At 58.4% G+C, this 57,164-nt stretch carries 51 protein-coding genes (1 of these 51 running past the window's edge); 19 read left to right on the top strand and 32 right to left on the bottom strand.

Annotated features, from left to right (window positions below):
• Window positions 1-473 precede the first annotated feature (473 nt).
• Complete coding sequence (locus tag DHN60_RS08955) at window positions 474-821, top strand: hypothetical protein (RefSeq protein WP_108836969.1); 348 nt, start codon at window positions 474-476, stop codon at window positions 819-821.
• A gap of 71 nt (window positions 822-892) precedes the next feature.
• Here the strand turns inward: DHN60_RS08955 and DHN60_RS22490 are convergent, their stop codons facing one another.
• The gene (locus DHN60_RS22490) at window positions 893-1,816 is read right to left on the bottom strand and encodes a vWA domain-containing protein (protein ID WP_199913651.1); all 924 of its coding nucleotides are present in this window, start codon (window positions 1,814-1,816) and stop codon (window positions 893-895) included.
• 655 nt (window positions 1,817-2,471) lie between these two features.
• On the bottom strand, window positions 2,472-3,158 hold the full coding sequence (locus DHN60_RS08965) for a helix-turn-helix transcriptional regulator (protein ID WP_108836970.1): 687 nt from the start codon (window positions 3,156-3,158) through the stop codon (window positions 2,472-2,474).
• Between the two features lie 73 nt (window positions 3,159-3,231).
• On the opposite strand from DHN60_RS08965, the gene DHN60_RS08970 reads away from it, so the two are divergent.
• The 3 genes from DHN60_RS08970 to DHN60_RS08980 all read left to right on the top strand — a co-directional run bounded on the left by DHN60_RS08970 (window position 3,232) and on the right by DHN60_RS08980 (window position 4,952).
• Entirely contained in the window at window positions 3,232-3,537 is a 306-nt protein-coding gene (locus DHN60_RS08970; RefSeq protein WP_108836971.1) for an NIPSNAP family protein, read from the top strand.
• 151 nt (window positions 3,538-3,688) lie between these two features.
• Window positions 3,689-4,036, top strand: a complete 348-nt coding sequence (locus DHN60_RS08975) for an antibiotic biosynthesis monooxygenase (protein ID WP_108836972.1) — start codon at window positions 3,689-3,691, stop codon at window positions 4,034-4,036.
• Complete coding sequence (locus tag DHN60_RS08980) at window positions 4,026-4,952, top strand: DMT family transporter (protein ID WP_108836973.1); 927 nt, start codon at window positions 4,026-4,028, stop codon at window positions 4,950-4,952. The genes DHN60_RS08975 and DHN60_RS08980 overlap by 11 nt, the downstream gene beginning before the upstream one ends.
• Window positions 4,953-4,960: 8 nt before the next feature.
• Here the strand turns inward: DHN60_RS08980 and glmM are convergent, their stop codons facing one another.
• The 9 genes from glmM to DHN60_RS09025 form a co-directional block, all read right to left on the bottom strand.
• Window positions 4,961-6,313, bottom strand: a complete 1,353-nt coding sequence (glmM, locus tag DHN60_RS08985; protein ID WP_108836974.1) for a phosphoglucosamine mutase — start codon at window positions 6,311-6,313, stop codon at window positions 4,961-4,963.
• A 1-nt stretch (window position 6,314) separates the two neighbouring features.
• Window positions 6,315-7,292, bottom strand: coding sequence for a dihydropteroate synthase (gene folP, locus DHN60_RS08990; RefSeq protein ID WP_108836975.1), 978 nt, complete (start codon window positions 7,290-7,292; stop codon window positions 6,315-6,317).
• A 3-nt stretch (window positions 7,293-7,295) separates the two neighbouring features.
• A complete protein-coding gene (locus tag DHN60_RS08995) occupies window positions 7,296-8,219 on the bottom strand; it encodes a dihydroneopterin aldolase (RefSeq protein ID WP_108836976.1) in 924 nt (307 codons plus the stop codon).
• 111 nt (window positions 8,220-8,330) lie between these two features.
• A complete protein-coding gene (locus DHN60_RS09000; protein ID WP_108836977.1) occupies window positions 8,331-8,972 on the bottom strand; it encodes a cell wall hydrolase in 642 nt (213 codons plus the stop codon).
• A gap of 157 nt (window positions 8,973-9,129) precedes the next feature.
• Window positions 9,130-11,694, bottom strand: a complete 2,565-nt coding sequence (locus DHN60_RS09005) for a putative PEP-binding protein (protein ID WP_108836978.1) — start codon at window positions 11,692-11,694, stop codon at window positions 9,130-9,132.
• Window positions 11,695-11,815: 121 nt separating this feature from the next.
• On the bottom strand, window positions 11,816-14,077 hold the full coding sequence (glyS, locus tag DHN60_RS09010; RefSeq protein WP_108836979.1) for a glycine--tRNA ligase subunit beta: 2,262 nt from the start codon (window positions 14,075-14,077) through the stop codon (window positions 11,816-11,818).
• A gap of 9 nt (window positions 14,078-14,086) precedes the next feature.
• Window positions 14,087-15,292 (bottom strand): sodium/glutamate symporter, encoded by a 1,206-nt coding sequence (gene gltS, locus DHN60_RS09015; protein ID WP_108836980.1) that lies wholly within the window; start codon window positions 15,290-15,292, stop codon window positions 14,087-14,089.
• Window positions 15,289-15,804, bottom strand: coding sequence for a DUF6446 family protein (locus tag DHN60_RS09020; RefSeq protein WP_108836981.1), 516 nt, complete (start codon window positions 15,802-15,804; stop codon window positions 15,289-15,291). The genes gltS and DHN60_RS09020 overlap by 4 nt, the downstream gene beginning before the upstream one ends.
• Window positions 15,801-16,742, bottom strand: coding sequence for a glycine--tRNA ligase subunit alpha (locus DHN60_RS09025; protein ID WP_199913652.1), 942 nt, complete (start codon window positions 16,740-16,742; stop codon window positions 15,801-15,803). The genes DHN60_RS09020 and DHN60_RS09025 overlap by 4 nt, the downstream gene beginning before the upstream one ends.
• 169 nt (window positions 16,743-16,911) lie before the next feature.
• On the opposite strand from DHN60_RS09025, the gene DHN60_RS09030 reads away from it, so the two are divergent.
• A complete protein-coding gene (locus DHN60_RS09030) occupies window positions 16,912-18,663 on the top strand; it encodes a serine protease (protein WP_108836982.1) in 1,752 nt (583 codons plus the stop codon).
• A gap of 84 nt (window positions 18,664-18,747) precedes the next feature.
• On the opposite strand, the gene DHN60_RS09035 is transcribed toward DHN60_RS09030, so the two are convergent.
• The 5 genes from DHN60_RS09035 to DHN60_RS09055 all read right to left on the bottom strand — a co-directional run bounded on the left by DHN60_RS09035 (window position 18,748) and on the right by DHN60_RS09055 (window position 23,962).
• The gene (locus tag DHN60_RS09035; protein ID WP_108836983.1) at window positions 18,748-20,343 is read right to left on the bottom strand and encodes a thiamine pyrophosphate-binding protein; all 1,596 of its coding nucleotides are present in this window, start codon (window positions 20,341-20,343) and stop codon (window positions 18,748-18,750) included.
• On the bottom strand, window positions 20,343-21,791 hold the full coding sequence (locus tag DHN60_RS09040; protein ID WP_108836984.1) for a TrkH family potassium uptake protein: 1,449 nt from the start codon (window positions 21,789-21,791) through the stop codon (window positions 20,343-20,345). The genes DHN60_RS09035 and DHN60_RS09040 overlap by 1 nt, the downstream gene beginning before the upstream one ends.
• A 106-nt stretch (window positions 21,792-21,897) precedes the next feature.
• On the bottom strand, window positions 21,898-22,131 hold the full coding sequence (locus DHN60_RS09045; protein ID WP_108836985.1) for a hypothetical protein: 234 nt from the start codon (window positions 22,129-22,131) through the stop codon (window positions 21,898-21,900).
• 179 nt (window positions 22,132-22,310) lie between these two features.
• On the bottom strand, window positions 22,311-22,997 hold the full coding sequence (locus DHN60_RS09050) for a glutathione S-transferase N-terminal domain-containing protein (RefSeq protein WP_108836986.1): 687 nt from the start codon (window positions 22,995-22,997) through the stop codon (window positions 22,311-22,313).
• 26 nt (window positions 22,998-23,023) lie between these two features.
• Entirely contained in the window at window positions 23,024-23,962 is a 939-nt protein-coding gene (locus DHN60_RS09055) for a DUF726 domain-containing protein (protein ID WP_108836987.1), read from the bottom strand.
• A 295-nt stretch (window positions 23,963-24,257) separates the two neighbouring features.
• On the opposite strand from DHN60_RS09055, the gene metZ reads away from it, so the two are divergent.
• Both metZ and folE2 read left to right on the top strand, forming a co-directional pair.
• Window positions 24,258-25,445 (top strand): O-succinylhomoserine sulfhydrylase, encoded by a 1,188-nt coding sequence (metZ, locus tag DHN60_RS09060; protein WP_108837265.1) that lies wholly within the window; start codon window positions 24,258-24,260, stop codon window positions 25,443-25,445.
• 163 nt (window positions 25,446-25,608) lie between these two features.
• Complete coding sequence (gene folE2 / locus DHN60_RS09065) at window positions 25,609-26,712, top strand: GTP cyclohydrolase FolE2 (RefSeq protein WP_108836988.1); 1,104 nt, start codon at window positions 25,609-25,611, stop codon at window positions 26,710-26,712.
• A 53-nt stretch (window positions 26,713-26,765) separates the two neighbouring features.
• Here the strand turns inward: folE2 and DHN60_RS09070 are convergent, their stop codons facing one another.
• The 4 genes from DHN60_RS09070 to DHN60_RS09085 form a co-directional block, all read right to left on the bottom strand.
• Window positions 26,766-27,386, bottom strand: coding sequence for an inner membrane-spanning protein YciB (locus DHN60_RS09070; RefSeq protein ID WP_108836989.1), 621 nt, complete (start codon window positions 27,384-27,386; stop codon window positions 26,766-26,768).
• 13 nt (window positions 27,387-27,399) lie between these two features.
• A complete protein-coding gene (locus DHN60_RS09075) occupies window positions 27,400-28,302 on the bottom strand; it encodes an EamA family transporter (protein ID WP_108836990.1) in 903 nt (300 codons plus the stop codon).
• Between the two features lie 78 nt (window positions 28,303-28,380).
• Window positions 28,381-29,853, bottom strand: a complete 1,473-nt coding sequence (gene ftsY, locus DHN60_RS09080; protein WP_108836991.1) for a signal recognition particle-docking protein FtsY — start codon at window positions 29,851-29,853, stop codon at window positions 28,381-28,383.
• Window positions 29,854-30,381: 528 nt separating this feature from the next.
• Window positions 30,382-32,076 (bottom strand): NAD(P)H-dependent oxidoreductase subunit E, encoded by a 1,695-nt coding sequence (locus tag DHN60_RS09085; protein WP_108836992.1) that lies wholly within the window; start codon window positions 32,074-32,076, stop codon window positions 30,382-30,384.
• A 213-nt stretch (window positions 32,077-32,289) separates the two neighbouring features.
• Between DHN60_RS09085 and DHN60_RS09090 the strand changes: the two genes are divergently transcribed.
• Together DHN60_RS09090 and DHN60_RS09095 are read left to right on the top strand one after the other, a co-directional pair.
• Complete coding sequence (locus DHN60_RS09090; RefSeq protein ID WP_306415985.1) at window positions 32,290-33,327, top strand: alkane 1-monooxygenase; 1,038 nt, start codon at window positions 32,290-32,292, stop codon at window positions 33,325-33,327.
• Window positions 33,324-33,773 carry a hypothetical protein gene (locus DHN60_RS09095; RefSeq protein ID WP_306415986.1) on the top strand — a complete coding sequence of 150 codons (450 nt, stop codon included), beginning with the start codon at window positions 33,324-33,326 and terminating at the stop codon, window positions 33,771-33,773. Before DHN60_RS09090 ends, DHN60_RS09095 begins: the two co-directional genes overlap by 4 nt.
• 6 nt (window positions 33,774-33,779) lie before the next feature.
• Here the strand turns inward: DHN60_RS09095 and xseA are convergent, their stop codons facing one another.
• On the bottom strand, window positions 33,780-35,318 hold the full coding sequence (xseA, locus tag DHN60_RS09100; protein ID WP_108836993.1) for an exodeoxyribonuclease VII large subunit: 1,539 nt from the start codon (window positions 35,316-35,318) through the stop codon (window positions 33,780-33,782).
• 68 nt (window positions 35,319-35,386) lie between these two features.
• Between xseA and purD the strand changes: the two genes are divergently transcribed.
• A complete protein-coding gene (gene purD / locus DHN60_RS09105; protein ID WP_108836994.1) occupies window positions 35,387-36,655 on the top strand; it encodes a phosphoribosylamine--glycine ligase in 1,269 nt (422 codons plus the stop codon).
• Window positions 36,656-36,720: 65 nt separating this feature from the next.
• Here the strand turns inward: purD and DHN60_RS09110 are convergent, their stop codons facing one another.
• Entirely contained in the window at window positions 36,721-37,470 is a 750-nt protein-coding gene (locus DHN60_RS09110; RefSeq protein WP_306415987.1) for a VCBS repeat-containing protein, read from the bottom strand.
• Between the two features lie 2 nt (window positions 37,471-37,472).
• The gene (locus tag DHN60_RS09115) at window positions 37,473-37,796 is read right to left on the bottom strand and encodes a 2Fe-2S iron-sulfur cluster-binding protein (RefSeq protein ID WP_108837269.1); all 324 of its coding nucleotides are present in this window, start codon (window positions 37,794-37,796) and stop codon (window positions 37,473-37,475) included.
• 127 nt (window positions 37,797-37,923) lie between these two features.
• Between DHN60_RS09115 and DHN60_RS09120 the strand changes: the two genes are divergently transcribed.
• Window positions 37,924-38,358: an OB-fold nucleic acid binding domain-containing protein gene (locus tag DHN60_RS09120; protein ID WP_108836995.1), complete on the top strand. Its 435-nt coding sequence runs from the start codon at window positions 37,924-37,926 to the stop codon at window positions 38,356-38,358.
• 126 nt (window positions 38,359-38,484) lie between these two features.
• Window positions 38,485-39,012 (top strand): peptidoglycan-binding domain-containing protein, encoded by a 528-nt coding sequence (locus DHN60_RS09125; protein WP_108836996.1) that lies wholly within the window; start codon window positions 38,485-38,487, stop codon window positions 39,010-39,012.
• A gap of 94 nt (window positions 39,013-39,106) precedes the next feature.
• Here the strand turns inward: DHN60_RS09125 and DHN60_RS09130 are convergent, their stop codons facing one another.
• The 6 genes from DHN60_RS09130 to rpiA form a co-directional block, all read right to left on the bottom strand.
• The gene (locus DHN60_RS09130) at window positions 39,107-40,582 is read right to left on the bottom strand and encodes a DegQ family serine endoprotease (RefSeq protein ID WP_108836997.1); all 1,476 of its coding nucleotides are present in this window, start codon (window positions 40,580-40,582) and stop codon (window positions 39,107-39,109) included.
• A gap of 163 nt (window positions 40,583-40,745) precedes the next feature.
• The gene (locus DHN60_RS09135; protein ID WP_108836998.1) at window positions 40,746-40,940 is read right to left on the bottom strand and encodes a DUF2065 family protein; all 195 of its coding nucleotides are present in this window, start codon (window positions 40,938-40,940) and stop codon (window positions 40,746-40,748) included.
• A complete protein-coding gene (gene hflC / locus DHN60_RS09140) occupies window positions 40,940-41,827 on the bottom strand; it encodes a protease modulator HflC (RefSeq protein WP_108836999.1) in 888 nt (295 codons plus the stop codon). The genes DHN60_RS09135 and hflC overlap by 1 nt, the downstream gene beginning before the upstream one ends.
• Window positions 41,827-42,993, bottom strand: a complete 1,167-nt coding sequence (hflK, locus tag DHN60_RS09145; protein WP_108837000.1) for an FtsH protease activity modulator HflK — start codon at window positions 42,991-42,993, stop codon at window positions 41,827-41,829. The genes hflC and hflK overlap by 1 nt, the downstream gene beginning before the upstream one ends.
• A 73-nt stretch (window positions 42,994-43,066) precedes the next feature.
• Window positions 43,067-44,527 carry an FAD-dependent oxidoreductase gene (locus tag DHN60_RS09150; protein ID WP_108837001.1) on the bottom strand — a complete coding sequence of 487 codons (1,461 nt, stop codon included), beginning with the start codon at window positions 44,525-44,527 and terminating at the stop codon, window positions 43,067-43,069.
• A gap of 12 nt (window positions 44,528-44,539) precedes the next feature.
• On the bottom strand, window positions 44,540-45,328 hold the full coding sequence (gene rpiA / locus DHN60_RS09155; protein ID WP_108837002.1) for a ribose-5-phosphate isomerase RpiA: 789 nt from the start codon (window positions 45,326-45,328) through the stop codon (window positions 44,540-44,542).
• Window positions 45,329-45,482: 154 nt separating this feature from the next.
• Here rpiA and DHN60_RS09160 point away from each other — a divergent pair, with 154 nt between their 5' ends.
• The 5 genes from DHN60_RS09160 to DHN60_RS09180 all read left to right on the top strand — a co-directional run bounded on the left by DHN60_RS09160 (window position 45,483) and on the right by DHN60_RS09180 (window position 51,601).
• Entirely contained in the window at window positions 45,483-46,697 is a 1,215-nt protein-coding gene (locus DHN60_RS09160; protein WP_108837003.1) for an adenylate/guanylate cyclase domain-containing protein, read from the top strand.
• 357 nt (window positions 46,698-47,054) lie between these two features.
• Complete coding sequence (locus DHN60_RS09165; protein ID WP_108837004.1) at window positions 47,055-48,164, top strand: porin; 1,110 nt, start codon at window positions 47,055-47,057, stop codon at window positions 48,162-48,164.
• Between the two features lie 157 nt (window positions 48,165-48,321).
• Window positions 48,322-49,044: a glutathione S-transferase family protein gene (locus DHN60_RS09170; protein WP_234423586.1), complete on the top strand. Its 723-nt coding sequence runs from the start codon at window positions 48,322-48,324 to the stop codon at window positions 49,042-49,044.
• A gap of 1 nt (window position 49,045) precedes the next feature.
• Window positions 49,046-50,419 carry an L-serine ammonia-lyase gene (locus tag DHN60_RS09175; protein ID WP_108837005.1) on the top strand — a complete coding sequence of 458 codons (1,374 nt, stop codon included), beginning with the start codon at window positions 49,046-49,048 and terminating at the stop codon, window positions 50,417-50,419.
• A 264-nt stretch (window positions 50,420-50,683) separates the two neighbouring features.
• Window positions 50,684-51,601 (top strand): DMT family transporter, encoded by a 918-nt coding sequence (locus DHN60_RS09180; RefSeq protein ID WP_108837006.1) that lies wholly within the window; start codon window positions 50,684-50,686, stop codon window positions 51,599-51,601.
• On the opposite strand, the gene DHN60_RS09185 is transcribed toward DHN60_RS09180, so the two are convergent.
• Entirely contained in the window at window positions 51,519-52,238 is a 720-nt protein-coding gene (locus DHN60_RS09185) for a thiamine diphosphokinase (RefSeq protein ID WP_108837007.1), read from the bottom strand. The genes DHN60_RS09180 and DHN60_RS09185 overlap by 83 nt on opposite strands.
• 136 nt (window positions 52,239-52,374) lie before the next feature.
• Between DHN60_RS09185 and DHN60_RS09190 the strand changes: the two genes are divergently transcribed.
• Window positions 52,375-54,579, top strand: coding sequence for a hypothetical protein (locus DHN60_RS09190; RefSeq protein ID WP_108837271.1), 2,205 nt, complete (start codon window positions 52,375-52,377; stop codon window positions 54,577-54,579).
• Window positions 54,580-55,162: 583 nt separating this feature from the next.
• Here DHN60_RS09190 and DHN60_RS09195 read toward each other — a convergent pair.
• Window positions 55,163-55,378, bottom strand: coding sequence for a DUF2842 domain-containing protein (locus tag DHN60_RS09195; protein WP_108837008.1), 216 nt, complete (start codon window positions 55,376-55,378; stop codon window positions 55,163-55,165).
• Window positions 55,379-55,389: 11 nt separating this feature from the next.
• The gene (locus tag DHN60_RS09200) at window positions 55,390-56,682 is read right to left on the bottom strand and encodes an adenylosuccinate synthase (RefSeq protein WP_108837272.1); all 1,293 of its coding nucleotides are present in this window, start codon (window positions 56,680-56,682) and stop codon (window positions 55,390-55,392) included.
• 169 nt (window positions 56,683-56,851) lie between these two features.
• Here DHN60_RS09200 and DHN60_RS09205 point away from each other — a divergent pair, with 169 nt between their 5' ends.
• Window positions 56,852-57,164 carry the 5' portion of a DUF6524 family protein gene (locus tag DHN60_RS09205; protein WP_108837273.1) on the top strand. It continues 86 nt past the right edge of the window, so 313 of the gene's 399 nt are visible here — the first part of the coding sequence; its start codon is at window positions 56,852-56,854; its stop codon lies off the right edge, out of view.

Below are 57,164 nucleotides of genomic sequence, written 5' to 3' on the forward strand. Positions count from 1 at the left end.
GGGCCGTACTGAACCGGAATGAGCCATACAAAGTGAGGTCCGTTTAAACACACCGGCGTAAACACAGGAGTTTGCAAGACCAATGAAGTGATGGAACTTTGTCAGCCCTAAAACCAAGACGCCCCGTGCTTTGTCCTGAACGCTTGCTGTTCGAGTTGCGGAATGGGACTTGGTTGGTGGAAACCATCAGGGCCAGCGGCCATGTGCGTCGCGCGAATAGGCCGAACACAAGACTGCTTCTGACAAATCCAAATCATCAAATAGGACTTGCAAAAAGGGAGCCATCCACACAGGACAAAGCTGATATTCGCTGCTTCGTCCAACAGTGACCGAGATGCGGGCTTTCCAGTCATTCGCTCGGGTCACTCATAGTGCATTTATGGCTGACGCCGTTTAACGCAAAGACCTATTGCAACAAGGATATATCGGCTACTACATTATGTTAGATTAATAGCTTATTAGGGAAACCGTTTATGATTTTTCGCCTTTCATTTATAGCTACCGCATTATCGCTCGGAACTGCCGCTGCTTCGCAACAGCTTCCTGAAGAACCTCTCTGTGAAAACAAGGGGCAAAACGGCATGGTAACAATGTTACTTTGCCCTACAGGATTGACGACTGAAGCGCTCGCCGGAGAAGGGAAATTAGCTTGCGGTGATCGGTTCCCCTGCGGCGCCTGGATATGGACAAACGCGTCAGATGTCCCGGGCCAGACACCCGACAGCCATGAAAAGCTTCCTCAGGATGCGATTTCAGCAGCAATTGGCATATGGGTAAATGAAGACAATCAGCTCTTAACGATCAACGCCGACAAGAATTGAAGGAAAAGGTCCAACAAAAAAAAGAAGGCCGGTATTTCACCCGCCTTCTTGTTGTATCGTTTCACCCGATTTTAGGTTGTTTTGCGTCGGACAAAGGCGAATGCACCTAGTCCGGCCAAAAGCAGAGGCAGACCCGCCGGTAGCGGCACGGGGTCAATTTCTCCACCAGTGTCTATGACGATGGAGGCCACTTTCTGACCGATAGCATTTTCAAAATCGAGGAAGGTCGGAAGGTTAAGTACAAAGCAATCCGTAAGCGGGTCGTCCGACGTCGCCGCGGCACAATTACCCATAACGGCTGGATCAATACCGGCAGTGATATCATTGACGTCGGCAAGCTGTGAGTCAAACCCAAGGGCCTCGAGTTTAAGACGATTTGCAACGCTCAGATTGACCGCCTCAAAGCCTAGTGCGTCCCAGCCAGCATCTTTCAAAGCCGTCGCAGCGGTGAGCGCGTTGGCATCCACAACACTCTGACTAATAGTTGGACCAGGCCCCCCTGAATTCGAGCTGCCAACCCCGTCTGTGTTTGTGCCTGTTCCGCCTCGGCGGGTCGTGTTGTTAGCTCCGTCTGTGAAAAAGTTTGCAATAGAGACATCACCAAGCTGGCCGAAATTGTCCTTCAATTGATCAAAACCACAGTCGTAGCACGTCCAACCAGTGGTACTACTGCTACTCGCCTTGATATCCGAAACCAACTGATCCCGCACAGCATCGCTCGTAAGCTTCACCGGTGGAATGACCACGTTTGCACCTTGGGACGAAAATCTAACAATACCGACATTGTACGTCACTTCAGGTGTAATTACGATTTGCCCGATTGCATTCGCGAGCGCATCTCGCGCACCGGCATAACTTGAACTGCCAATGCTACCCGAGAAGTCCATAATGAACCCTAAGTCAACATCTAGCGGGTCTATTGGGTTTGCCGAAGCCCCAGAGCCCATAGCTCCACAAACGGCAAGGCTCATAGCCATCAACTTTTTACTTATCATCAGTGCCTCCTAAAACTGGTCTTGAGTTAAAAATTCATCTCAATGACTTAATGTTAACACAATGTGTCGAGACGATTAAGAAAATTCGGCTGGAAATTACTGAAAGTGCTTTGTTTCCCGACTTGCTCCCAATGCAATTAATTGTTCCCTAAGCAATTATTACTCAGGGTAGAATGCAAAGAATACAGGCCTTCGAGACAAAACCATCAATAATTTCCACCCTGAGTGGATACTTCATGGAGCCCCACAATCAATCATCGATTTGTTTCAGCCACATTTTGACCAACTTGTGGGCTGCCCCCGATTCAGGGTGAAAGAACCAAAGAGCTTTCGGGTACTAGGATTGTCTAGTGTCCAACGGCAGGCGTAAGCACTGCATAATTTGACCTGGCAAAAGTGCAGCTGACAAAAATAGGAATGACTGCGGCGCACCTGCGAACATCATAGCTAAACGTCCGCTTCCCTTCCATACTTTCTGATTTTTGCGCAAGCCGCATCGGTCGAAAAGGGCTTAAAGCGGTCGTTTTCTGCAACCTATTCTAACGTCTGCTTCGGGCTCAGTGCGGTCGTTCGCTGTGTTTACACTATCGTCCACTCTGAGCTCAAACCCGACCTTCGCCACAAAGTCACACCCCAAACCCCAGTAGATTAAGTTTCAACCGACCACCCCAAACATCTCCTCAAACGCGCGCTCCCCTTTGCGCGTTACTCTGATGACCCGTTGCCCCGGCACGCGGGCCATCCAGCCCTGTTCCTCCATACGGTCCAGCATTGCACGGCCCAAAGACCCTGCAAGGTGATTGCGCCGCTCTGACCAGTCAAGGCACGTCCGGCACAGCCGCGTGCGCCCCTTTTCGAGCCCCTTCAGATCAATCCCGAACTGCTCGGCAAAGGTGCGACCGGCATCGCTTAGGCTTGCGTCCTCGCCGATTTCCACCACCAGTCCACGGCCAATGAGACTGCTGTACATTTGCACCCCCATGCGCCCGGCCAGATGGTTGTAACAGACCCGCGCCACCTGCATCTGCGCATCGCGCGGCCCGGTGCGCACCCGCGTTGCCCCTGTCCGTGCGGCCAGCCCCATCAGTGCCTCTAACACTGCGGCCACTTCCGCATCCGTCAGGTGGAAATACTTGTGCCGCCCTGATTTGCGCGGCGTGATCAGCGCGGCTTCGGTGAGTTTCGACAAATGCCCGCTGGCTGTGGACAGACCAACCCCCGCCTCTTCGGCGAGTTCCGACGCCGTGAGCGCCCGCCCGTCCATCAGCGCAGTCAGGATGTTCGCGCGCGCAGGATCGCCGATCAAAGCGGCGATGCGCGAGATGTCCGGACCTTCTTTCATAGTTTGATCGTAGCCGAACTATTCACGCATCACAATGATCTATGCTTTGCGTCGAACCCAAAGGAGAAAGCCCATGCTGACCTGCATCATCCAATACCAGATCGACCCCACCAAACGCGCCGCCTTTGCCGAATATGGCGCACGCTGGGCCCAAGCGATCCCACGCTGCGGCGCAGACCTTGTGGGCTATTACGCACCCCACGAGGGGTCTTCGACGCTGGCCTATGGCATCTATCACATCCCAAGCCTCGCCGATTACGAAACCTATCGCACCCGGTTGGCCGCAGACCCATTGGGTCAGCAAAACTACGCCTTTGCCCAATCCGAGCGCTTTATCCTCAAAGAAGACCGCACATGGCTGAAATCAGTGACCTCTTGAGAGGGGTGATGGCGTCACCAAATCTTAACACAATCTGAACACGCCTCTGTAACCCATTGATATTGTGTGCGCACAGTGATGTCCCAGCATGGGACACCCATGGACACCCCATCTCTGTGCGCCTAGACCTGTCCCGCCAAAGGAGCCCAAAATGATCGCCGTCATCTTCGAAGTCTGGCCCCGCGAGGGTCACCGCGCGCCCTATCTTGAGCGCGCCGCAGCCCTCAAACACCACCTCGCCGACATCCCTGGATTTATCTCGGTAGAACGGTTCGAAAGCCTGACAGAACCCGGCAAGCTGCTGTCCCTTTCCTTCTGGGAGGACGAGGCCGCACTGGAACACTGGCGCAAGCTGCCCGACCACCGCGCCGCACAAAGTGCGGGGCGCGACATCCATTTCGCTGACTACCGCCTGCGCGTGGCCGGTATCATCCGCGACTACGGGATGGAAGCACGCGACGAGGCCCCCGCCGACAGCAAAGCCCTGCATGACCGATAGCCCCAACATCACGTGGGTCAGCTGGCTGATGGTGGCCACGCTGGGCTTGACATGGGGGGCAACGTTCCTTGTGACCGAAGTCGCACTGGAGGGGATCACCCCCTTCTGGCTCGCCGCGTTTCGGGTCGCCTTTGCTGCCCTTTTGATGGTGCCAGTCTGGCAAATGCGAGGCGGCACCCTGTTTGCCAGCCCACCGCCCCCCAGCACCCGCCTCACTCTGCTGGCCATCGGGGGCTTCAGCACGGCGATCCCTTTCATGCTGCTGGCATGGGGACAGCAATATGTGACAGGCGGCTTTGCCGGGGTCTCTATGGCCTCCGTTGCGCTGATCGTGTTGCCGCTGGCCCACGTCTTCATTCCCGGCGAGCGCCTGACATGGCGGCGCAGCGCGGGTTTTGCCATCGGGTTTGTCGGGGTGTGCGTGCTGATTGGCGCACAGGCCTTTGAAAGCTCAGGCGCCACATTGGAAACCGCCGGGCGCATGGCCTGCGTGTCTGCCGCCTGCTGTTACGGGATCAGTTCCGTGCTGATGCGTCGGCTGCCTGCGATTGATCCCATCGGTCTGTCGACGATCATCCTGATCATAGCGGCCCTGATCACGGTACCGCTGGCGCTGATCAACGAAGGTCCCCCGCCCCTACCCGATACCAAAACCATGTTGGTTATCGGCTTTCTTGGCCTGATCCCGACAGCAGCGGCAAACATGCTGCGTGTGCTGGTGATCCGCAGCGCAGGCCCGGTGTTCATGTCACTAACGAATTATCAGGTGCCCGTCTGGTCCGTACTGATGGGGGTGTGGCTTTTGGGTGAACCGTTGCCTGCAAGCCTTTTGCTGGCATTGGCGCTGATCCTGATCGGTGTTGGTTTAAGCCAGCTTGGGGCGTTGCGCCGCTTATTTGCCGGAACGGTGAGGTAAAACGCGCCCTACTGCGGCGCGCCGACCGCGTCTGTAACGGCAGCCACCACCGCGTTGACAGAGGCGTGCAAGACGGCCTCATCCTCGCTTTCGGCCATCACGCGGATCAACGGTTCAGTCCCAGATTTGCGGATCAACAACCGCCCATTGCCACTTAGGTCCGCCTCGGCCGCGGCAATCGCGTCCTTGACCGAGCCGATTTCAAGCGGAGTTTGCCCCGCCGCATAGCGCACATTCTTCAACAGTTGAGGCACGGGATCAAAGACATGCATCACCTCACTGGCCGGCTTGTCGCTTTCGATCATTGCCGCAAGGAATTGCAAAGCGGCCATAAGCCCATCGCCGGTGGTCGCATAATCGGTCATCACAATATGACCAGACTGCTCACCACCAAGGTTGAAGCCGCCCGCGCGCATACGTTCGACAACATACCGGTCCCCGACAGAGGTCCGTTCCAGCCCGACACCTTTGCCTTGCAGGAACCGTTCAAGTCCAAGATTGGACATTACGGTCGCCACAAGTGAACCGCCCTTTAGACGGTCCTCTGCTGCCCAGCGGGCCGCCATCAGCCCCATGAATTGATCGCCGTCCCCGACCCGCCCCTTTTCATCCAGCAGGATCACACGGTCCGCATCGCCGTCCAGGCAGATGCCCACATCCGCACCATGGGCCACAACAGCCTCGGCGGCAGTCTGTGGATACATGGAGCCGCAGCCATCGTTGATGTTATGCCCATTTGGAGTGGTGCCCACAGGAATCACGGTTGCCCCGAGTTCCCACAAGGCCTCAGGCGCGACCCGGTAGGCCGCCCCATTGGCGCAATCCACTACCACCTTCAGACCATCGAGCCGCATCTGGCGCGGAAAGGAAGATTTGACCCGCTCCACATAGCGAAAACGACCATCATCGATCCGTTTGGCACGGCCAATCTCGGCTGCTGGAACAGGGTCAACCCCAGCCGCCACAAGTGCTTCGATCTCGGCCTCGACTTCGTCGCTCAACTTGTACCCATCCGGGCCAAAGAACTTGATCCCGTTGTCTATAGCCGGATTGTGACTGGCCGAGATCATGACCCCAAGATCGGCCCGCATGGACCGTGTGAGCAGTCCGACAGCAGGTGTCGGAACTGGGCCCAGCAACAGCACATTCATACCCGTACTGGTCAAGCCAGCAGTCAAGGCGTTTTCAAACATGTAGCCTGACAGGCGCGTGTCCTTGCCGATCACCACACGGTGGACCGAGTCCCCATCGCGGCTAAAGTATCGCCCTACAGCGGCACCAATCCGCAGTGCGGTTTCGGCCGTCATGGGGCTGGTGTTGGCCGTGCCGCGCACGCCGTCGGTTCCAAAAAGCTTGCTCATGTCAGGGATGTGCCACAGCAGCGCGCCACAGCGCAATGGCCTGCGCATGTTCTGCCACGTCATGAGCACGGATGATCTGCACCCCTTGAGCGATCGCCGCCAGTGCCACGGCGACAGATCCGGGCGCGCGGTCTTGCGCCTCGGGCGCATTGCCCAAAGTACCGATGAACCGTTTGCGCGAAGCACCCAAAAGGATGGGCACACCTAGCCCATGAAACAGGCTGATCCGTTGGAGGATAGCGAGGTTATGATCAAGCGTTTTGCCAAAACCGATGCCCGGATCAACGGTGATCTGATCACAAGGGATACCAAGGGACACCAGCATATCGATGCGTGCCGCAAGCGCGTCATAGACGTCGAGCAGAACATCGTCATATGTCGGGTTTTGCTGCATGGTCTGCGGCTCACCTTGCGCATGCATCACACAGACCGGCACGCCGCGCGCCGCACATAGGGGCGCGAGATCGGCGTCGAAGGTAAAACCAGAAACGTCGTTGACGATATTCGCGCCAGCATCCAGTGCGGCAGCAGCCACCGGCGCTTTGCGCGTGTCGATCGAGATGGGTGTGGAGATGCCCGCAGCGCGCAGTCCGGCGATGACGGGCGCCGTGCGCGCGATTTCGGCGTCTGCGGGCACAAGGCTTGCCCCCGGGCGCGTGGATTCACCACCGATGTCGAGGATGTCTGCCCCAGCAGACACAAGCGCACGTCCCTGAGCGATTCCTGCCTCCAGAGTGTCAAAGGCGCCGCCGTCAGAAAAACTGTCAGGTGTTGTGTTCAGAATGCCCATGAGTTTCGGGGCGTCCGCGGCACCGACAAAGCGCGCGCGTTCCGCGTCTGTGATCTCGGACACGGGGACAATCTGCGCAGGTTCAGAGCGGCTGAGCACTTCGACATGGGTAAACCAAGACCAACCGAATGGCACTGCGTCCGGCGGCAAACCCAGTCCTACCTGCATCAACGGTCGGATATAGCGCATCACTTAAATTTTGGCTTGGGTGGCAGACATCATGCGCAGGGCGACAGACGCCTCTTTGGGCGCGTCATCGCCGATCACCAGCATCTCGCGCGCCTCAAAGGTTGCTGCGAACCACGAGGCTAGCGCCACCGCATCCGCACCTTTGGCCGAAGGGCCATCTACGGCGTCGAGCACAATTTTGGACGGCGCCCAGATACAAATCTGGCCATTACGCATGGCCCAATCCAGCTCGGTCCGGGTGTCCACGACCTTGCAACGGGCATCACGGGCGGCCAACACCCAAGCGTTTTGTTCAATGGCCAGCAAATCAATGCGGCGCTGGGCCAGCGGGTGGCTTGCCACAGGGGCCGCTGCTTCAGCAGGACCGACGCAAAAGATCAATGGGCGGCCCAAGGCCTCAAGCTGTTCAATCCAGGCCCCCAGATGGGGCGATGCAATCGCTGCGTTGGACAAATATACCAGTTCCGGATGCAACACCTCGGTATCAGCCGCCTCGATTGGGCGCACTGTCCCACGCGAGCGCACGATCTCGACCCCGAGTGCGCCGGGGCCGCGGTCCAGCTTTTCGATGCGCACAAAGACGCGCATGGCCTGAGGTTCCAGCAAGATGCGATCCGCAACCCGTTCCGCCAGCGTTTCCAAGAGGTTCAATCGCTCGTCGGACAGTTCATAGGCAATGGCCTCGGTCACCTTGTCGTAACTGAGGATGCGATCCACATCGTCGTCGATGGGGCCGGTGAGCGGGCGGACTTCGACCACCACGTTGCAGCAAATACGTTGGGTGACCCCACGTTCGGCCTGAAAGGCTCCGATTTCGACATCAACGATATGATCGCGCACGGAAATGCGATCAAGTGGAGCGCTGGTCGCGGTTGCTTCGGACCGCTCAGAAGGGTGTGAAAAGGCGAGGCGAATTTCGGAAGCCATAAGCGGATATGCCTTTTCGTCGAAGGGAATTGCGCCGCCGTTCTAGCGCTGGCGCCGTTCAAAGCACAGGGGCAAACGCGCCGCCCCTGCGTTCAAAAGCGTCAGATCGCCTTAGTTCTTGGCCGTGCGGTACGTGTGGCGATAGAACAGATGCACGCCAATTGCCGCTGTTTTGCTGTAGACGCGGGCCCATTTGGGACGCACAGCCGTCGTATGATAGTGCGTTGCGCCGCTGGTCAACGCAGGTGCTTGCCCGTCAAGCACAGCGCGGGCCACTTTGCCGACCGATGTATAGGCCGAAGGTTCGCGGATCGCGTCAGATTTGCCATCACAGGTATAGGTAAACTGGCATTGATACTTTTTCCCCGTACCCTGATTGATCACGCCGCAAACGCTATCGGGAAAACGGGTGCTTTTGACCCGATTGATGATCACTTCGGCCACGGCAAACTGACCTTTGAGCGTCTCGCCCCGCGCTTCAAAGTACAGCGCCTGAGACAGGCACGCCCATTCGGCACCGCCTGTTGCGGCGGGTTGTGTGTCAAGCCAACTGCGCGAGAAGGACACCTGCGTCTCGGTTTTTGGTGCCGTGAGCAAGCCAGCAAAGCGAGATGATGGAACAGAACTCAGGCCACGTAATTCGGCCTGTCGCAGTGCGTTATTTGGATCGGTGGTGCGTGTTTCGGCAGATAGGCCGGACGCAAAAATAGTGAGTGCCGCCACGAATGTGGCGGATTTAAGGAAAAACCGCATAAAAGTGACCCCCAGGATCTTAAGAACAAAAAGGCACTTAACGAAAATTAACGAGATCGTCCAGTTTTGTGGCACATCGCGTGCGGGAACCCGCCCTGCACAGAGTGCAACACGGGGTAATTTAGCACCAAAAAAAGCCGTCAAACGCCTGTTTTTATTATTCTATTTGACTCGCAATCGCCAACTGGGCCGCCGCGAGCCGAGCAACGGGTACTCGGAACGGGGAACACGATACGTAATCAAACCCTGCCGCCCGGCAAAACGCAATCGATTCGGGGTTGCCCCCGTGCTCTCCACAAAGCGACAAAGTGATCCCCGGCCGTGCACTGCGGCCACGTTCTGAGCCGAGTTGGAGCAGTTCGCCCACACCGTCGATGTCGAGGGTGTGAAACGGGTCTTCCACAAACACCTCTTGACGCACGTAGTCGGACATAAACCGTCCGGCATCATCGCGGCTCAGCCCATAGGTCATCTGCGTCAGGTCGTTGGTACCAAAGCTGAGGAACGAACAATGCTGCGCAATGTCTCCAGCGCGCAAAGCAGCGCGCGGTGTCTCAACCATGACACCAAGGTTGTAAGTGAAAGTAGCGCCTTTTTCAGTGCTGACAGCCGCCGCAATCGCATCGATACGGGTGCGCACCAGTTCGACTTCGCGTTTGGCGCTGACCAGTGGGATCATGATTTCAGGCACCACCGGATCGCCGTCGCGGCTGGCCTCAATGGTGGCTTCAAAAATGGCGCGGGCTTGCATGTCATAGATTTCGGGCACCGTCACGCCAAGGCGCACGCCGCGCAGACCCAGCATGGGGTTGTATTCCATCATCGCCTCGATCCGGCGCGTCACGTCCGACAGGGGCAGGTCCAGCGCTTCGGCCAGTTCACGCTGGCCATTTCGGTCGTTGGGCAGGAATTCATGCAGGGGCGGGTCGAACAAACGAATGCACACAGGTTGCCCCTGCATGATGTTGAACAACTGGATGAAGTCGGCCCGTTGCATGGGCAAGAGCCGTTCAAGTACCGCGCGGCGGTCATCGCTGCTTTCGGCAAAGATCATCTCGCGCATGACCGTAAAGCGCCCCGCATCAAAGAACATGTGTTCGGTGCGGCATAGACCGATGCCCTGTGCCGCAAAGTTGCGCGCAGTCTGGGCGTCGGCAGGTGTGTCAGCATTGGCGCGAATACCGATATCGCGCACGTCATCAGCCCAATCCATCAGGTCCTGAAAGGCATCATCCAGAGCGGCCTCAAGCATCTCGGGGGCGCCCAAGAGGATGGTGCCGTTGGTGCCGTCGACCGTGATGACCTCTCCGGCTGAAATGACCCGACCATCGCTGGTGACCAATTGCCCTCTGCGGGTCTGAAACCGTATGTCGCTAACCCCAACCACACAGGGCAAGCCGATCCCCCGCCCGATGACGGCGGCATGGCTGGTGATGCCGCCGCGTTCGGTGATGATGGCGCGGGCGGCGTGCATGCCCCGGATGTCTTCGGGTGAGGTTTCGCGGCGTACCAGGATGCAATCCTCGTCCCGCGCGGCACTTGCCTGCGCCTCGTTTGCCGTAAAGACCAACTTGCCCGTGGCCGCCCCCGGGCTTGCGGCGATCCCGGTTCCAAGCAGGTCCCGCTTGGCATGTCGGTCAATCTGGCGGTGCAGCAATTCGTTGAGCGTGTTGGGTTCAACCCGACACAACGCTTCTTCGCGAGCAATGATGCCGTCGCGCGCCAGTTGCACGGCAATCCGTACGGCAGCACGAGAAGAGCGCGCCACGCGCACCCCATCCAGAATGCGCAACTCCCCGTTTTCGATGGTAAACTCTACCTGCATCTCTTCGCGCAATTTGGCGCGCATCAACTGGGCATGGCTGACCAGTTGGGCAAAACAGTCCGGCAAAGTCTCTTCGAGGGAAGGGCCACGCGGATCTCGCGTGATAAACAGGCTGGCGGCGTCTGCCCTAAGGGCGTCGCGCCCCTGGGACTGGCGCAAATAGCGCCCTGTGATTTGCGGCATGCCCGTTTTGGACGACACGAGTTGCAATACACCCGAGCCGCATTCCCCCTGCCCCACGCCGAATGCCATTTGCTGGATCACTAGACCCAGGCCTGCGTCCAGCGGCGCGCCTTTGGCCTGCCGCAGCAGCCGAGCCGAGGTCCCTTCCCAGGCACGGGCCATGGACTTAAGCACCCCAGCCAGCTGTTCGGCCCGTGTTGCGGGGAACGGCGTTTCGGTTTCCGATTCATAAGCGCTGAGTTCATCAGCCAGCGCGGCAGGCCCCTCGCCCGCGATTTCATCGAACATATCAGGATCCAGGCGGTCGACATGGATCGCATAGCTTTGCACAAAACGCGTGAACAGGGCGGTAGCGGCATCAGTGCCAAGGGTGCCACACAGCACCTCATAGCGCGCGTCATTCATTCCGATGTTGAGGATCGCGGAGGGGCCGCCCCAGTCGGGGTCTTCAGACGATGGGCGAACGCAGAGCAGTGCATCTTGCGGAAACTGCTCCAAAATCGCTTCGATATCAGGCAGATGACCGCTGGCGATCTTGTGCACGGCATCAAAAGACAACGCCACAGTCGTTGGCACAGGCAGGTCCAGCCGGGCCAGCCGCTGAAGGCATTTTGCACGCCCTCCGTGTGTCGCCGTGGTGATTGGCGCGATGGGGGTGACCAGCGTGGTGTTCGGATTATTCTGCACTGCGGCGTTCCTCTCACGGCGCAGCATAGAGCGTAAACATGATGTGACAAGAGGGATGCGGGGTTACGCCTGCGGCGGGCGGGGTTGGGGGCTCCGCCCCCCGGCGCGCAGCGCCTCCCCCCGTGGTATTTTGAGGTCAGAAGAAGCCTTAGCCGTCGATTTTAGTGAGGTCAGCGACGGACAGGCACAACGTGCGGATCCTGCTGAGCAGGTTCAGCCGGTTGCGCCGCAGAGTTTGATTGTTGGTGTTGATTTGGGCTGCTTCAAAGAAAGCATCGATGGGTAGGCGTAGGGCGGCCATGGCCGACATGGCGGTGGTGAAGTCCTGATCTTTCATTGCAGGCGAAATTTTGGCTTCGGCCTGATCGAGGGCGGCGAAAAGAGCGCGTTCTTCGTCTGTGTCGGCAAACTTCACGTCTGCGCCAAAGGAATATTCGACGCCGTCTGCCTCTTCGGCCTGCGTAAGGATGTTGTTGGCGCGTTTGAAGCCCTGAATCAGGTTTTTACCGTCGTCTGTCGCGAGCGTTTCATTAAGCGCACGCGCACGTTTTACGAGGAGAGTGAGGTCGTCATTTCCCTCCATTGCGATGCAGGCGTCGATGATGTCGTGGCGAATGCCTTGATCGCGGAGGTAGACTTTGAGTCGGTCATGGAAGAAGGATAGGAGGTCAATCGATTTTTGCTCAATTCCGTCGGCTACGGACTTTAGCACTGAACCCTCCTGAACATCCGGCTCAAAAGGATGATCCCCTGACGTCTTGATATGATTCACGACGGCACGGAACGCTGATCCAAAAACACCATGTTTCGAAATCTCGTCCAGCGTGCTTTCAAGCGTGAACAGGTCCTGCTCACTCCCGTTTTTGCGAAGCTGCGTGAGTTCGTATTTCAACAACTCGCTGTCGATATATTGGTCAAGCCTTGCCGAAATGTCGTTGTCTGTGATCAGACGGATAACACCCAACGCCGCGCGGCGCAGTGCAAACGGGTCTTTGCTGCCTGTCGGTTTTTCGTCGATCGCCCAGAAGCCCGCCAACGTGTCCAGTTTGTCCGCCAGCGCTACGGCGACTGATACAGGTGCCGTCGGAACGTCATCGGAGGGCCCGAGCGGGGAATAGTGTTCTTGCGCAGCCGCAGCCACAGCGACGTTTTTCTCGGTTTCACCGATATAATACCGCCCCATAAGCCCTTGAAGTTCAGGGAACTCATAGACCATTTCAGAGCTGAGATCGGCCTTGGCCAGACGCGCGGCCTCTTCTGCCATGTCCGGATCTGCGCCCACCGCGGGGGCGAGGTCGCGGGCCAGTGCCGCGATGCGGCTGATGCGGTCGGCCTGGCTGCCCAGCTTGTTGTGGAAAGTCACGTTTTCGAGGGCTTGCGTCCACACGCTCATGTCGGACTTGGCCACGCGCAAATCGTTTTCCCAGAAGAATTTCGCATCCGCCAGACGCGCGCTCAGCACCTTTTCGTTGCCAGCGAGGATCGTGGCGCCGTTGTCTGCCGTTTCACGGTTGGCCACGGTGATGAACCGTTCAATCCGGCTTGTTTTGGGGTTCTTCACCGAAAAGAACTTTTGGTGCTCTTTCATCGAGGTTTGCAGCACCTCTGGTGGCAGGTCGAGGAAATCATCCCCAATCTTGCCCATCAGGACCACAGGCCATTCCACAAGCCCTGCGACCTCAGCCAACAGGCCTGCATCTTCAACAACCTCAAGCCCGCTGGCAAAGGCCATGTTTGTGGCCTCATGCCAGATCGCGTCGGCCCGCTCGGCTGCGTCCAGTACGACATGGGCGCGTTTGAGCTTGGTTGTGTAATCCTCGAATGTCGTGACAGAAAACGGGGCTGACGCCATGAAGCGGTGACCCTTCGTGCTGTCGCCAGACGCAATCCCGTCGATGTCGAGGGAGACGATTTCGCTGCCCGCCTCATCGCTCAGAATGCACAGGATGCTGTGCAGCGGGCGCACCCATTTCAGGGCACCGGTGCCCCAGCGCATGGACTTGGGCCAAGGGAAATTGCGCACCGTCTGTTCCAGCACCTCGGCGATTATTTCGCCTGCCGGGCGGCCCGGCTTTTCGATGACGGCAAACAACACGGGGCCTTTGGGCGTCTCACGCTCCTCGACCTGATCGCGGGTCAGGCCCGCGCCGCGCAAGAACCCCTCTATTGCCTTTTCAGGCGCATCTGCGCGGGGGCCTTTGCGCTCTTCGCGGGTTGTCGGCGAATTTGCCAGCACGCCCTCAACCGTCAAGGCCAGGCGTCGCGGGGTCGCGAATGCCGCGGCAGAGGCATAGGTCAGCCCTGCCTCGACAAGGCCATTTGTCACCAGCTTTTGCAAATCCTCGCTCGCGCGTTTTTGCATGCGCGCTGGGATTTCCTCGGAAAAGAGTTCGGTCAGGAGATCTGGCATAGGGGCGGCCTAAAAGTTAACGACAATCTGGATGGCGATGGCGTTGGCAATATCGACAAAAAACGCAGAGACCAAGGGCAGGATGACAAAAGCCATTGGTGAGGGACCATAGCGTTTGGTCACAGCCGTCATATTGGCGATCGCCGTGGGCGTTGCACCAAGAGAGAAGCCCCCGAAACCGGCGGCGAGAACCGCAGCGCGATAACCGCCGCCCATTACGGGGAACAGGATGAAAATCACAAAACCGACCGTGATCAGCGTCTGCGCCGTTAGGATCACCGCAATCGCGGGTCCTAGCGCCACAAGCGTCCACAGTTGCAGCGACATCAGCGACATGGCGAGAAATACACCCAGCGCGATTTCTGTGATCAATGCGAGAGCGGGTGTGCGCGAAACGGGTGCAGCACGGGGCGCGAGAAGGCTGCGTGCATTGGCGATAACGATACCCATGATCAGGCAAGGCACAAAGAGCGGCAATTTGACCCCGGCCTCTGTCAGAACGAGGCTCAGTCCGTAACCAAGAATAACCGCCAGGTTGAGGTACAAAAGTGCTCGACTTACTGAAATCGGTTCGATCGCCGACGCCTCTGCGGTTGCGTCGTGGGGCACGCCAATGGTGTTGCCGGCTTCCGGTCGGGAGGGTTCAAGTCCCTTACCCTCGATCAGATAACGGGCAATCGGTCCGCCAATAAGCGCCGCGACAACAAGTCCAAGCGTCGCGACCGCAATGCCCAGTTCCTGTGCGTTGGCCAGCCCGGTGGCATCGGCCACCTCGGGCGCCCATGCGATGGCCGTTCCATGCCCTCCAATCAACGCGGCTGAACCAAACAGCACTCCAGATTGTACAGGATAGCCGAAAAGCGCGGCGCCGCTGACCCCAATGATGTTCTGGATAACGATTGCGGCGACCGTCAGCACCAGCAGCAGAAGCAGCGGGATACCGCCGCTGATCAAATCGCTAAGGCGTGCATTCAGCCCGATACCCGCGAAGAAAAGCACGAGGAAAAGATCGCGCGCCTGCATGTCAAAATTCAACTCAGTACCGGCAAGAAGGTACAGCAACAGCGCCAACAGCGCAGCCAGAAGCCCACCCGAAACCGGCTCTGGTATGTTGAACTGACGCAGCAGCGCAAAACGGGCATTCAGCATGGTGCCTGCGATAAACACCGCAAAGCCCAGCGTAGCCGCAATAAAGGCTGGAATGTCGTGTATCATGGCTGATCTCGTCGTGGGCACTCTTCCCCCACTATCGTCCCATCATAAGCTTTTTCGCCGCAATCGTTGAGCTCGTGCCAGACATAGCCCCGCCCGTCTTCGGTGATGGCCACAATCCGGTCGACGCCAAATTCTACGTTTTTCTCACCAAGGAATGGCAGCGCGGTGCCTGCATCAAGTTCGGCTGCGATGGCTTCAGCGTCAAAGCAGTCAAACCAGTGCGGCGCATTGCGTGGGGCCGCATCGGCGAGCCCAACATAGGTTTCGGTCAGAAGCGCCAGCGACAAATCCGTTGTAAAGCAAGCCCGGTATCGGATCGGCGAACTTTCGGCGTCAATCGCCTCGAAACCGTCGATTGTGATGGGTTCAGGCATGCCTGAAACGACCGAGACGAGCTGCACCTCGGCCTCAACGACAGGTTCATAAAAGCCGTAGACTTGCAGGTAATAAAGGGCGATGCCGCCAGTCAGTGAGCCTATCAAGATGATCAGTCCTATGAGTTTTCCGCTCACTGCGCAGCCTCTGGCGTCCAGCCCCCGGCGCGGGTCTGCACAAATGCATCCGCGCATTGCTTGGCCAGCGCGCGCACGCGCCCGATATAGGCCTGCCGTTCGGTGACCGAGATGACCCCACGTGCGTCGAGCAGGTTGAAGATGTGGGATGCCTTGATGCACTGGTCATAGGCCGGATGCGCCATGATAATCCGTTTACCCGTCTTGGGATCCACGTGTTCGGCGGCCAGCGTTTTGGCGCATTCGGCCTCGGCCTCTTCGAAATGGCGCAGCAACACTTCGGTGTTGGCCGTGTCAAAGTTCCAGCGAGCGTATTCTTCTTCGGTTTGTTTAAAGATGTCGCCATAGCTGAGCGCGATCGGAGCTTGCGGATCATTGAACGGCATGTCCATGACGTGATCAACACCAAGGATGTACATGGCAAGACGCTCAAGACCGTAGGTCAACTCGCCCGAAACTGGGTGGCAATCGTGGCCACCAACCTGCTGGAAGTAGGTGAATTGAGAGACTTCCATACCATCGCACCAGACTTCCCAACCAAGGCCCCATGCGCCCAGTGTCGGGCTTTCCCAGTCATCTTCGACAAATCGGATGTCGTGCAGGGCCATGTCGACGCCAATAGCTTCAAGCGAGCCGAGGTACAGTTCTTGCAAGTCCGGGGGCGAGGGTTTGATCAGCACTTGGTACTGGTAATAATGCTGCAACCGGTTGGGGTTTTCGCCGTAGCGCCCGTCGGTGGGTCGGCGTGAGGGCTGCACATAGGCCGCCGCCCAAGGCTGCGTACCAAGAGAGCGCAAGGTGGTCGCAGGATGGAACGTACCGGCCCCGACTTCCATGTCATAGGGCTGCAGGATCGCACAGCCCTTGGTCGCCCAATAGGTCTGCAATCTCAGGATGATTTCCTGAAAGGAACGGGGCGTTTGGGGCAGATCGGACATGGGCAGTATCCCTTGATGGATGCGCGCCTTTCCTACGGCCCGCCCCGGAAGAGGTCAATTGCACGCGAGGTGTCTTTTTTGGGCGTTTTCCCCCATTTTCATTGTGCGGTTTCCTGCTTAGTCTGCGGGTCAGGTAAATCGGCATAAAGACCATCAAAGGGGATATCGGGTGTTTTTCAGAACGGTTGCGGTTGCGTGGGCGATTACCTTGACGTGGTGCTGTGCTGCTCTGGCACAGGAAGACGTCGTGTGGGTGCAGATCGAGGCGCAACCAAACCTGACTGACGCCACCCAGCGCGCCCGTATCTATGCTGGTGATCTGCCGGACGTAAACGGGTTTGCTCTGGGCGGCGGGTGGTACGGAATATCCCTTGGACCTTACACGCGGGACGATGCAGAAGAGGTACTGCGGGTTTATCGCGCCGAAGGGGTGATCCCGCCGGACAGCTACATCGCCCTTGGCTCTACCTTTCGTCAGCAGTTCTGGCCTGTGGGCGCGAATGTGCTGGATCGCGGCGTCGTCAATGCCCCGGTCGCGTCTGTCCCCGACGCGACACCTGTTGCAGAGCCAGCCGTATCTGCACCTGCCCCGACCCCACCGGACGAAACCCGCGCCGAGGCCCAGCGCAACGAACGTCTTTTGCCCCCGTCCGAGCGCGAAAAATTGCAAGTTATGCTCAAGTGGGCCGGTGTTTATCCCGGTACAATCGACGGTGCCTTTGGCCGCGGAACCCGGGCGTCCATGTCGACATGGCAGGCGCAAAAGGGGTTCGAAGTTACGGGTATTCTGACCACCGCACAGCGCGCTGTGTTGTTACAGGACTACAATGCCGTGTTGAACGGTCTGGGTCTTACAACAGTGCGCGATGATACGGCCGGCATCGAGATGATGTTACCGCTCGATATCGTTGCCTTTGAGAAATACGAATACCCCTTTGCCCATTACACCGCCAAAGGGGATGTGGACGCGACAGTCCTGCTGATCTCGCAAGAAGGGGATCAGTCCACCCTGTTCGGCCTCTATGATATCATGCAGACGCTCGACATCGTGCCGTTGGACGGGGCGCGCGACCGCAGTGACAGCACGTTTGTGTTGGTCGGCGAAGATGCGACACGGATCTCAGAAACTCGGGTTACTTTGGAAGACGGGCAGATCAAGGGTTTTACGCTGGTCTGGCCTGCTGGAGACGAAGAACGCCGCAGCCGCCTGATTAGCGAGATGGACAAGAGCTTTGAGCGCCTCGCTTCTGTGATTCCACCGAGCGCAACCAGCGAGCAGCAGGCGATCGATCTGGTGTCGGGCCTTGAGATCCGCAAACCGCGCATGTCCCGCTCGGGCTTTTTCGTTGATCAGCGCGGCACAGTCTTAACAACGTCCGAAGTGATCGGATCCTGTGGACGCGTCACGCTGGACAGTGAGACAGAGGCCGAGGTGACGCTGGTCGACGCCGCGCGCGGTGTGGCGGTTCTGAAACCTTCGGCTAAGCTGGCACCGCTGGCCATTGCCCGGTTCAGTGACGCGACCCCCCGATTGCAGTCCGAAGTAGCCACGTCGGGTTACAGTTTTGAGGGCGTTCTTGGCGCGCCCTCCATGACCTTTGGCACATTATCAGATGTACGTGGTCTTGGGGGGGAAACGGATATGCTGCGCATCGACATGGGCACGCTGCCCGGTGACGCGGGTGGCCCTGTGCTGGATGCTGGCGGCGGTGTGCTGGGCATGTTGTTGCCCGACACCCAATCAGGCCGTGCGCTGCCAAAGGGAGTGCAGTTTGCACTGGACCGCACTGCCCTGCAGGCCGTGTTGGAACAGGCTGGGCTGGCCGCCGCGGGCACAGACAGTGGGACACCAATTGACCCGATTGACCTGACAGGCGAAGCAACGGGAATGACTGTGCTGGTGAGTTGCTGGGATCAATAGATCCTTTTGGCAACTATAGAATTTCGAGGCATCGCCCCGGCGCCGGCGTGCCTTCCCCACAGTATTTTGGGTCAGGCAAAGCCTTTAGGATGCGTTTAAGATATCAGGCGTGAGATAGATGATGGTCGGGCCATCCGCGTCAAAGGCGGCGCTAACGACGTCTTGCATGTCATTGAGCGACGTTGGTGCAACCGCCATGGCGCCAAAAGCCTCCGCAAGTTTGCAAAAGTCCGGATTGTGGGCAACCACCGCGTTGGGCGCGATCTGAGCGCGCACCATGCTGTCTTCGATCTCACCCAGCTTTGTATTGTCCCACAGGATGATGGGAAGCGGGAGTTTGAGCTCCACGGCAACGCCAAGTTCCGCCATCGTGTAGTGAAAGCCATAATCTCCGATGATCGCCATAGTTGGCAGGCCGGGCCGGGCCACGGCCCCACCAATGGCTGCCGGGGTCGCATAACCCAAAGTGCCGAAGCCCGTGGGGTGATGCCAATGTCCGGGGCGGTCCATGTCCCAAACTTCCTTGGCGGTGTAGGCCAATTGCGTCATGTCGGAGTAGATCATGGTGCCTTCAGGCACACAGTCACGCAGCGCATCGCACACCGGGACGATGCCGGGACGTTCTGCATCGACTTCAGCGCGCCAGTGGGCGCGGGATGCAGCGATGTCTTCAGCCTTCCAAGTGCTGTGCCCTTCTTGGGTCATCAGATCGAGAACGGCGTCAAAAAACAGTCCCGCGTCGCACTTGAAACCAGAATCACCCGCCCCGAGTTTTGCGATCACTTCATCATCCGTGTTGATACGGATATGGGCGCAAGTCGCACCCAACTCATCGCGCCACAAATCCACCTCGGCCAGGTCGGTACCCACCGAAACAACAAGGTCTGCCTGCGCAAATATGGCGGCACTGTCGGGTCGGGGCAGATACGCACCAAAGTGCAGCGGATCATCGCAAATCAGGCCCCGGCCCGCATATGTCGCAAAGGACGCAGCCCCGGATTTGCGGATCACTTCGGCAACCGGTCCGCCAGCGGAAACGGCACCGCCTCCGACCACGAAAATGGGTTTTTGCGCCGCCGCCAGACTGTCGGCAAACACTTTGGCGACGTCATGGTGGGGCGGGTTCAGGGTACCCGTCACGCTGCGCTCAGTGTCCCAGCCAGTAGGCGCCTGCGATTGCAACTGGGCGATGGGCACCTGAATATGCTTGGGGCGTTTGCGGGTGGTTTCAAATTCACCAAATGCCCGATCGATCAGGGCGTACGCGGCCGAGGCTGAACGCGCCTCTTCGGACCAGTCGCACACCGTTTCTGCCGCTGCGCGCTGGTCCTTCATTTGGTGCAACTGCCCCCTTGTCGCCACCGTTTCATCGAGACAGGACGAAATCACCAGCACCGGGACGCTGTCCGAATAGGCCTGCCCCATCGGCGTCATGATGTTGCATAGGCCCGGCCCCGTAATCACATAAGCCACACCCGGCTTGCCGCTGGCGCGCGCATAGCCATCGGCCATGAACCCCGCACCCTGTTCATGACGCGCCAGCACATGGGTGATCCCGGCCTCTTCGATGCCGCGGTACATTTCCTGATTGTGCACGCCCGGAATGCCAAAGATCACATCGACCCCGCGATCCTTGAGCATATGGGAAATCTGGGCACCAAGTGGGCGCGTTTGGGTCATCAGGCTCTCCAGAAACCGACAGTGAAAATAACATAGACAGCCATCAATTCCAGACGGCCGATCAGCATGGCAGCAGCGAGCAGCCATTTGGCTGTATCATTGAGGCCAGCAAAGTTGCCAGCCGGGCCGATCTCATCTCCGAAACCAGGGCCCACATTGGCAAGGGCGGTGGCAGCACCAGAAAGGGAGGTCACGAAATCAAGGCCAGTCATCGCCAGTGCGACCGACAACATGCCCAAGGTCACAGTAAAAAACATGAAGAATGACATGACCGAGTTCAGGACATCGTCACCCACGGGCCGCCCGGCATAGCGGGGGGTAAACACACCATGCGGACTGCGGGTTTTTTGCAATTGGGTTTTGATTGAGGCGAACAGCAACTGGTAGCGAAATATCTTGATCGAACAGGCGGTCGAGCCCGCGCAGCCGCCAATGAGACCCGTAAAGAACAACACGGCAATCGCGTAACTGCCCCATTGATTATAATCAGCATTGGCATAACCGGTGCCCGTCATCAGCGACACGGAGTTGAACATTGCAAGGCGTAACGCCTCTTCTCCGCTGGCGTTTGACTGCAACAGGTTCCAGCCAGTGATCAGCGAGACGATTATAACAGCTGTAACCAGAAATACGTGGATCTGCGTGTCGCGCAGCAAGGGGCGCGCCGTGCCTGCGCTGAGTTGTACAAACCGCACGAATGGCAAGGCGGCAAGGATCATGAACAGGCAGGCCACATAAGACACCGCCGGGTTAAAGGCGGCAAAAGAGGCATCGTAATTGGCAAATCCGCCGGTCGCGATTGTCGTCATGGCGTGCACAACGGCATCAAACGGGCTCATCCCCGCGCTCACATAAGCAAGCGCACAGATCAGCGACAGGCCGACATAGATCACCGAAATCCGGCTGGCGATTTCCGTGGCACGGGGCAGGATTTTGCCCATCGTGTCAAAACCTTCGGTCCGGAAAATCTGCATACCCCCGACCCGCAGTTCGGGCAGAAACACCATAGCCACAACGATGATACCGATGCCGCCTAGCCATTGCAGGATCCCGCGCCACAGCAGCAGACCGCGGGGCAACTCTTCGAGCCCGGAAAAGACAGTGGAGCCGGTAGTGGTGAGGCCCGACATCGCCTCAAAGAACGCGTCGACAAAGCGCGCTTCGGTCGCGCCGAAGTAAAAGGGTAAGGCCCCAAAAATGGGAAGCGCCAGCCAAACGCCGGTGGTCAGCAAAAAGGTCTGCTGGATTGTCAAACCTTCGCCGACGCTGTTGGAACAACTCAGGGCGATGATCCCGCCCACGGCCAGCGTGATTATACCGCTTTCGGCGAAGACGGCCCAATGTCCGTTACCGTCCGTCAGATCAAGAAACAGCGGAACCATCATTGCAAGCCCGAGCATCGCAACAAGCAGGCCGATCACGTATCCGATGGGTCGCAGGTCTAACATTGCGCCCACCGTTGAAGGGCCGGGCGTAAGGTGTCAAGCGACACCACGGCGTCGCAAGCGTTGATGAGCAAAAAGCCCGAGGGTTGCCCGGGCTTTGGTAGGTAGATCAGAGATGCATCATATCGCGAAAGACGTATGTTGGGATGTCTTCGCGGCGCAGGTTCATAACCTTCAGTTCTTCATCAGTTTTTGCATTCAGCAATTCGATCTGGCGAAAACGTGCTTCTGCAGCGTTTGCGGTAGACATGGCCATCGCACGCCCGACCATAGTGAAAAAGCCGCTGATGTTGGTCCAGATGTTCGAAAATGTGGAGCTGTGTGTGTCTGTTACGAATGCCATCGTGTGCCTCTTTTCGGTTTGAAAACTCGTCCTCCCGATGAGACATAAATAGGATGCTGCAGCGCAGAATACCAATGCCATTCCTGCATAGCCGGGTTGCGGCGAGCGGGTAAGGCGTTTGAATGGTTAAGATATTTTGAACGAAAGTCTTGGTTGAAACGCTCGTTAGGATCTTCGCTTTAGTTCTTTTGCTTGAACAGCGTGTCCTGTCCCTTTTTGTCCTGCTGCTCTTTTCGCAACTCTGCATGCAGCGCACGGCCAGCCTGAACTGCGGGGCGCGCTCCCACCGCTTCCAACCAACGTGCAAGGTGCGGTTTGTCTTCAAGGGTTTGTTGTTGCCCTTCCCACAATGACGCCCAAGGCCAGATCGCCATATCAGCGATGGAATAGTCGCCGGCTACAAATTCATGTTGGGCCAACTGGCGATCCAAAACTCCGTAAAGACGCCCCGTTTCATTGCGATAGCGATCCTTGGCATAGGCGATGTCGTGCCCCATTTGCGGCGCATATTTCAGAAAATGGTGCGCCTGCCCCGCCATCGGGCCGACGCCCCCCATTTGCCACATCAGCCATTGGTCCACGGCGACCCGCTCCCGTTCTGTCGCACCGCAAAACTTGCCAGTCTTGCGCGCCAGATATTGTAAGATCGCGCCGGATTCGAAGATCGAGATCGGTGCACCGTCTGGCCCGTCGGGGTCCGTGATCGCGGGCATCCGGTTGTTGGGCGAAATCTTGAGAAAGTCCGGTTTGAACTGATCCCCTTTGCCAATATTAACCAGATGGGTCGTGTAGGGCAGCCCGAACTCCTCCAGAGCAATCGAGGCTTTCCACCCGTTCGGCGTAGGCCAGAAATAAAGATCGATCATTTGGAACTCCCGGAGATGTCAGGGGGTTATGATGCTCTTTTCTGCGCCATGGGCAAGGGCCGCGTCATTTTGGGAGGCGCAAACATACGTGACCAGCGCGGCGCTGCTGCGTCAGGCAGAACCTGTTGCAGCGCCAGCAAAGGAACCGCCTGTGGATTGCGCAATAAATGGCCGTAAAAGCGCATCGCGCCTGGGCGCGTGTAGCCGGACCAGTGGCACATCCGCCGCGCGGGCGGTGCGACATGCCCGCCAAATCGTGTAAGGGCAGCCAAGGTGCGAGCACAGTCGAGTTGCATATTGACGACATTGGGCAGCGCAAGCCCCATACTCATCGCCCGATCCCCTGCAACCGGGGGCGCAATCAGGCGTTCATATATAAAATCGAAAATGTCGTTCTCGCGGCTGGTGATATTGAACAGTTCGGCTGCGCGCCCTGCCGGGCTTTGCATCGCGTCGACCGCGCGAATGGCATATGTGGCGCCCGAAAGGGCGATGATGCGTTGCACGGCATTGTCCGGCAGCGTTTGCAGCGCCTCAAAAATCACTTCCGACCCCATGGAGTGGCTGATCACATGGATCGGACGATTGGGCGCCGCGCGCCGCATCAGCCCAATCACTTCTGCAAGGTGTCGTCCCGCCACACGCGCAGAACTCTCGGCCCGCCAAAGATTGCCCCGCGCCCGCCAAGCAAAGGCGATGGCAAGCCCTTCGTTTGCGTTCCCGCTGCAAAAGCCCAGATGCCGCAACCACTGAACGTTACCATCTTTTTGATGGCGCGTTTCAGTTCCAAAAATCGAAGTGTGCGGTGAAAAGACCGTGTCCTCGGGATCGTATTTAAAACCGTGGATCAGCACCATTATGGGACCAGTTCCGCGCGCAGCGTTTCTGACCGCAGGCAAAGCGGCGGCGGGCGAGCCATGCACTGTCAGACCTCCGGGCCCTGCATTCAGTCTCAGGATCGGCATTTCAACGCCTCCTACCACATCTAGTGGGGCCACGATGGATCAGACATATGACTTGCAGATGAAATTTAGGTTACAGCACCGTGACGGTGTTGACGTGCAACACTTCTGATCGTACCCCATGCCATGTGGCGATTTGTTACCGGATTGCGGGCCACCCCAACGCCTTTCACCGAAAGGCTGGTTGGAAAACTCCGCTAAAAGGTCAGGATGAAAGCCCCCCTTTCGCTTGGCCGCGTCTGGGGGTTTTTTGTGGCCTGACCCCGACTTCAGGCCCTGTGAATATGGAGCAATGCTCATGAGCGATACATGGAACCCGCGCACCCGCGCTGTGCATGGTGGCACGCGCCGCAGCCAATATGGAGAAGTCAGCGAAGCGATTTTTCTGACCCAAGGCTTCGTCTACGACAGTGCCGAGGCTGCTGCTCAGCGGTTCGAGGCCGCAGGCGAGGATGAGTTCATTTACGCCCGCTATGGCAACCCCACGGTGCGGATGTTCGAAGAACGTATCGCGATGCTGGAAGGGGTCGAGGACGGTTTTGCCACAGCTTCAGGCATGGCAGCCGTATCCGGAGCCCTGACGGCAATGCTCAAGAGTGGCGACCGTGTTGTGTCGGCGCGCGCGCTCTTTGGGTCCTGTCTTTATGTGCTGGAAGAAATCCTGACGCGCTATGGGGTCGAGGTGGTCTTTGTAGACGGCACCGATCTGGATCAATGGCGGGCGGCGATCACACCCGAAACCACAGCTGTGTTCTTTGAATCTATCTCGAACCCAACTTTGGAAGTGGTGGATATCGCAGCTGTCTCTGACATGGCCCATTCAGTGGGTGCAACTGTTCTGGTGGACAACGTGTTTGCCACCCCGGTTTTTTCGAACGCCATCTCGCAGGGTGCGGATGTGGTGATCTATTCGGCGACCAAGCACATTGACGGACAGGGGCGTGCCCTTGGCGGGATCATCCTTGGGACGCGCGATTTCATACGTAAAACGGTTGAACCCTACATGAAACACACTGGCGGTTCGATGTCGCCATTTACCGCCTGGGTGATGCTCAAGGGTTTGGAAACGCTGGATATGCGGGTGCGCGCGCAGGCTGAAACGGCGCTGGCGCTGGCGGATGCGCTGCAAGGCCACGACGCACTGGCACGGGTTCTTTACCCCGGCCATCACACCCATGCCCAACACCCGCTTGTGCAGGCGCAGATGGGCGGCCAAGGCGGCACGGTTCTGTCACTTGATCTGAAGGATGGTCAGGCGGCTGCGTTCAAATTCCTAAACGCGCTGACGATCCCGGTGATTTCGAACAATCTGGGAGACGCAAAATCGATCCTGACCCACCCGGCTACAACCACGCACCAGCGATTGCCGCAGGACCAAAAGGATATCCTTGGCATTACGCCTGGCCTTGTGCGCATGTCGGTGGGGTTGGAAGATGCACAGGATTTGCGTGCGGACATTCTGCAAGCTCTTGATCAAGCAAAATAATGCAGTTTGGGCGTCAATTTGGTGCCCAATGCCGCAATCTGTCAGTATGTCGGCCTAATTGTCATCCATGTTGCAAGTGCGCACGTATTCGTTAGCACTGTTGGACATACGCGGTGGGCGGCTTACATGCTGTCCACGAAGACAAGAAAGGGGGGCTACTTCTATGAACATTCATACGCCCGATATTACTGCAATACCCGAACGTGACGAGGCCGAAGCCGCACTGGATCTGCTGCGCCGCTGGGCCAAATCCGCCTCTACAACCGATATTCTGGAACTCGACCCTTCCGTGGCACGGCTTGTGCCCGGAGGCGACGCGGTCGACTATCCATCCCTTGCGCGGGACTACCCGTCAGATTTTGCCGTAAATGACGGATACAAAGATACCCTGCCCGACCTGCAGAACGGCCCATCCAGCCTGATCCGCGGAGCAAAGCAGCAAATTCAGCACGTGGGGATTTCGAACTTCCGACTGCCGCTGCGCGTGCAAACCCGCGGTGGCGATGCGCTGACGCTCGAGACGTCCGTAACCGGCACTGTCAGCCTTGAGGCCGACAAGAAGGGCATCAACATGTCCCGGATCATGCGTTCGTTTTATCAATACGCCGAAGAGACTTTCAGCTTTGAAGTGATCGAGGCGGCACTGGATGACTATAAATCAGACCTCGAAAGCTTTGACGCGCGCATTCAGATGCGGTTCAGCTTTCCGATGAAAATCGACAGCTTGCGCTCGGGCCTTTCTGGCTATCAGTACTACGACATCGCTCTGGAACTGGTTGAACAGGCAGGCGTGCGCAAAAAGATCATGCATCTGGACTATGTCTATTCGTCAACTTGCCCCTGTTCGCTGGAACTGAGTGAGCATGCCCGCGTAACACGCGGTCAATTGGCGACACCCCATTCCCAGCGATCTGTTGCGCGGGTGTCTGTGGTTTTGGACGATGACGCCAAATGCTTATGGTTTGAGGACCTGATCGAAGCATGTCGTCGTGCGGTCCCAACTGAGACTCAAGTCATGGTCAAGCGCGAGGATGAACAGGCCTTTGCCGAGTTGAACGCCGCCAATCCGATCTTTGTAGAAGATGCGGCCCGGTTGTTTTGCGAGCAGCTGCTGGCAGATGTGCGCGTGGGTGACTTCCGCGTGGTGGCCAGCCATCAGGAAAGCCTGCACAGCCATGATGCTGTCTCGGTACTGACCGAAGGTGATACATTCGCCAGTGACAGCATCGATCCACGCATGTTCTCAACCTTGTTCCACGTCGGATAAGGCCAAGGCGGAGGACACCTCCGCCTTACCTCTCACCCACCCCTGGAACGCAGTTATTGCGGCGCTTCGGGTGGGTCGCCTTCCTCAATCAGGTAGGATTGCAACGCTGTAATCTGCCAAAACAGGAAGGCCACCAACGCAATCGGAAAGCCGAACGTTTCGATCTTGACCCACGCATCTGTCGACATGGTGCGCCAGATCACTTCGTTGGCGACTGCCAGAGCCGCGAACATCGCACAAAGGCGCCGGGTGAGGATCATCCATCCCTCGTGACGCATCGGCATGGCGTCATTCAACACATAGGCCAGCCAACTTTGGCCACGCAGCAGGCCGATGCCTAAAAGCAGCGCAAAGACCCCATAGACAATCGAGGTCTTCATCTTGAAGAACCGTTCGTCATTGAACCAAGCTGTCAGCCCGCCAAAGAAGATCACCATAAAGGCAGTAAAAATCTGCATCCGGCTGAGTTTACCGGTGAGGGCCCAAAGCACCGCGATGGCCACCAGAAGGATCGGAACGAAGATCAAAGTGGCAACGATGAATCCCGAATAGTCGGTGCCTGCATAGGTATAGGTTTCATCCCGTATGCGCAGATAGATCAGAAAAAAGACCACCGGCGGGCCCAGTTCCAAGACCTGCTTAAGGATCGGGTTGATGTCGCGTGCTTTGTCCATGCTCTGCCCTTTGTTACCCGCCCAGTTCCACAATCACAGCACCCAGCGCGATCAGGGCCATCAGCGCAATTCTGCGTGGTCCTACCGTTTCTTTCAGCACCAGCCAACCGATAATGGCGGCAAAGACAGTCGATGTCTCGCGCAGCACCGCCGCCTCACCCACTTTGTCGAGCCGTGTTGCCAACATGATCGCGCCAAAACTGAAAAACGCTACGAACCCGCCAATGAGTCCGCGCAGCGCCAGAGGCGGCAGACTGGGTGGATTGTCCATACGACGCCACCGCATATACGCAATCGGCGGCATGAAAATTCCGTCGATCATGAAAAACCATGCCAGAAAGGTGAACGGGTTCTCGGTGGCCCGGATTCCGTAGGCGTCGTAGGTCGTATAGAGCGCGACGAAAAGCCCGGTCAGCACCGCAAGCCCAAGGGCCGCGTTCAAAGTATCCCGCTCGGACGTCAAAAAAATCAGGTTGTAGACCGCAAGCCCGAAGATACCCGACAGCAGCACCGCAACGCCAAACCATTGAGTGAGCGTAAACAACTCTCCGAACAGCAAGTAGGCACCAATCACAGCAAAGAGCGGCCCCGTGCCACGTACTACCGGATAAACCACCGTGTATGCACCCTTGGTGTAGGCCCACGCCTGCAGCAGCTTGTAGATCACGTGGATGACGAAAGCGCCTGCAAAGATCGGCCACATGTGCGGCTCGGGCCAAGGCACGACAAATAGCGCAAAGGGTGCAGCCATGAGCCCGTAAGAGGCGTCGATCGCACCCCTTGTCAGCCAAGGATCGTGTCGGCCTTTTTGCAGCGCGCCGAAAACCGCGTGCAAAAAGGCGGCAAGGATTGCGAGGAACAGAGCCACCTGATGCCCCGTTTCCGTTCCCTCGATGCTGATCAGCCAGTCCGTCACGTCAGCCGATGAGGGGGCTGTCTGCCCCCGCCCTGCGGGCCTCCCGAGGATTTTTTGAAATCAGAGAAGACAGACGCGTCATTCAGCGTCGAGGCCTGTGAGCGCGGCAGCGAAGTCTTCGGGGTCGAATGCAGCGAGATCATCGATTTGTTCGCCCACCCCAATGGCGTGGATCGGCAGGCCGAACTTGTCCGCAAGGGCCACCAGCACACCCCCTTTTGCAGTGCCGTCCAGTTTTGTCATCACAAGGCCGGACACATCCGAGACCTCTTGGAACACCTTAACCTGATTGAGTGCATTTTGCCCTGTCGTCGCGTCCAACACCAATAGTGTATTGTGGGGCGCGCTTGGGTCTTTCTTGCGAATGACGCGCACGATCTTGGCCAGTTCCTCCATCAGATCGTCGCGGTTTTGCAAACGCCCGGCGGTGTCGATCATCAGCAGGTCGGCACCATCGGCCTGCGCCTGTGTCATGGCTTCAAAGGCGAGGCTGGCGGGATCAGACCCTTCGGGCGCGGTGAGTACCGGCACCCCTGCCCGCGTGCCCCACACCTGCAACTGCTCAACGGCAGCGGCGCGGAACGTATCACCTGCGGCGATGACCACCGACTTACCAGCGGCCCGGAACTGGCTGGCCAGTTTGCCGATGGTCGTGGTTTTGCCCGACCCGTTGACGCCCACAACCAGAACCACCTGCGGCGTTTGCGGATAGAGCGGTAGCGGCTTGGCCACAGGCTCCATAATCCGCGCGATTTCGCTGGCCATCAGTTCTTTGATTTCCTGAACAGACAGCTTATTGCCCATGCGCCCTTCGGCCATATTGGCCGTTACCCGCAGAGCTGTGTCCACGCCCATGTCTGCTGCGATCAACAACTCTTCGAGTTGCTCGAGCATGTCGTCATCCAGCGTGCGGCGCAGCACCGGCGCTGAGTCTTTGCGGCCAAGAAGGCGCCCCAAAATGCCCCGCGATGGTGCCTGTGCACTGCTTGCAGGTTCAACGTCCTCTAAGGGGGATGCGTCAAGCTTCACCTTCAACGGCGCTGGGGCGGGCTCGGGCTGTGCTGCGGGTGGAATGGCAGGCACATCCGCTGGCACGTCCCGGGGCTCGGGTGCGGGCACCTCTTCAGGTTCCTCTTTGGCTGCAGGCATCGGATGCGGTGGAACATCATGCTCAGGAACAGGTGGCGGTGACCACTCAGGTTCCTTTGAGGCGGCAGGCTCTGGGTCAGGTTCAGGAGCCTGCTCGGGCTCGGGAATCTTTTCGGGTTCGTGAGCTATGGTTGGTTCAGGCTCGGGCGTTGGTTCCGGTTCCGGCACCGGGTCACGAACCTGTTCAGGTGCTGGCGCGGGGATTGGGTCTTGTACGGGTTTCGCGGTGGGTTCAGGCGTGGACGCTACTTCCGGAACAGGCGCGTCAGTAGCAGTGTTAGATGCATCATCAACAGGCAGCGCCTCTTCGACACCGCCATCTTCGACAATCGCCTCGAGCCCTTCATCCAGCTTGGATGAGGATTTGAACAAACGGTCTTTGAGTTTCTTGAAAAATGCCATGGTGCCTCCGCTTACGCCTTCACCTAATGCGCTTTGACGTGCTGGAAAAGGCCGTATCTGCCCGCGAGCGTCGCGCACCAGATCATATAAGGTACAGGGGCCAGATATCTGAGCACGCTGATCTGTTGTGCGCAGATGGACCCACAGAGCATGACCAAACGGAAAAACGCGCAAGGGCTGTGACCCTTGCGCGTTTGGGAACTGGTTACCCTGCGGACCACGTGGCCCGAAATGATGCGTTACCCTGGCATGTGCGACCGTACGCCCTCAAAGCAGATAGCCGGTGAAAGTCCGACCAGTTTGAGAAGTGCGGCAGCGGCGGGCACTAGGCCCATTGCGCAAATCGCGTTCGCCTGTGATGCAACTGTCTTTTACTAATTACGCCGATTGAGTATCTGCGCTGAAATCAAGATAGGCGAAATTTCGCCTATTTGCAACCAAATCCACCTTTACCTTGCGTTAGGCAAAAAAATTCAATGTTTCTCGCGCCGATTCCCTCTCAGGTGGCAAGCCGCCGACACTTTACAATCAGATTTCGTCTTCAAAGTGCTGCATCACCAGCTTGATAGGATTCGGTGCGGCCTGCCCCAACCCACAGATCGACGCGTCTGTCATGGCTGTGCACAGTTCGCCCAGCAGCCCCTGATCCCACGTGTCCGCCTGCATCAGCTTGACCGCCTTTTCGCACCCCACACGGCAGGGCGTGCATTGCCCACAGCTTTCATCCTCAAAGAACCGTAGCATGTTCAGCGCGGCATCCCGCGCGCGATCCTGGTCCGACAGGACCACGACCGCCGCTGAGCCGATGAAGGTGCCATGGGGTTGCAGCGTGTCAAAATCCAGAGGGATGTCGTGCATCGTAGCGGGCAAAAGCCCAGAGGACGGGCCACCCGGCTGGTAGGCTTTGAACACGTGCCCATCAGCCATTCCTCCGGCGGCCGCAATAATTTCGGTGATGGTCGAACCCGCGGGCAACTCATAAACGCCCGGCGTTTTCACGCGACCTGACACCGAATAGCTGCGCAATCCCACACGTCCATTGTGCTGGACATCGGACATGATCTGAGGGCCCTCGCGCAGGATGCGTGTCACCCAGTGCAGCGTTTCGACATTGTGCACCAGCGTCGGTTGTCCAAACAGCCCGACCTGCGCCACGAATGGAGGGCGGTGGCGTGGAAGGCCGCGCTTGCCCTCGATGGATTCGATCATGGCGCTTTCTTCACCGCAGATATACGCGCCAGCCCCACGACGCAGGTCGATGTATCCCGGTTCAGCGAGTCCAGCAGCTTCCAAAGCCGCAATTTCGCGACGCAGGATGTCCAGTACTGCGGGGTATTCGTCCCTCATATAAATATAGCATCGCTCTGCTTCGACGGCCCAAGCCGCAACCAGCATCCCTTCAAGGAACAGATGTGGCCGCCGTTCGAGGTGGTACCGGTCCTTGAATGTTCCAGGCTCGCCCTCATCCCCGTTCACGGCCAGATAACGTGGGCCCGGATTGGCGCGAACGAACCTTAACTTTTTGCCAGCAGGGAAACCTGCACCGCCCAGCCCGCGCAGTCCCGCAGAAAGAACGGTGTCGAGAGTGATTTCCCAGTCGCCGTTTTTTCGCAGATCAAGCAGCGTGGCATAGCCACCGCCTGCACGGTACGCATCGAAAGCCTCATAGTCCGGGACATGCGCATGCGTATCGCCTGCTGCGATGGCTGCGTGGACCTTTTCGACCGTGGCGTTGTCGATATGGTTGTGACCCAATTCCAAGGTCGGCGCCGTGTCGCAGCGCCCCATGCAGGGCGCGCGCAGAACACGGACTTCGCTTGAATCCAGCCCCTCCTCAAGAGCGGCCTTGAGCGCCTGCGCCCCCGCCAATTCACAAGACAGGGAATCGCAGACCCGGATGGTCAGCGCAGGCGGTGGCGCCTCACCTTCTTTGACCACATCGAAATGGGCATAAAACGTGGCGACTTCGTAAACTTCGGCCATGCTCATGCGCATCTCTTCGGCGAGCGCGCGCAGATGGGCAGCACTCAGGTGGCCATAGGCGTCCTGAATTAGGTGGAGAAATTCGATCAGCAGATCGGCGCGGCGTTCCTGATCCCCCAAAAGAGCGTTGACCTCGTCCCACGCCTGATCTTCCAGCGCGCGGCCTTTGGGACGCACTCGGCCCTTGCCCTTGCCGGATTTCCAGACACCCTTGCCCTTTTCCACACGATCCAGCGCCATGCCGCACTCCCTTGGCCCGATTTCACCGCGAACATATCAGCGGCGGCACCGCGTCTTGAGCCCAAAAGCGACCCCAAAATGCGCAAAGCACGCGCCGATGCGCGGCACTGTGGCGCGCATGGGACACCAATGGGTGCACCAATACCTCGGCTAAGACGCACACAAGCCTCCCGTGGTAGTCTGCGCGCAACAAAAAAGGAGCGATTCTGCCTGATGTTACGCCTGTTGCCTTTTGTGGTAGCGACGTGCACGCCCGCCGGACTTTTGCTGGCGGCGTGTGTCTTTGGGGGCGTGTGGGCAGGCAGTGCCATTCTGGCGATTACGGTTGTGGTTTTTAGCCTCGACAAGATCGGGCGGGTCGCGCCTATTTCTGACGCGAACGGGCACTGCCTGTCTGTCGTTCTGGGCGTGTTGCACTTTATTCTGTTGGGCGCTGCTGCTTGGGCCATGAATGGCCCGCTGCCATTGCTCGACAAGGTACTGCTGATCGTGGGCTGCGGCCTCTATTTTGGACAGATCTCGAACGCCAATGCGCACGAATTGATCCACCGTGCAGACCGCTGGGCCTTTCGATTGGGGGCAGCGAACTATGCCAGCCTCCTGTTCGGCCATCACACCAGCGCACATCGTCTGGTGCATCACGTGCACGCCGCAACGCCTAAAGACCCCGCAACAGCGCGGGGTGGCGAGGGTTTCTGGGCCTACTTGCCACGCACATGGGCGGGCAGTTTTCGAGCAGGACTGCGAGCAGAGCGTCAGCGCTATGCAGGAGTACGCTGGCCCGCGCCATATGTCGGGTACATTGCCGGAGCCATAATCACGCTTGCCGTGGCCTTCACACTTGGGGGCGTTTCGGGTGTGGCAGGCGTTATCGCGATCGCGGTCTATGCCCAGATACAATTGATGTTGTCGGACTATGTGCAGCACTACGGGCTGGAACGGCAGATGCAAGCCGACGGGAGCCGCGAGAAGATGGGACCACAGCACTCATGGAACGCCCCCCACTGGTACTCATCCGCGATGATGTTAAACGCGCCACGCCACTCTGCGCACCATACCCAGCCGGGCCGGGCCTATCCCCAACTTGAGTTGGATGCAGAGACGATGCCGATGCTGCCCCGCTCGCTACCTGTTATGGGCATGATCGCGCTGGTTCCATCGTTGTGGCGCCGGGTCATGGACCAGCGTGTTGCCGCGTGGCGGAAACGACGATCTGTGGAAAACAGCCCATTGGAGCCTGCGATCCCATGATCACGCGCTTGCGACTGGTGCCTTTTGGCGCGCTCTGTCAGGATGCGCCTATGCGAATGATCCAGTCTTTTCTTGCCGTGTTGTCTTCTGCTTCTGCGGTAGCCGCAAACCCTATGTCAGCGGCCGAGTTCGAGGCCTACGTGACGGGAAAGACGTTGTACTATGGACGTGAAGGCGCCGCGTATGGCGCTGAAATCTATCATGAAAACCGCCGAGTGACATGGTCCTTCCTCGATGGGGAGTGCAAAGAAGGGCACTGGTACAACGAGGGTACCAGTATCTGCTTCGTCTACGAAGACCGCATCGATCCACAGTGCTGGACGTTCGAACGCGGATCCTCCGGGCTTGTTGCGACGTTTGAGAACAATCCTGACAGCCAGGAACTTTATGAGGCACAGGACGTTGGCGAAGAGATGATCTGCCTTGGGCCGAAAATCGGGGTTTAAGGCGCCCTAAAACAGGGATCCCTGCTCTGGCGGTTTGGACTTGGCCTTGGGTTGAGTCGTGCCGCCAAGTTTGAGACGTCCATCTGCAAACTCGATCTCGAGGGCCGTTGCGGTTTCGGCGGCCGCCCGCGTGGTCACAATCTCGCCCCCGCCGCGCACCACTGCGTATCCGCGTGCAAGCGTCGCCTTGTAGCTCAGCGTTTCGCGCAGCCGGTCCATGGCATCCAGTCGCGCGCGCAATTGTTCAATCTGGTGCGTGCCTATGGCCTGCAGCCGACCTCGCACAGCGTCAAAACGCGCGCGCGCCTGATCGGTGTCCTGTATCAACAAGCGTGGGGCAAAGCGCGCAACGCGGGCCTCAAGCTGTTCGCGCCTGCGTGCCGCGATTCGCGCCAAAGCCGGGGCCAACCGGTCCGACATCGTGTTCAGCCTTTGCTGTTCACTGCGCATCTGACGGGTCAATACGGCGGGGCGCAACGTACCCGAAACATCCGACAGCCGTACGCGTCTGCGCTGCACTCCGGCAATCAGCGCCGGGCCAAGCCTGTCACCAAGCACGTCCAAACGCTGGCGCGGCCCCTCGACCAGAGCATCCGGGCGCGGCAGTGCGCGTGCCAGATCGCGCAAACGCTGGGTGCGGCGCACCAGGCTCGTGCTCAGGCTCGCCGCCATGCGCCCGCCCGCCTGTTCAACCCATGCGGCCAGTTCATGGCGCACAGGTACTGCAATTTCGGCAGCCGCAGTTGGCGTCGGCGCGCGCTGGTCGGACACAAAGTCAATCAGCGTCGTGTCCGTTTCGTGCCCCACAGCAGAGATCAGCGGAATATCTGATGCCGCAGCGGCGCGGGCCACAACTTCTTCGTTAAAGCCCCACAAATCCTCGACCGATCCACCGCCTCGGGCCACAATCAACAAATCCGGGCGCGGCATCGCTCCACCAGGCGTCATCACGTTGAAACCTTCAATTGCGCGAGCCACTTCTGGCGCACACGCGGCACCCTGCACCGCCACAGGCCAGATCAGAACCTTACGTGGGAACCGATCCCGCAAACGGTGCAAGATATCGCGAATGACTGCCCCTTGGGGCGAGGTCACAACCCCAATCACTTCGGGCAGATAAGGCAGCGGCTTTTTGCGTTCGGCATCAAACAACCCTTCCGCCGCCAGCGCTTTCTTGCGTTTTTCAAGCAGGGCCATCAGCGCGCCCTCGCCCGCAATGGCGATGCGTTGGGCGTTAAGCGAGAATTTGGACTGAAAACCGGAAGCCGTCATACGCCCTTCGGCAACAACCTCCATCCCCTCTTCGGGCATCGTCCCAAGCTCGGGCACCTGCCCCTTCCAAGTCATGCAGGACAGCACGTTGCGTTCGTCTTTGAGATCGAAATACAAATGGCCCGAGCGTGCCAAAACCACGCGGCCAACCTCGCCCTTGATCCGGACCCAGCCCAGTTCACCTTCAATCAGCTTTTTGACCCGACCCGCGATTTCCGAGACCGAGAATTCCGGCGTGTTGGATCCCGGTACAGGATCGTCAAGAAGGTCCATGGGCTGTCCTTGTGTGCATCGCCTGTGCAGCTTAGAACGCGAGAAGACAAAGGCCAAGGAGTGCGCCCATGAACATTCTGATTTTGGGCGGCGGTGGCCGCGAACATTCTCTGGCTTGGGCCGTCCTGCAAAACCCTAAATGCGACCGGTTGGTGGTTGCCCCAGGCAATGCCGGAATCGCTGCGATTGCAGATTGCGCTAACCTCGACATCAGCGACGGCGGCGTGGTGGTTACCTTTGTCGAAGAAGAAGCCATAGATTTCGTCATCATCGGCCCCGAAGCGCCCCTTGCCGCTGGCGTGGCGGACCGGCTGCGCGATGCGGGCGTACTGGTGTTTGGCCCCAGCAAGGCGGCCGCACAGCTCGAAGCCTCCAAGGCCTTTACCAAAGAGATTTGCGCCGCTGTTGATGCACCCACCGCGGCCTACGGCCACTTTACCGATGCCGCTGCAGCGCGGGCTTATGTGTCTGAAATGGGTGCGCCCATTGTCGTTAAGGCCGACGGACTGGCCGCAGGCAAAGGCGTCATCATCGCCGAAACCGTGGCGCAGGCCCATGCCGCAATCGACGACATGTTCGGCGGCGCGTTTGGCGGCGCAGGTGCCGAAGTGGTGATCGAAGAATTTATGACTGGCGAAGAGGCGTCTTTCTTTGTCCTGTGCGATGGCGCGGACGTCTTACCCATTGGCACCGCCCAAGATCACAAGCGCGTCGGCGAAGGCGACACTGGCCCCAATACCGGCGGCATGGGCGCCTATTCCCCGGCCCCGGTCTTGAGCGAAGCTATCGCGGCTCGCGCCCTCGACGAGATCATCCGGCCCACCATGGCCGAGATGGCGCGGCGCGGGATGCCCTACCAGGGGGTGCTCTATGCCGGATTGATGATCGAGGACGGCGCGCCGCGACTGGTGGAATACAACGTTCGCTTTGGCGATCCGGAGTGTCAGGTGCTGATGATGCGTCTGGGAGCGCAAGCGTTTGATCTGATGCATGCTGCAGCCGAAGGGCGACTGGCCGAAGCGCAGGTCAACTGGGCGGACGATCATGCCATGACTGTGGTGATGGCGGCCAATGGCTATCCGGGTTCTTACGATAAGGGCGCTGTGATCGGGGGGCTGGACGCATTGCCCGAAACCAGCAGCCAGATGGTGTTCCACGCCGGAACAAAGGCGCAAAGCGGCGCTATCACAGCGTCTGGTGGGCGTGTCCTAAACGTGACCGCACGCGGGACCACCCTTCAGGAAGCGGCGGCAAAAGCCTATGACATGGTGGACGCGATCGACTTTCCTGACGGTTTTTGCCGGCGCGACATTGGCTGGCGCGCGCTCAAACCCTGAACATCATCTCGCCTGATAGTCTGCTGTCGGAGGTTTCCGCAGTCTGGAAATGCGCAGGGCTTGCGTCAGTCAGCGCACTCCATGGCCCGCGCAAAGGCAGGGCGTGAGGTGTCGGTGCCGATGGCGCGCGTTTCGAACCCGTCGGCCATCCATGTGATGGCAACCAGCTGCGCCCAGTTGGCGGTCGCTACAATCATCTCGGGGCTGCCTGCGCAAGTGCGGATACCGCCAGCGATATCTGCCTCTCCGATCCGGTGATTGGTCACACCTCTGAGCGTCGCAACCTGGCTCAGGGTGCCCGCCTGATAGCGCCAGACGTGCAGAGTTTTGGCCAGATGGGGACGGTCAACAAAGGCAATCTCCACAACACCGTCCCCGTCGAGGTCAGCAGCCCCTATGGGAGCAAGCCAGCGATTACGCGTGCCTATATGCGGGGTCTCGGTGATCTTGCCTGACGGCCCATAGACCACCAAAGCCGCGCCAGCATTGACGTCAGATTCGACAACGATCACTTCGGGGGAATTGTCACCGTCCAGATCGGCCAGACGCGGGGCCACGTCTTCGAACACATGATCGATGGGCAGGGTGAATGTCGATATGCGCCCGTCTGTGAGGGTGAGCTCAAGCGCACCCCACTCGATGGCGTCTCCGAGGACCCCATGCGCATATCTGTCGGTAGGCTCAGTGTAACGCGCCGATGCAATGGTGTCGGCCTGCGCGCCACCGGGCACCGCGAGCCAAAGGCACACCGCCAGCAGCGCGCCGCGGGCGGTGCCGTTCAATAGGCGCAACAGCAGACGCGGCGCCCGGGCCAAGATCAGATCTGCTTTTCGGGCATCTGCACGATTAGGCCGTCCAGCGCATCAGTGACTTTCAACTGACAGGTCAGGCGCGATCTAGTCTCGTCCGGCTCATAGGCAAAGTCGAGCATGTCGGTTTCCATGTCGTCCTTGGCAGGTAGTTTTTCGACCCAGTCGGCAGCCACATAGACATGGCAAGTTGAACAGGCGCAAGCGCCGCCACAATCGGCCTCGATGCCGGGGATGTTGTTGTCACGCGCACCTTCCATCACCGTCAGGCCAGTGGCCACGTCCACCACATGTTCGGTGCCGCCGTGTTCGATATATGTAATCTTGGCCATGAAATGTGCCCCTTCGGTTTTGTCGCCTTGCGTGGTTCTAGCGATCCCTTTTTCGCCCCGCCAGCCCCTTTTGCACACAGACCCTTTTACACTTGCGATCTAAGACATATGTTCTATTTTTGTTCTCATGCGTGTTGCCCAAAATATAACCCTTCCCCCGCCGGGCACATCGGCGCGCGACTGGCCGCGCCCCCCATCCTGCCTGCGGGCATGTGATCTGAACGCACCGCCCGTCAACGCGCGCATTGCGGTTGCGGGCCTTGTGATCCTGCGCCAGCGTCCAGGCACCGCCAAGGGCGTGATCTTTATCACGCTTGAGGATGAAACTGGCGTGGTCAACATCATCGTTTGGCGGCACATCTACGAACGCTTCCGCCGGGCCGTGGTGGCAGGCCGGATGCTACGGGTGACGGGGCGGATGCAGCAGGCGCACAGTGTTACGCACGTGCTAGCCGAAGAGATTGAGGATATCTCGTCCCTGCTCGACCAACTTCTGGCTGAGGACACGGGCCGACAAATGGCGGCCGAGGCACGAACCGAAACATGGGACGGACGCAAATAGAGCATCAACCCGCCTGCTCCCCTTCTGGCAGCAAGGCAACAGCACACACACTCCACCACATGCGGGACTAGGCAGGCCACAGGCCCGACGCTATGCTGACAAAAAAGCCCACTCAGAGGCCCGAGCATGCGATCCATACCTTGTCTTTCTGCCTTCGCGGCAGCCCTATTCGTGACAGCCTGCGCCGAAAACGCAGCTGTTACCTCTTCCAACATTGATCCCGTATCGCTGGCGACCTCCCCACCCGGGGCGGAGCCCGGCACATGCTGGGACAAGACCGTCAGCCCGGCGATTGTAGAAACGGTCACCCGCAAAGTGCTGCTCCAACCAGCCCAGATCAGCAGCGATGGACGGATTCAAGCGGCACCCGTCTACAAGGATGAAACCTATCAGGAAGTGGTCAAGCCACGCGAAGCCACGTGGCACGAAATACCTTGTGCTGCCGATCTCACGCCTGAGTTTGTCTCGTCTTTGCAACGCGCCCTTGGCGCCCGTGACTATTATCGCGGACCAGTCACAGGTGAGCTGGACAATGCAACCAAAGACGCAGTCCAGCGCTATCAGCGTGATGAGGGGATTGAGAACAAGACGCTGTCCGTGGCGACAGCGCGCCGATTGGGTTTGATTGCCGTGCCTCGGGACACCGACGCCTGACCCAGCGCACCCCAGGTGCGCCTTACATCTCATCCGCCACAATAAAAAAGGCGCCCGGTAAGGGGCGCCTTTTCCAATTCAATGAAAGCGTTGGCTACTCTTCGAGGCTCAGCGCGACAAAGCGTGGGTCACCACCCCGCCGCACAAGCAACAGTAGCGACTTGCGTCCGGCGTCCTTAACTTCTTCGAGCCGCGTCTCGAAATCTGAGATGGATGTCACTTTTTGCTGACCCGCTTCGGTGATCACATCGCCTGCGCGCAAGCCCTTTTCATAAGCTTCGCTGGTCTCATCCACGGCCATGACTGCCAGCCCGTCTTGATCATCATCAAGCCCAAGTTCGGTGCGCATTTCTTCGGTCAATGTGCTAAGTGTAAGACCAAGAACATCGCGCGTCACGGGGCCTTCCGGTTCACCGTCCGGCGCCTCAACAGCGGCAGGCACAGCGCCTTCAGCCTCTTCACGACGGCCCAGCGTCACACGCAGGGTGACAGTCTCACCATCGCGGTACACAACGACGCGCACAGTCTCGCCCACGGGGCTGTTGCCCACCTGGCGAACCAGTCCACGTGTGTCTTCAACGTCGACGCCCGCAAAGCTCAGGATCACGTCACCGTCCTGCATGCCCGCCTCCATGGCAGGACCTTCAGGAACGGAGGTCACCAGAGCACCTGCAACAGGCTCAAGACCAATCGCCTCGGCGATGTCCTCGGTCACGTCCTGAATGCGTACGCCCAGCCACCCACGGCGGGTTTCGCCGAACTCTTGCAGCTGATCTACAACGCGGGTCACCACGTTGGATGCCATCGAAAATCCGATACCGATGGAACCACCATTAGGCGACAAGATCGCGGTGTTCACGCCGATTACTTCACCGTCCATGTTGAACAATGGGCCGCCCGAGTTGCCCCGGTTGATGGCCGCGTCTGTCTGGATGTAGTCATCATATGTTCCGCTGAGCGCGCGGTTACGTGCCGAAACGATACCAGCGGACACGGAAAATCCCTGACCCAGCGGGTTGCCCATCGCAACCACCCAGTCACCAACGCGCGCACCATCACTGTCGCCGAACGGGACAAACGGCAGCGGACCGTCGGCCTCGACCTTCAGCAGTGCGATGTCGGTGTTGGGGTCCGTGCCGATCAACTCGGCTTCCAGCTCATCACCGTTAAAAAATTCGATCAGGATCTCGTCAGCGCCTTCGATCACATGGTTGTTGGTGACGATGAACCCATCTTCCGAAATCACAAACCCAGAACCAAGTGCCGACGAACGACGGGGGCGGTCGCCTTGCCCGTTGCGGTCCTGAAACTCGCGAAAGAAATCTTCGAATGGAGAGCCTTCGGGGACAATGCCCTGCGGACCCGTACGCCCTTCTACAACCGTCGACGTGGTGATGTTGACCACCGATGGGCTGATCTGCTCTGCCAGAGGCGCGAGGCTCTCGGGGCGGGCATGTGCCATCACGGCCTGCACCAGCACGAAGGCGAGCGCGAGGACGCCTAGCCACAAGGCCCGCATCATATTTTGGTTTGGTAACTGCTTTGAAATAGCGATTGCCTGTCTTTGCATCAGGTTTCTCCTGGAACGTCACTTGGCCGGTTTTGGCCCGTTTGCACACATTCGTACGACCTTGCGCACAGGGTGCATGTAGGGTTGCATGCTTGCAACATTAAAGATGGCTTTGATCGGCAACGTTTCAATACTGCGTTACCACTGCGTGAAGATCGATGGGCTAAAGACCCAAAAAAAAGGCCAGCAATAGGCAAATCAGACCCGAGACACACACCAGTGCACCAAACTGTCGTCGAACCGGCAGCGGCAAAGTGCGCAGCATTTCAAGCACGCGCTCAATGAGCGAAGGGGCCAGCACATAGGCCAGCCCCTCCACAATCATCACAAGCCCAAGGGCAAGCAGCACCCAGGCCATCAGTCACCTTCGACGCTGCGCGATCCCTGATCGGAGCGTAGGTAGTTAAAGAATTCGCTGTCAGGCGACATGACCATTGTTGAGTTTTCACCTTTCAGCGCACGTTCGTACGCCGTCAGGGAACGGTAGAATTCAAAGAATTCCGGGTCCGCACCAAAAGCTTCGGCAAAGATCGCGTTGCGGCGGGCATCTGCTTCACCACGAATGATCTCGGCCTGACGTTCGCTGTCCGATACCAGTTCAACCACCGTCCGGTCGGCTTGGGCACGGACACGCTGAGCGGCCTCGTTACCGCGGGCGCGTTCGTCCGTCGCTTCACGCTCACGTTCTGCCCGCATCCGCTCGAAGGTCGCGTCGAGGTTTTCCGTTGGCAAGTCCGTCCGCTTCAGACGCACGTCGATGATCTCGACACCCAACGCATTGGCCTCGGCAATGGCCGAGTTCCGGATACGCAGCATCAGCGCTGCCCGGTCAGAACTCAGGATGTCGTTGGAAGACACCGAACCCAGCACTTCCCGCGTTTCCGCGCGCAGGATCGAATCAAGACGATCTTCAGCAAAGGCGATGCCACCGGCACCAACAGCCTGCCGGAACTGGTTCACATCCACGATCCGGTAACGAGCAAAAGCGTCCACGACCAAACGACGATCATCCAGCGGTGTAACCTCAAGCGGGTCAATATCGCGGCTAAGAATGCGGTCATCATAGCGGACGACCTCTTGGATCAGTGGGATTTTGAAGGCGAGCCCTGGTTCTTCTTTGACGGCGACGACGCGGCCAAACTGCAGGACCAACCCCTTTTCACGTTCGTCCACGATGTAGATCGAAGACAGACCAATGGCTGCGAGGATCACGATAATCGGCAGTAAATAAGTTGCTCGACGCATCAGTTCGATTCTCCCGTGTTACGGCGCAGTTCATTGAGCGGCAGGTACGGTACAACGCCCTGCCCTCCACCACCGGCAGACTCATCCAGAATGATCTTGTCCATCTGACCCAACACAGTCTCCATCGTCTCCAGATAAAGACGCTTGCGGGTCACATTCGGCGCCTTAACATACTCTCCCAGAACGGCAGAGAAGCGGGACGCCTCACCTTCGGCCTGGTTGACCTGCTGGGCGCGGTACCCTTCGGCTTCTTCAAGAAGCTGTGCGGATTGACCACGGGCTTCAGCCAGAACACGGTTGGCGTAGGCATCGGCCACGTTTTGCAAACGGTCCCGTTCCTGTTCCGCCGCCTGAACGTCGCGGAAGGCATCAATCACCTCGACGGGCGGGTCAGCCTTGTCAAAGTTCACCCGGATGACGTTAACGCCACTGTCATAGCTGTCGAGCGTGGACTGGATCAGGTCCTGCAACCGGTCACCAATCACACCGCGATCCCGGTTCAGAATCGGCGCAAGATCGGATTGTGCGATGATCTCGCGCATAGCGGATTCGGATACGGCGCGAATGGTTTGCTCTGGGTCACGCAGGTTGAACAGGTAGGCGCTTGGATCGTTGATGTTCCACTGCACCTGAAAGTCGATGTCGACGATGTTTTCATCACCCGTCAGCATCAGACCAGCGTCCGAGCCCTGACGACCCACACCAATCTCTTCGGTACGTTCCGTGGTGACCGCGATCACCTCGGCTGTGACAACCGGCCAAGGGGCAAAGTTCAGACCCGGCTCACCGATGCTCGAAAATTCGCCGAGAAATAGTTCGACCGATTTTTCTTCGGGACGCACAGTATAAAAGCTCGCCAGCCCCCAGAGCACGATTGCCGCCACAAGGGCGATGCCAATCGTACCGCGTGTCAGGAATGGGCCAGCACCACCGCCGCCACCACTACCGCCACCTGTGGAGCCGCCACCGCGCCCCCCCATCAGAACGCGCAGTTGTTCCTGGCCCTTTTTGACCAGTTCATCGATTTCTGGGATTTGCGGACCCTCGTTGCCGGGACGCTGCCCGCCATTGTTCCGGTCAGGACGGCGTGGGCCATTGCCACGTCCATCATCACCGTCGCCTGAATTTCCGCCGCCCCCCCAGGGGCCGCCCGTATTGCCAGCCATGTGGTGTCGTTCTCCTCTTGTCATGCAGCTGCACTGCATCTTGATCCGTAACCTGTGCTTTTCTCCCGAGAATTCAAGCAGTCCGCATGGGTGTCTTCATAGTTACGATCTCTTCGGACATTGTGGGGTGAACCGCAACCGTCCGATCGAAATCCTCTTTGGTTGCGCCCATTTTTATTGCAATCCCGGCCAATTGGATCATTTCACCCGCGTCGGGTGCGACGATGTGACAGCCCAAAACTGTGCGGTTGACTTTGCTGACCACAAGTTTCATCAAGACGCGATCAGGTTGACCGGCAAAGGCCGTGCGCATCGGGCGGAAGGATGTGCAGTAGACTTCGATCTCTTCCTTCTCGCGCGCGTCTTCTTCGCTCAGACCCACAGTGCCCATTTCGGGTTGGGTAAAAACAGCAGACGGGATCAGCTCGTGATCCACGGCCGTTGGGTTGTCTTTGAACACTGTCTCGACAAAGGCCATGCCCTCGCGAATGGCAACCGGGGTCAGGTTCACCCGGTTGGTCACATCACCGATGGCATAGACGCTGTCAGCGCCGGTCTTTGAAAATTCGTCAACGATGATCTCACCACGCCGACCAATTTCGATCCCTAGGTCCTCCAGACCCAAATCACGGCTATTTGGGTCCCGGCCCGTGGCAAACAGCACCACGTCGAATTCACGCGGCGCGCCACTCGTTGGCTTTACCCATACCGGTCCCTGCGCGCCTTTGGCGCTTGAGCCGAGCTCGACTGATTGCTGAGCGGTCGCACCCATAGCTGCATCCGTTGCCGTCGCAGCAGAGGCAGAATGGTCCGCGCTGGCTGGGGCCATCTCAACAATGTTGGTGCCCAGTTTTAGGTCAATCCCCTGTTCCCGCATCGACTCTGCGATCAACCCGCGCGCCTCATCATCAAACCCACGCAGGATTTGAGCCCCCCGATAGTATTGCGTTACCTCGACACCAAGACCGTTGAGAATGCAGGCAAATTCGCACGCGATGTATCCGCCTCCAACGATCAGGATAGACTTGGGCAAGGCCTCAAGATGAAAGATGTCGTCGCTGACGATGCCAAGATGCGCGTTGGGAATGTCAGGCCGGACGGGATGACCGCCACTCGCGATCAGGATGGTCTTGGCTGTTCGTGTCTCGCCGTTAGAAAGTTCGATCGTATGCGCGTCCTTCAGACGGGCGCGGGCATCAAACGTATCGACCCCTGAATTCTTGAGCAAAGAGCGGTATATGCCCTCCAACCGGTCCAGTTCTTCGTTCATGTGCCCACAAAACACCGACCAGTCAAAACTACCGTCTTGTATGTCCCATCCGTATCCACGGCCGAGGCTGGGCATCTTGGAAAATTCGCTGGAAAAAACCATCAGTTTCTTGGGCACGCAGCCACGGATCACGCAGGTGCCGCCATAGCGGTCTTCTTCCGCCAGCGCCACACGGGCGCCGACGTCTCCTGCCGCGACGCGCGCCGCGCGAACGCCGCCCGACCCACCGCCGATGACAAAAAGGTCGTAATCATAATCCGCCATTGGGGGGCTTTCCTACTCTGCCAGGTCCTTGAACAGGTTGTCCGTCTCAATAAAATCAATCCGGTCCTGCTCAACGGTGCCTTCATTGATGTCGCGCGTCTCAACACGACCGTCGCCATAGCCAACGACAACCGCGTCACAAATATCAATGAACAACCCGTTTTCAACCACGCCCGGCATCTGGTTGATCACAAGTGCGAGTTGACGGGGATTGCCGATGCGCTGCAAACTCAGATCCAGAATGTAGTTGCCCTCATCGGTGATAAAGGGGCGGTCGCCATTCATACGCATAGACGATTTGCGGCCCAGAACATCCATGGAAATCAGGGTCTCTTCGACCAGCGCCTGCGTGGTCTGCCAGCCAAAGGGGATCACCTCGATCGGGAGCGGGAAAGCCCCCAGATGTTCGACCTCTTTGCCGATGTCGGCAATCACAACCATTTGATCCGAAGCCGTCGCTACGATCTTTTCCTGCAACAGGGCTCCGCCCCCGCCTTTGATCAGGTTCAGATCACCGTCAAACTCGTCCGCGCCGTCAATGGTGAGGTCGAGCCATTTGGCTTCATCAAGGCTGATCACCTCGATGCCAACCTTCCGGGCCAGATCAGCGGTACGAGAAGACGTCGGCACGCCTTTGAAGCGCAGGCCACCATCGCGCACCTGATCACCAAGGCAACGCACCAGCCATGCCGCGGTTGACCCGGTCCCAAGACCGACACGCATTCCATCCTCGACATAGTCTGCAGCACGTTTGGCAGCGACAAATTTGGCCTTGTCGATGGGCGACAGTTCTCCGGTCATAATGTGGCGACTCCCCGAATGGTCATGGCGTTATAGAGGTACGTCTGCACTGTTGCGACCCCTATAGCCGGACAAAAAACCGCCAAGGCGTGACAATCCGCTTAATCTGCGAAACAAACATGACAAAGCTTTTGCACAATGAGGCACATCGCAGGTGGCCGACCTTTTTGACAACATCATCGCATGTTTGCTGGACCGTGCCCTCGGTGACGAAAGCATTGAGTCCACAGTCAGCGAACTGTGCACTCGTTTGGTCGATGGCGGGGTCCCATTGGCTCGCGTGAGTGTTGGGCGCACCGTGCTACACCCTGTCATCGGATTGATGGATATGGCCTGGGACCGCGAAACAGGCAAGGTCGAGACCAATGCACTGACCCGCGACGTCGTCCGCGGGATGACAGAATTCAATGCCCCATTTGGCACCATGTCACGCGGAGAAACAGACCGCATCTTTGCCGACCTGACCGACCCCGCCGACGTGGCCCGCTATCCCCTTTTTGCGGATCTCGCAGAACAAGGGATCACGGCCTACTTCGCGGCTGGTCGGACCTATGGCCACCGCCAGGAATTGTTTGACACCTATGGTAAATCGTTCCGAGGCGGCTCGGTGTCTTTCGCGACCAAACGCTTTTCCGGATTCTCCAAAACTGACATTGAAGGATTGGAACGGTTGGTCGCACCGTTTTGCATATGCCTGCGCATCGCGGATGATCGCTTTGTCGCCAACGAACTTATGGGGACCTATCTGGGCCGCATTACAGGCCAGCAGGTCCTGTCCGGCCACATCGAACGTGGCGACGGCCAGCAGATCGATTGCGCGATCCTCTATTCTGACCTGCGCGGGTCGGTGGACTTGTCTCAAGAGCTGGACACCCAAACCTACCTCGACACGGTAAATGCCTATTTCGACTGCGTGGCCACCGCCATCACCGAACACGGCGGCGAAGTTCTGAAGTTTATCGGCGACGGCGTGCTTGCGATCTTTCCCTTTGAAGACGTCAAACGCCCGCGCCCGAACATGTGTGCGGCCGCCCTTGCCAGCGCCCAAGAGGCCTTCGCGCGCGCCGATCATGCCAACAAAGCCCGTCTAAACAATGGCCTTCCTCCGATCCAATTTGGCATCGGCCTGCATGTTGGCACGGTAATCTACGGTAATGTCGGCACCGCGCGCCGCCTCGACTTTACCGCCACCGGCCCCGCCGTGGGTCTGGCCAGCCGGTGCGAAGGGATGACGCGCACCCTTGATACCCCGCTTTTGGCCACAGGTGCTTTTGCAGACCTATGCCCGACCACAGGCACTGAAAAAGGCGCGCACAGCATGCGCGGCTTCAATGATCCGGTGGAATTGGTGTCATATCCACTGGCGTAGCCAAAGGCGGGGTCACACCGCTCGACAATGCCATACGCCACGGCATCAGGCAGGCAATCACAGATAGCAGAACAAGAATCATACGCATGGGGCAGCTCCTCATGCCCTCAGTCAATGTTAGCCTGGTTAAGATCGCCTTAATCATGACGTGGATTTAGAAATTTAAGTCCCAACTAAGGTTGGGTAGAGATGTCAGCGCCCAAACGCTTCAAGCGCGGCCAAAGCGACACACCTGCAACCAGCTTTGGTACTACTTACGCGACAAGGTTGGATTGATCCTTTTCTGAATTTTCTTACCGCAATAGGCTGAACACAGAAATTTTGTGAGAGTGGCCGCTCGCCGCCTGAGGTGATCCAATGAACCAAACGTCTATCAAACGGGTGCTGACGACTATTGTTTGCGCAGTCTGTGCAACCCAGGTCGCGGCAGAACTCAAATATGACACCGGAAACGGCGGCTCTGTTCAGATTTATGGCCAGTTTAGCCCTGCATATCTTTCATTCGACGATGGCGTCTCGACCACGAGTGAAATCGTGGACAACACCAATTCCAACTCGCGCATCGGGTTATGGTATCGCAATCCAGCCGACTTTGGCGACTTTGCCATAAACTTGGAAACGGCTTTTGGTCTGCGCCCGTCTGGTGGAGTGAACCAAGTCATCAAACCTGATGCATTCGAATGGCGGCGCACTAACATCCGCAAGGTCGAAGCAATCTGGAATGTCGATCAATTCGGCACGTTCTCTTTGGGACAAGGGAGCATGTCGAGCGACGGAGCTTCAAGCCAAGATCTGTCTGGCACAACGCTCGTTCTATACAATTCAATCCCCGACACTGCCGGTGCGTTTACGTTCCGCACAACAGCGGGCGCTCTGACAGCTAAGACCATAAACGCGGCCTTTGCCAGCTATGACGGCAGCCGTAAGGCCCGTGTGCGCTATGATACACGTTCATTTAACGGCTTCCGACTGTCCGCTAGCTACGGTGAAGAAGTGCTCCTTAAGAATGTCGATAACAAAGTCTCTGATTTTGGAGTTTATTATTCCGGAGACGTTGGCAGCGTCACCATGGTCGGAGCGGTGGCCTATTCGCGCACCGAGTTTGACATCGGAGTGACGCGCCATAACACCGTGGGCTCGTTCAGCCTCCTGCATGACACCGGCTTCAACGTTACTGTCGCCGCCGGTCGCAGCAACGAAGCGGGAAGTTATGGCTATGCCAAGTTGGGGTACAAGACCGATTGGTTTTCGATAGGCTCTACCGCTGTGGCGATAGACTACTATTCAGGCAGCGACACCACATCACCGAACTCTGACTCTGACTCTGTTGGCATTGGTGTCGTACAATCCTTTGACGCTGCCAATCTTGAAGCATATTTGGGCTATCGCGAGTACAGCCTGAGCGAGACCACGCAAACCTACCGTGATGCGTCTTCCGTTCTGTTTGGTGCACGCTGGAAGTTCTAAAGCTATAATGTTTTACATGTCTGGCCGTTGCGCTTGTTGGTGCAAAGGTTGGAGGTCAGCCCCCCCCTAAGACGCAAAAAAATACGAAACCGGTCTTGCACGGCAAAGGCGGTTTTAGGCCGATAGATTTCCCGTGCTGGCGCTGTGTGTTCCAAAAATGGTCGCTTTTGTCAGGTTGCACGGCTCGGTCCGTGGTATCGCCTGCGCCATGCTCTACGTACTCCACTATGCCCCAGATAATGCCTCACTTATTGTTCGGCTCGCGCTCGACATCCTCGATCAATCGTTCGAGACCCGGCTTGTTGATCGCAGCAGCAACGCCCAAACCAGCCCACCCTATCTGGCCTTGAACCCAAACGGTCTGATCCCGACGCTGGAAACCCGCGATGGCGTGATGTTCGAAACCACCGCGATCCTACTTTACCTGCACGAACAACACGGGGCGCTGATGCCGGTTCGTGGCCCGGACCACGCGTCAGCGCTCAAATGGCTGGTCTGGCTGGGCAACACGCTGCACCCAAGCCAGCGGATGCTGTTCTATCCGCATCTTTATACGGACGGCGATCACGAGGACCTGCGCAGACCTACGCGCAAGCGGATCACCCGACTTCTCACCTTGCTTGAGACAGCAAAAGACACCGACTGGCTCGAAGGGCCACCTTCGGCCATGTCCTGCTACTTGGCGCCACTGCTGCGATGGTGTGCGCTCTATGGTGGACCAGCGTGGTTTGACCTGAGCATTCACCCCCGCCTGATGGACTTTGCCCGCAGGATGGAGCAGACCGAGGCAACGACCCGCGCCATCACCGCTGAGGGTCTGGGGCCAAAGCCATTCACGGCCCCCAAGCGCCCAAACCCACCCGAAGGATCAGCCCTCTAATATGTTTTTGTCCGTTTTCGAGATGTTCAAGGTCGGCATCGGCCCGTCCTCCTCACACACAATGGGGCCAATGGTGGCGGCTGCACGGTTTCTGGACATGATGCGCGCCTCTCCATTCCAATTCGCCGGCGTGCGCGCTTCCTTGCATGGCAGCCTTGCCTTCACAGGCGTGGGGCACGCAACGGACCGCGCCACGATCCTCGGCCTCGCCGGGTTTGTTCCCGACACCTACGACCAAGACAAGGCCGAAACGACACTCGTGGCACTCGCCAAGGACCACACGCTGCACCCGGAAGGCCTGCCCCCGCTGCACTTTGACCCCAAGACCGATCTAACCTTTGACTATGACACCCACCTGACCGGTCACGCCAACGGCATGATCCTGATGGCAACCGACGCCCAAGGCGACGTGATCCTACGGCAGGTGTTCTATTCCATCGGTGGCGGCTTCGTGATGACCGAAGAAGAACTGGCCGCAGGCAAGGCCACTGACGAAGGCGCGCCGGTCCCCTACCCGTTCAAATCCGCCGCCGAAATGCTAGAGATGTCGACCAACTCCGGCAAATCCATCGCAGTCATGAAACGCGCCAACGAGGTGTCGCGTGGCACCCCCGAAAGCCTCAGCGCAGGCACCGGGCGACTGTGGCAAGTGATGAACGACTGCCTTGAGCGTGGCCTGAGCACTGATGGCACCCTGCCCGGCGGCCTGAACGTGAAACGCCGCGCCAAGGATATCCATGACAAGTTGCAGGCCGAACGGGGCATGAACCTGAACGCCCCGCACACCATCAACGATTGGATGGCCGTCTACGCCATGGCCGTGAACGAAGAAAACGCCGCCGGTGGACAGGTTGTTACTGCACCAACGAACGGGGCGGCAGGCGTGTTGCCTGCAACCTTGCGCTACTACCTCGATCACGTGCCCGGCAGTTCCGAATCTCAGATAGAGGATTTCCTCCTGACCGCCGCCGCGATCGGGGGACTCGTGAAATATAACGCCTCGATTTCCGGGGCCGAAGCCGGGTGTCAGGCTGAAGTGGGCAGTGCAGCGGCCATGGCGGCGGCGGGCCTGTGCGCGGTAATGGGTGGCACCCCTCAACAGATCGAAAACGCCGCCGAGATTGCGCTGGAACACCATCTAGGGATGACCTGCGATCCTGTGCGCGGCCTCGTTCAGGTGCCTTGTATTGAACGCAACGGCCTGGGCGCGATTAAGGCGGTCAGTGCGGCTTCCCTCGCCCTGCGCGGCGACGGCACCCATCTGGTGCCGCTGGATGCCTGCATCGAAACCATGCGCCAAACCGGGGCGGACATGAGCGAGAAGTACAAAGAGACATCTCTGGGTGGTCTCGCTGTGAACGTGCCGAATTGCTAACATCGCGATTACGGATGTAGCCGCGATGGGGGGCAAGGGCTGCTCTAGGATTCGCGAGCGCGGGAGAACGGCTTGAGTGGCAAAGGCCGCTATTTTGCAAAAAGCTGTCAGCCACACCGTCGCCCCATAGAACGCGGTATCCCCCTGCTGAAACACCGCCCTCAATCAGGGTCAGCGGGTGACATTTGACCTGACGCCAATCCGCATCAGCCGTGCTGCAATTGCTGCATTGCCCCCTTAGGAACCGCTGTTAGGGTGCGATTTATGACCCAAGACCGCCCTCTGCTTGGCATCTTCCTTATGCTGGGATTCTGCGTCGTGGCCCCGATGGGGGACGCGGTGGCCAAACTGCTGGGCCAGTCGGTTCCGCTGGGTGAGCTGCTGCTTGTACGTTTTGCCATACAGGCGATCATCCTGATCCCACTGGTCTGGCTGGGACGGCGCATGTGGAAAATGCGTGGCCGGGTGCTGCGACTGACCGCTTTGCGTACTGTGCTGCATATATTTGGAATTGGGGCGATGTTCACAGCCCTGCAATACCTGCCTCTTGCCGACGCCGTCGCCATTGCCTTCGTGATGCCGTTCATCATGTTGCTACTGGGAAAATACGTATTGGGCGAAGAGGTCGGCAGCCGCCGTCTCATTGCGTGCATCGTTGGGTTCATCGGAACGCTTCTGGTCGTCCAACCCAGCTTTGCTGAAGTGGGCTGGCCAGCTCTGTTGCCGCTTGTGGTGGCGGTGAACTTTTCGTTCTTCATGCTCGTGACACGGCAAATCGCCAAAGAAACCGACCCCATCGGCCTTCAGGCGGTAAGCGGCGTGATGGCCGTCTTTATCCTTGGGCCCCTGTTGTGGTTCAGTCAAAGCGCGGGCATTGCCCCTCTGGAAATGGTCGAAGTCGACAACCGGGAAATGGCACTTCTGGCGGCCATCGGGGTCCTCGGAACACTTGCGCACTTGCTGATGACATGGTCACTGCGCTTTGCACCTTCGGCCACCCTTGCGCCGATGCAGTACCTCGAAATCCCCGTGGCCACGATCATCGGCCTGATCATCTTTTCCGATCTGCCCAATGGGCTCGCAGCCACTGGCATCTGCATCACGATGGCGTCGGGGCTGTATATTGTTCTACGCGAGCGGGCCATCGCGCGGATGGAGGCGCAGACGCCAGCGCCTGCGTAACAGCGCCCAAATACCGGCGCGGAAGCATCACGATCATGGCCGGACGATCCATGGTCAGCGCAATCGGCCCCGTGGCCGCATTCGAAGTGCTGGTCTGCCCAACGGGATCAAGGGCCAGCCCATCAATCTCCCACTGCAAACCGGAGGATCTGCCAGACACGGGCGCCATTGGAAATAGCGACACGACATCCCCCAAAGCCGTCTGGATGCGAAACGCAGGCGGGCACAAAAACACAACCTCGGTGGCACCCAACAGCACGCAGCCGCACGCAGGATGCGACGTCAAAACATTGAGTGCCGCCAGTTGATGATCCAGCCGCGCGCCCAAAAACCCGACCCCAACCACAGCAGGCGCATCGATATTGCGCAGCGCCTTGTCAAAATCCGTGCTGTCCTGTTCGGCGATGTGGTGCTGACGATCCGAGGGGGTCAGCGCCAGAGTTTCTGGTGATACGGAATCAAAATCCCCAATCACTGCGTCCAGTGAAACCCCCGCGCGCGCAGCCAATTCTGCCCCGCCATCGGCGGCCACACAGGTCGGCGCAAGGGCCATCGCAGCCTCAACATCTGTCGGTAACGCGTCTCCGCCACCCAAAAGAGTCACGGGATTGGCGCTTTGAATTATCATCTGCTTCATGGCTTTTTAATGCGGTTTTCTGAAACAGACCACAATGTCGCCTCAAAATGATACGATAAAAATCACAGATTCGGGCCGCTTTGGTCCGGGATCGTACCCTACAACCCTCCGCAAACAGGCAGAGGACGAGCATCCGATGACGATGAATAACAAAATTCTGACAGTCTCCTACGGCACCTTTTCGTGCACGCTGGAAGGTTTCGACGACAGCTTTGGTACGATGAAGGCGATTGCGGAGTATTTCCGCGATCTGGCCGCAGACGATCGATACTTTGGCGCCGAACCACCCGTGCCAGATGCTGAGATGCTGACGCGCATCGCCGAACGCGAGATTTCGCGCCGTGTGGAAGCGCGCCATCACGATGGACGCATTGTCCTGAGCGCCGCCGACGCCGCAGAAGAAGCTGTGCAAGCCCAGCCCGAAGCAGACGCACAGCCCGCCGCAGCACCGGTCGCCGCCGCAGTTGTTGCCGGGGCCGTCGCCGAAGCCAGCGCCGCTGACGATGCTGAGGCTGCAGCGCCCGACACAGTATTGGACCCCCAAGAGGTGACCGTTGAGAACATCGCGGCCACGCTTGAAGAGGACGCAGTGCAGACCGAGGTCGAAGAAGAGACCGAGGAAGTCAGCGCCGTTCTCGAACTGACTGAAGAGGACGAGGTAGCAACACCTGAACTCGTGCCGGAAGAAGCCGAGGCAGACATACCTGCTGAAGATGATCCAAGCCTGTCTGAAGCCGAAGCCTTCTTTGCCTCCTCCGAAGATCAGGTTGCAGATGAGATCGAAGAAGACAGCGCAGACGTTGTCGAAGCCGTCGAAGTAGAAGCGCCCGCCGCTCCTGCCGCCGACAGCATCGCTGCCAAACTGCAACGCATTCGTGCCGTTGTGTCGCAAAGCCAGGATGACGAGGACGAGGACGAGTTGTTCGAAGACGAGCACGCCGAAGACCTGCCGTCCGAAGGCGACGTCCACACTCTGTCCGAAGAAATCGCAGCAGACGAAGAAGCAACGGCATCGGATGATGTCGTGGCCCAAGCTGCGCGTGACATCGAGGACGCGTTTGACATCGATGACGCGGAAAGTGCTGCCGAAGAGACAGAAGCGCAGGAAGAAGACGAATTGAGCGCGCTTCTGGCCCGGTTTGACCGCGGTGACGTAGCCGAAGCACCGCAGGAAGCCGCCGTTGCCGAAACCGACGACGCGGAAGAAGAAGACATGGGGCTCGATACACTCGCTGCCCTGATGGCCGCGGACCAAGAGCCTGACGATGTCAGCGGAGACGGCGAAAACCTCTTTGGCGGCGCAGAAGCTGGCGAAGAAGAAAACGTTGCAGCGGAAATGGACGACAGCGTTGCGGCCGAGGCCGATGAAGCCGAAGCCGAAGCCGAAGCCGAAGATTCCCCCCGCCGTGCCCGCGTGTACAAAGTCAAACGCGCCGACATCGACGCAGCCCTTGCCGACGGTCAACTTGAACAGGTCGAGGATGAGGATGCCGAAGCAGATACCGCCTCAACCCTCTCTGAGCATGAAGAGGCCGAATTGCTGGCAGAACTGGCGCAGGTTGAATCTGAATTCCCTGTGGACGGCAGCGACGCCGACCAAGCGGATGTGGACGCAGACCTCGAAGAGGCCGAGGTTCTTGAGGACGATGCGGAGCCAACCATCGCCGCCGAGTCCAAGCAGTTGGATGTCCCGGACGACGATGTGACACGCCTGATGGCCGAAGCCGAAAACCAGATGGAAGAGCCTGAAGGCACCAATCGCCGCGACGCCTTTGCCCATCTCAAGGCAGCCGTCCAAGCCAAGAAGGCGGACTCCGAAATCGGCAATGATTCGATCAAGGATGAGGGTGCATTCCGCTCTGATCTGGCCGAGGTGGTCAAACCGCGCCGCCCCGAAGTTGGAACCAGCCGCGCCGATCGTCCCGAAACTGCGCGTCCCGCCCCCCTGAAACTGGTGGCAGAGCAACGCGTTGACATTGACGCAGCCCCCAAAGGCCCCGTGCGCCCACGCCGGATTGCCGCCCCCCAAGAGGTCGCGCAAGACACGCAAAGTGCTGAGAACTTTGCGGACTATGCCGCAGAACTGGGCGCAAACGACCTGCCCGCGCTTTTGGAAGCGGCAGCCAGCTACCTCAGCTTTGTTGAGGGGCAGGATCAGTTCTCGCGCCCACAACTGATGACCAAAGTGCGCCAGATCGAAAAAGAAGACTTCAGCCGCGAAGACTCCTTGCGTTCCTTTGGACAACTGTTGCGCGCAGGTAAGATCGAAAAAATCTCAGGCGGCCGTTTCGCCGTCACCAGCGACATCGGCTATCGCCCAGAGCAACGCGCTGCGGGTTAAGTTCGATATCACATCAAATGAAAAAGGCGCCTCTGTTCGGGCGCCTTTTTTGTTTGAAAGGGCATAGCATTTATTTGTGCCTTGAAGAACAAAGTTGCCGCCAATTTTCGCTGACGTTCTCTACTACTTCAAATGCTTGTCCAAAAAGTCTGTCAAACGCACGCTGAGAGCTTTCCGCGTTCCCTCGCATTGCGCAATAACATGGAGTGTGGGCGGCTCATCCGATGTTGTGACAGTCTTCTCTTTGTAGAAAACGCAAACAGCTATCAAGGCAGGTCGTTGTTGAGCATAGTACTGAGGGAAACTTAGTCTCGAAGATTTTGCTTTGATAGGTAAACCCCATCGACAGCTTTCGGCCCAATCCAGACTACCGCGACAACTCCCGACGCTAAACCGTGAACGAATGAACGACCAAATGCATTGCTCAATGCAGTGCACAGTCGCAGCCTTGGGTCAGTCGATTCCGCCATGGACCACATCCGCCTGACAGAGCTTGTGATCTTTTGGTGAGGGGCCCGAGGGATTGGGTTTTCAATCGCGTCACAACAGGACGACAGGACCCAATCGGCCAATCAAAACCAGATCATCCGTCCGGGTCAGGCTGTCCAATCCCCTTGAACACAAACTTGAGCGGGAACGCCCAGATTACGCCCAGCACCACATAGATCAACAGCTCTACAAGGATCGATGGGCGCTCAAACGCTGAAACCACGTTCAGTGCCACGATGATGTATAGTGGCAAGGCCACCACCAGTATCAGCAGAGCCAGCCATTTCCGGGTCTTGTAACGCAGCGCCATCAGGACCTCACTCAGTCAGCAAAAGGATCGCGGACAAGGATCGTGTCTTCCCGTTCGGGTGAGGTTGAAAGTAGAGCCACGGGGCAATCGATCAACTCTTCGACGCGGCGCACGTATTTGATGGCGTTTGCAGGCAGGTCGGCCCAGCTACGTGCGCCTTCGGTCGAATCCGACCAGCCCGGCATCTCTTCATAGACAGGTGTGCAGCGGGCCTGTTGATCGGCAGCCGTGGGCAGGTAATCAAGCGTCTTGCCATCAAGCTCGTATCCGACGCAAATTTTGAGCACCTCAAAGCCGTCCAATACATCCAGTTTGGTCAACGAAATACCGTTCACGCCGCTGGTCGCACAGGTCTGGCGCACAAGGCAGGCATCAAACCAACCACAACGGCGTTTACGCCCGGTTGTTGTGCCAAACTCATGTCCCCGCTCGCCCAGACGCTGCCCGTCTTCGTCCTCCAACTCGGTTGGAAACGGCCCTTCGCCCACGCGAGTGGTGTAGGCTTTGACGATGCCGAGAACAAAGTCGATGGCCCCAGGACCGACGCCGACACCGGTCGCAGCCTGACCGGCGATGACATTGGACGAGGTCACAAAGGGATACGTGCCAAAATCAATATCCAAAAGCGCGCCCTGCGCCCCTTCAAACAGAATACGTTTACCTGCGCGGCGGGCCTCGTTCATCGCCTTCCAGACGGGGGCTGCATATTCCAGAATACGCGGCGCAACCTCGTTCAGGCTTGCCAGCAGCGCATCCCGGTCCACAGGTGGCAGCCCCAGACCGCGACGCAATGCGTCGTGGTGCACCAACGCACGATCCACGCGCAACTCAAGTGTGGCCGGATCGGCAAGGTCCGCGACACGCACGACGCGGCGACCAACCTTGTCCTCATAGGCCGGGCCAATGCCGCGACCTGTGGTGCCAATCTTGGCCACCGAATTTTGTGCTTCGCGGGCGCGATCCAATTCGCCGTGAATCGGCAGGATCAGAGGCGTGTTTTCCGCAATCATCAACGTCTCAGGTGTGATCTCGACACCTTGCGCGCGGATCGTCTCGATCTCTTTCAGCAAATGCCAAGGATCAAGGACAACGCCATTACCGATCACACTCAGCTTGCCGCCACGCACCACACCCGATGGCAGCGCATGCAATTTATATACCGTGCCATCGATGACCAGAGTGTGACCCGCATTGTGCCCGCCCTGAAAACGGGCAATCACATCGGCCCGTTCGCTCAGCCAGTCAACAATCTTACCTTTGCCCTCATCGCCCCACTGCGCGCCGACAACCACTACGTTGGCCATGATGGACCCTTTCTGATGAAACCCGCGTCGGTATAGCGATGCCGCCGGCAGAGGCAAACCGATATCTGAGTTTCTTCTGACCCAAAATGCCGCGGCCGGAGGAGTCCCAAGCTTGAGATTGGCGAAATTTCCCGGCATGACGCCACGACATGGATCGGCGCCGCACATCATGACGGGATTTTTCTGGCGCTGGCTTTTTGCGTTCGGCTTGCTGGCGGCGACTTATAATCCGACTGAATTCAACTACGTCCGCTGGGTACTTGAATACGGGTCGATGAACCTATCGATCGCCGTGCTTGTCGGGCTGATACTGGTCGTGGGCTATATAATTTACCTGCGCGCGACGCTGCGCTCGATCGGTCCGTTTGGCATGATGTTGGTTCTGGCGTTGGTCGGGGCCATCCTGTGGGTGTTTTATGATCTGGGTCTCGTCAGCCTCGACAACCCGGGATTAAACACGTGGCTTGGCCTCCTCGCCTTGT

Origin of the sequence: Tateyamaria sp. Alg231-49 (assembly GCF_900143535.1) — a bacterium.
Lineage (GTDB): Bacteria > Pseudomonadota > Alphaproteobacteria > Rhodobacterales > Rhodobacteraceae > Tateyamaria.

Excerpts from the sequence above, each read along its gene's own strand:
- rpiA (WP_108837002.1), bottom strand. The coding sequence starts at position 45,328 with ATGACCGGAGAACTGTCGCCCATCGACAAGGCCAAATTTGTCGCTGCC.
- hflC (WP_108836999.1), bottom strand. The coding sequence starts at position 41,827 with ATGCGTCGAGCAACTTATTTACTGCCGATTATCGTGATCCTCGCAGCC.
- DHN60_RS09035 (WP_108836983.1), bottom strand. The coding sequence starts at position 20,343 with ATGACCCAAACGCGCCCACTTGGTGCCCAGATTTCCCATATGCTCAAG.
- purD (WP_108836994.1), top strand. The coding sequence starts at position 35,387 with ATGAACATTCTGATTTTGGGCGGCGGTGGCCGCGAACATTCTCTGGCT.
- DHN60_RS09200 (WP_108837272.1), bottom strand. The coding sequence starts at position 56,682 with ATGGCCAACGTAGTGGTTGTCGGCGCGCAGTGGGGCGATGAGGGCAAA.
- DHN60_RS08980 (WP_108836973.1), top strand. The coding sequence starts at position 4,026 with ATGACCGATAGCCCCAACATCACGTGGGTCAGCTGGCTGATGGTGGCC.
- gltS (WP_108836980.1), bottom strand. The coding sequence starts at position 15,292 with ATGATACACGACATTCCAGCCTTTATTGCGGCTACGCTGGGCTTTGCG.
- DHN60_RS09130 (WP_108836997.1), bottom strand. The coding sequence starts at position 40,582 with ATGCAAAGACAGGCAATCGCTATTTCAAAGCAGTTACCAAACCAAAAT.
- DHN60_RS09180 (WP_108837006.1), top strand. The coding sequence starts at position 50,684 with ATGACCCAAGACCGCCCTCTGCTTGGCATCTTCCTTATGCTGGGATTC.
- DHN60_RS08955 (WP_108836969.1), top strand. The coding sequence starts at position 474 with ATGATTTTTCGCCTTTCATTTATAGCTACCGCATTATCGCTCGGAACT.
- ftsY (WP_108836991.1), bottom strand. The coding sequence starts at position 29,853 with ATGGCATTTTTCAAGAAACTCAAAGACCGTTTGTTCAAATCCTCATCC.
- DHN60_RS22490 (WP_199913651.1), bottom strand. The coding sequence starts at position 1,816 with ATGATAAGTAAAAAGTTGATGGCTATGAGCCTTGCCGTTTGTGGAGCT.
- xseA (WP_108836993.1), bottom strand. The coding sequence starts at position 35,318 with ATGGACCTTCTTGACGATCCTGTACCGGGATCCAACACGCCGGAATTC.
- DHN60_RS09095 (WP_306415986.1), top strand. The coding sequence starts at position 33,324 with ATGATCACGCGCTTGCGACTGGTGCCTTTTGGCGCGCTCTGTCAGGAT.
- DHN60_RS09090 (WP_306415985.1), top strand. The coding sequence starts at position 32,290 with ATGTTACGCCTGTTGCCTTTTGTGGTAGCGACGTGCACGCCCGCCGGA.
- DHN60_RS09050 (WP_108836986.1), bottom strand. The coding sequence starts at position 22,997 with ATGATCGATCTTTATTTCTGGCCTACGCCGAACGGGTGGAAAGCCTCG.
- DHN60_RS09195 (WP_108837008.1), bottom strand. The coding sequence starts at position 55,378 with ATGGCGCTGCGTTACAAGACCCGGAAATGGCTGGCTCTGCTGATACTG.
- DHN60_RS09115 (WP_108837269.1), bottom strand. The coding sequence starts at position 37,796 with ATGGCCAAGATTACATATATCGAACACGGCGGCACCGAACATGTGGTG.
- DHN60_RS09120 (WP_108836995.1), top strand. The coding sequence starts at position 37,924 with ATGCGTGTTGCCCAAAATATAACCCTTCCCCCGCCGGGCACATCGGCG.
- DHN60_RS09045 (WP_108836985.1), bottom strand. The coding sequence starts at position 22,131 with ATGGCATTCGTAACAGACACACACAGCTCCACATTTTCGAACATCTGG.
- DHN60_RS09125 (WP_108836996.1), top strand. The coding sequence starts at position 38,485 with ATGCGATCCATACCTTGTCTTTCTGCCTTCGCGGCAGCCCTATTCGTG.
- DHN60_RS09055 (WP_108836987.1), bottom strand. The coding sequence starts at position 23,962 with ATGCCGATCCTGAGACTGAATGCAGGGCCCGGAGGTCTGACAGTGCAT.
- DHN60_RS09135 (WP_108836998.1), bottom strand. The coding sequence starts at position 40,940 with ATGGCCTGGGTGCTGCTTGCCCTTGGGCTTGTGATGATTGTGGAGGGG.
- DHN60_RS09185 (WP_108837007.1), bottom strand. The coding sequence starts at position 52,238 with ATGAAGCAGATGATAATTCAAAGCGCCAATCCCGTGACTCTTTTGGGT.
- DHN60_RS09040 (WP_108836984.1), bottom strand. The coding sequence starts at position 21,791 with ATGTTAGACCTGCGACCCATCGGATACGTGATCGGCCTGCTTGTTGCG.
- metZ (WP_108837265.1), top strand. The coding sequence starts at position 24,258 with ATGAGCGATACATGGAACCCGCGCACCCGCGCTGTGCATGGTGGCACG.
- DHN60_RS09085 (WP_108836992.1), bottom strand. The coding sequence starts at position 32,076 with ATGGCGCTGGATCGTGTGGAAAAGGGCAAGGGTGTCTGGAAATCCGGC.
- folP (WP_108836975.1), bottom strand. The coding sequence starts at position 7,292 with ATGCGCTATATCCGACCGTTGATGCAGGTAGGACTGGGTTTGCCGCCG.
- DHN60_RS08975 (WP_108836972.1), top strand. The coding sequence starts at position 3,689 with ATGATCGCCGTCATCTTCGAAGTCTGGCCCCGCGAGGGTCACCGCGCG.
- DHN60_RS08965 (WP_108836970.1), bottom strand. The coding sequence starts at position 3,158 with ATGAAAGAAGGTCCGGACATCTCGCGCATCGCCGCTTTGATCGGCGAT.
- DHN60_RS09165 (WP_108837004.1), top strand. The coding sequence starts at position 47,055 with ATGAACCAAACGTCTATCAAACGGGTGCTGACGACTATTGTTTGCGCA.
- DHN60_RS09150 (WP_108837001.1), bottom strand. The coding sequence starts at position 44,527 with ATGGCGGATTATGATTACGACCTTTTTGTCATCGGCGGTGGGTCGGGC.
- folE2 (WP_108836988.1), top strand. The coding sequence starts at position 25,609 with ATGAACATTCATACGCCCGATATTACTGCAATACCCGAACGTGACGAG.
- glyS (WP_108836979.1), bottom strand. The coding sequence starts at position 14,077 with ATGCCAGATCTCCTGACCGAACTCTTTTCCGAGGAAATCCCAGCGCGC.
- DHN60_RS08970 (WP_108836971.1), top strand. The coding sequence starts at position 3,232 with ATGCTGACCTGCATCATCCAATACCAGATCGACCCCACCAAACGCGCC.
- hflK (WP_108837000.1), bottom strand. The coding sequence starts at position 42,993 with ATGGCTGGCAATACGGGCGGCCCCTGGGGGGGCGGCGGAAATTCAGGC.
- glmM (WP_108836974.1), bottom strand. The coding sequence starts at position 6,313 with ATGAGCAAGCTTTTTGGAACCGACGGCGTGCGCGGCACGGCCAACACC.
- DHN60_RS09005 (WP_108836978.1), bottom strand. The coding sequence starts at position 11,694 with ATGCTGCGCCGTGAGAGGAACGCCGCAGTGCAGAATAATCCGAACACC.
- DHN60_RS09190 (WP_108837271.1), top strand. The coding sequence starts at position 52,375 with ATGACGATGAATAACAAAATTCTGACAGTCTCCTACGGCACCTTTTCG.
- DHN60_RS09070 (WP_108836989.1), bottom strand. The coding sequence starts at position 27,386 with ATGGACAAAGCACGCGACATCAACCCGATCCTTAAGCAGGTCTTGGAA.
- DHN60_RS09000 (WP_108836977.1), bottom strand. The coding sequence starts at position 8,972 with ATGCGGTTTTTCCTTAAATCCGCCACATTCGTGGCGGCACTCACTATT.
- DHN60_RS09170 (WP_234423586.1), top strand. The coding sequence starts at position 48,322 with ATGGTCGCTTTTGTCAGGTTGCACGGCTCGGTCCGTGGTATCGCCTGC.
- DHN60_RS09175 (WP_108837005.1), top strand. The coding sequence starts at position 49,046 with ATGTTTTTGTCCGTTTTCGAGATGTTCAAGGTCGGCATCGGCCCGTCC.
- DHN60_RS08995 (WP_108836976.1), bottom strand. The coding sequence starts at position 8,219 with ATGGCTTCCGAAATTCGCCTCGCCTTTTCACACCCTTCTGAGCGGTCC.
- DHN60_RS09025 (WP_199913652.1), bottom strand. The coding sequence starts at position 16,742 with ATGTCCGATCTGCCCCAAACGCCCCGTTCCTTTCAGGAAATCATCCTG.